Genomic DNA, 49,696 nt, shown 5'->3' with positions numbered 1-49,696 from the left:
ACTTCCCGTTAACCTCTCATCGGCAGCTCGTACAAACTTACTCAACTCAAAGAACAAAATCAAATCATCGAACCAAGTCCGTACAAAATGTCACCATCAAGTAACCTCCCGGCTACCTCTCAGCGACTTCGATAAAGCTACACCCCACACCTAGAAACACACAAATCCCCTGGTAAATGGCCAATAACCGTTACCAAGGGATCATGTAGCTACCTTATTGACACGAAGCGTGACGGCATTAGGAAGGATTCACAACCCGTGCCCCAGCGAAGCGCTTCTTGCCCTTGCGCAATACCAGCCACGAGCCATGCAGGAGGTCTTGGGAAGACGGAGACCATTCGATGTCCTCGATGCGCTGGTTATTCACGTATGCACCGCCTTCACCCACAGTGCGGCGCGCGGCACCCTTCGATTTCTCCAATCCCGCACCTACCAATAGATCCAGGATCGTGGCATCCGAGCTGACTTCCGCTACCTCGGTCTCCTGCAATGCAGAAGACAGGGTGGCCTCGTCCAAATCCTGTAACTCCGCCTTACCGAACAAAGCTTGAGAGGCCAGCTCCACTGCTTCGGTGGCTTGTGCGCCGTGGACCAGTGTGGTCATTTCTCGCGCCAACACTCGCTGCGCCTCACGCTTGTAGGGTTCCTCCTCTACCTTGCGCTCCAGATCCGCGATCTCCTCCTGAGTCAAGAATGTAAACCAACGCAGGTAATCGATAACCACCGCGTCTCCAGCATTAATAAAGTACTGGTACCAGGAGTATGGGCTGGTCAGCTGCGGATCCAACCATAGCTTGCCGCCGCCGGTGGATTTGCCGAACTTATTACCCTCGGCGTCCGTCACCAGCGGTACCGTCAGGCCGTGGACTTTCGCACCATTCACGCGCCGGTTCAGATCCACACCGGAAACGATGTTGCCCCACTGGTCGCCACCGCCAATCTGCAGGACACAGTCGTACTCATTGTGCAGGTGCACAAAGTCGTTAGCCTGCAGCAGCATGTAGGAAAACTCGGTGTAGGAAATGCCATCGGACTCCAAGCGGCGCTTAACCGTATCGCGGTCCAGCATGGTATTCAGCGAGAAATTCTTACCGATATCGCGCAGGTACTCGATGACGTTGATCTGGCTAATCCAGTCCGCGTTGTTCACCATCACCGCTGGGCTTGAAACGTCACTCTCATCGGTGAAGTCCACGAAAGATTCAAGTTGTGTCTTGATCATCTGCATATTCTCTGCGATCTGCTCTTCCGTGAGCATAGAACGCTCCCCAACATCACGTGGGTCACCAATCATTCCCGTCGCACCGCCGGCCAGCGCGATTGGACGGTGGCCGAATTGCTGAAAGCGTTTCAGCATAATCAGTGGTACTAGGTGCCCAGCGTGCAGCGAGCTTCCCGTCGGATCGAAACCGCAGTACAAGCTGATCGGGTTCTCTGTGGCCTCTTTCAAAGCCTCCAAATCCGTGGACTGGTTAATGAGCCCGCGCCATTCCAGTTCGTCAACAATGTTCGTGTTGTTAGTCATACGTAGGTGCTCCCCTGTTCCCTAATTATCTAAGTGTCTGCTTTTCCAGAGCGTGTGGCTTTAGTTACTTGGACCCAATGGGCCAGTCCTTAGCCTCGTCCACCAGCAGGACCGGAATGCCGTCCTGCACCGGATAGGCCTTGTTCAGCCTAGGGTTAACCAAATAGTCGCCGTGATCCTCCAGCGGTTGCTTGTCGATCGGGCACGCGAGGATCTCTAGGAGCTTCTGATCAATCATGCTGTTAAGTCTAACCCGTGCCCCAGCCATCCCACCGAGTGACTCTCTGTAGTTGTTTACCGCTTTTCTACTTTGCTCATTGAGGCTGTCCAATCAACCGTCCGCCCTAGAACTTAACACGCGGGTGCTGTGCGTTACAGTAGGAAGTGCAACCGAACACGGGCGCTCGAGGTATCGAGCTGAGATCGCGCTGTAATCCCCGCGCGAGTACCGCTAGAACCTGCCTGGTTAGAACCAGCGAAGGAAGAATGAGGAGAGACTTTTATGACGGATCCGTCTACACAGCACACCCGCACTACCATCCCGAATGACGACTATGGTGCGGAAATCCACCCGAAGCACAGCTTCGCCCCCATCGAAAAGCAGGTGGAATCCTTCGGCAAGACCTTCACCCTACAGGTGCCGGAAACCGAAGTTCAGCTGGACGATTCCCCAACGGGCCCGAATCCACCGCAGAAGCTCTACCGCACTCGCGGCCCCTGGGCCGAACCGACCGAGGGCCTGGAGGCTTTGCGCAGTGAGTGGATCGAAGCCCGCGGTGATGTAGAAGCCTACGAGGGCAGGCGCCGCAACCTGTTGGATGACGGTAACCGCGCCCTCAAACGTGGCGAGGCCAGTGACGAATGGAAAGGCGCTAGCCGCCAGACGCTGCGGGCCAAGGAGGGCAAGCGCGTAACCCAGATGCACTACGCCCGCCAGGGTATTATCACCCCGGAGATGGAATACGTCGCACTGCGCGAACACTGCGACGTAGAAAAGGTGCGCGAGCAGGTTGCCTCCGGCAAGGCGATCATCCCGAACAACATCAACCACCCGGAATCTGAGCCGATGATCATCGGCAATGCCTTCAATACGAAGATCAACGCCAATATCGGTAACTCCGCGGTGAGCTCGTCCATCCGCGAAGAGGTAGACAAGCTGCGCTGGGCCACCCGCTGGGGTGCAGACACCGTAATGGACCTATCCACCGGTAACGACATTCACACCACTCGCGAGTGGATCATGCGCAACTCCCCGGTACCGATCGGTACCGTGCCGATTTACCAGGCACTCGAGAAAGTCGACGGCGTGGCCGAGGACCTGACCTGGGAAATCTTCCGCGATACCGTGATCGAACAATGCGAACAAGGTGTGGACTACATGACGATCCACGCCGGCGTACGCCTGCCCTTCGTGCCGCTGACCACCAAGCGCGTAACCGGCATCGTTTCCCGCGGCGGTTCCATCATGGCCGGCTGGTGCTTGGCTCATCACAAGGAGTCCTTCCTGTACGAGAACTTCGACGAGCTGTGCGAGATCTTCGCCAAGTACGACGTTGCGTTCTCTCTGGGCGACGGCCTGCGCCCAGGCTCCATCGCCGATGCCAACGACGCAGCCCAGTTCGCTGAGCTGAAGACCATCGGCGAGCTAACCCACCGCGCCTGGGAGTACGACGTTCAGGTCATGGTCGAAGGCCCAGGCCACGTGCCGCTTAACATGGTGCAGGTTAACAATGAAAAAGAGCAGGAATGGTGCGGCGGCGCACCGTTTTATACCCTGGGGCCGCTGGTCACCGATATTGCGCCTGGCTACGACCACATTACCTCCGCCATCGGTGCGGCCAATATCGCCATGGGAGGTACCGCAATGCTGTGCTACGTCACCCCGAAGGAGCACCTTGGCCTGCCGAACAAGGACGACGTGAAGACCGGTGTAATTACCTACAAGGTCTCCGCCCACGCCGCCGACGTCGCCAAGGGCCACCCTGGCGCCCACGAGTGGGACGATGCGATGAGCAAGGCGCGCTTCGAGTTCCGCTGGCACGATCAATTTGCCCTGTCCCTAGACCCGGATACTGCCCAGTCCTACCACGACGAAACTCTGCCCGCGGAGCCGGCAAAGACCGCTCACTTCTGCTCGATGTGTGGACCTAAGTTCTGCTCCATGCGGATCAGCCAGGACATCCGCGACGCATTCGGTGACAAGATCGATGAGGCTCTGGCCACCGACCAGAAGCAAACGCTAGTCAAGGACCTCGGCTTGCCAGGCTTCGGGCGCCAGAGTGTAGACGGAGAACGCGTCACTAATACCGAAGGCGAAGAAGAAATGGCCGAGGAGTTCCGCCGTGCGGGATCCAAGCTGTATCTAGACCGCAATGAGGCCAAGGAAGTGGCCGAGGATCTGGAGAAGGAAGCAGCGATCCCCAGTGAGCGCTAAGCCTCGCCCTGCTGCGCAGGGTAGCCACCTGGATCTGCGGTGCTACCACGTTACGGGAGCACCGCAGGAAAAGGTCGTCCAGGTTGCCGCGGCAGCGGCCGCCGGTGGTGCGGGCGTGATTCAAGTGCGCAGCAAGCCCATCAGCGTGCGCGATCTGACCGCCCTAGCTATCGACGTTGCCGCGGCAGTCGAGGAAGCCAATCCGGCAACGAAGGTGCTTATCGATGACCGAGTGGATGTAGCGGCCGCCCTAATGGATGATCACCACATCCACGGCGTACACATCGGCCAAGACGACTTGAACCCGCACCTGGCGCGGCAGATTCTTGGCGAGGATGCGATCATCGGGCTGACCACCGGAACCCTAGAGCTAGTGCAGGACGCTAACGAGTACGCAGATGTGATCGACTACATCGGTGCCGGTCCGTTCCGCCCCACCCCGACGAAAATCTCCGGCCGCACTCCGCTGGGGTTGGAAGGCTATCCCCCACTCGTGGCGGCCTCGGCCGTTCCGGTCGTGGCAATCGGTGATGTACAGGCCACCGATGCCGCAGCACTGGCCCAAACCGGTGTGTCTGGTGTGGCGATTGTGCGCGCCTTCATGGACTCCGATGATCCGACTACCTTGGCGACCACGGTTGTGCAAGCTTTCGATCGGGTGAACGGGAATGCAGCAATCGGTTCACATGAATAACACTGTTCTCAGCCCGGGCAACCACCCCGATAGTCAGAAGCTACGCGCGGAGCACGCCATCATTGGCGCGGGAATCATCGGGCTGGCCACGGCATTCGAATTGGTGGAAGCGGGCGTATCCCCACAAGAAATTGTCGTGGTCGATCCCCAGCCCATTAGCGGTGCCACGTTCGTGGCCGGTGGCATGCTGGCGCCGGTTGCGGAGGTGCAATACCGGCAAGAGCCGCTGTACCCGCTGATGGTGGCTTCGGGCGAGATGTTCCCCCACCTGCTGGCCAGGTTGGGTAAGAAAACTACCGCACCGACCGGGCACCGCAGTGAATCCACCCTGGTGGTGGGTGCCGACCGCGCCGATGGCGTCCATATCCGCGAGTTGCTGGCGCTGCAGCAAAGACACGGTATGGATGCCCAGGCGCTGACACTACGGCAAGCCCGAAGGCTAGAGCAGGGGCTAAGCCCCCAGTTGGCGGCGGCAGTGGAAATCCCGGGCGACCATCAGATCAACCCGCGCATGTTCAGCGCGTGCCTGTTGGACTACCTGCAGCAAGCCGGAGTTCGCTTCGTGGCGACGGCCGCAACGCGCATCAACGGGCACGATGTACAGCTCACCGATGGCCGAGTGGCCACCGGCGACACGGTCTATCTCTGCAACGGGCTAGGTGCCAAAGACGTAGACGGCTGGTTCGAGGGTGTCAATCCCCTAGCGCTACGGCCGGTGTACGGTGACATGCTGCGGCTGCGGGTCCCAGACGCGCTGGTGCACACCAGTGGCGAACCGCTTACCCGAGTGGTGCGCGCATTCGTGGAGGACCGGACGGTTTATGTCATCCCCCGTACCGATGGCACCATAGCCGTCGGTGCAACCAGCCGCGAAGACAACCGCAAAGGTCCTTCTGTAGACGGTGTGCACACGCTTCTTCGAGACGCCATCCGCGTGGTTCCTGGGCTAGAGGATTGCGAGTTCATCGAAGCCATCGTCGGCGCCCGGCCCGGCACACCAGATGATCTGCCCTACCTTGGCAAGGTGCGCGACGGGCTGGTGATCTCCACCGGCTACTTCCGCCACGGAATCCTGTTGTCCGCCTTTGGGGCTAAGGTAGGTGCCCAGTTGGGGTTGGGCACCTACCCCGCCAACGGGTTGGAGATAGACATCTCTGCCTGCGATCCACTACGCCACGCCCGATACAGCCCACCCCGATAGCCACAAAAGAAAGGAATAAGCACCATGGAATACACGCTTAATGGAAAGCGCCGCAGCAGCGAGGGGCATATCACCGTGGCTGCCGTCGTAAAAGCAGAGACCGGCGATGCCTCGCCGAAAGGCGTCGCCGTGGCCGTCAATGGCGACGTGATTCCGGCCAGCGACTGGTCTTATGAAGTTACCGACGGCGATGAAATGGATATCCTGATCGCCGTGCAGGGCGGTTAGGGCTTTACTCATGCTTTCTATCGCAGATAAACAATTCGATTCGCACCTAGTGATGGGAACCGGCGGGGCAAGTAGCCAGGCTATGTTGGAACAATCCTTAGTTGCCAGCGGTACACAGCTGACCACCGTTGCCATGCGTAGGCACAGTGCCACGAGCGCTAGCACCGGTGGGGAATCCATCTTCGAGCTCTTGCAGCGATTGGGCATTGACGTGCTGCCCAACACTGCTGGGTGCCGCACCGCTCGGGACGCAGTAACAACCGCCAAGCTAGCCCGCGAGGCGCTGGGCACCAATTGGGTGAAGGTGGAAGTTATCGCGGATGACCATACGCTTCTGCCCGACGTGGTAGAGCTCGTGGATGCCTGCGAGATGCTGGTTGCTGAAGGATTTGTGGTGCTGGCATATACCAGCGACGATCCGATCGTCGCCAAGCGTCTAGAAGACGTGGGCGTGGAAGCGGTGATGCCTTTAGGCTCGCCCATCGGCACGGGCCTAGGCATCCTGAACCCGCACAACATCGAGCTGATCTGTTCGCGCACCCATGTTCCCGTGCTGCTGGATGCTGGTGTGGGCACGGCCTCCGATGCTGCACTGGCCATGGAGCTGGGCTGCGATGGCGTGCTTTTAGCGAGTGCTATTAACCGCTGCCAGGACCCCATGGCGATGGCCACTGCAATGAAATACGCCGTGGAAGGTGGCCGGTTGGCCCGGCAAGCTGGCCGCATTCCGAAACGGCAGCACGCCGTGGCCTCGTCATCATTCGAGGGGTTGGCTAGCTGGGAAGACAAAGTCCTGTAATGAGCCCACTGCCCCGCGAAGAGTTGTACAGAGTAGCCCGCCAAACCCTATTGCCTGGCTTCGGCATCCCCCAGCAAGAGGCGCTGCACGGCACCCACGTGTTCGTCATCGGCGCTGGCGGATTGGGCTGCCCCCTGATGCAGCAGCTAGCTGCCGCCGGTGTTGGCGAAATCTCTGTGATCGATGACGACACGGTGGATCTCACTAACATCCACCGCCAGATCCTGTTCGGCACCCACGATGTGGGAAGGCCCAAGGTGGACGTCGCCGCCGAAAAGCTCCGGCAGCTGCAAACCGGCATCGTAGTACATGCGATTCGCGACCGTTTTACCGTCGACAATGCCGTGGGCTACCTTCGTGGGGTGGACATCCTAGTGGATGGTTCTGACACGTTTGCCACCAAGTTCCTAGCAGCGGATGCTGCGGAGATCACAGGCACCCCGCTGGTGTGGGGCTCGGTGCTTCGCTACCGGGGCGACTGCGCAGTGTGGTGGTCTGGGCCCGGCGCCGAGTCCGGCGTGGGAATGCGCGACCTCTATCCCCTGCAACCCGACCCAGATTCCGTGCCGGATTGCGCCACCGCCGGTGTGCTGGGCGTAACCACCAGCGTGGTCGCGGGCTTGATGTCCACCGAGCTAATCCAGTTCGCAACCGGCATGAACCACGACCGGGTGGGCTTGTTGAGCATCTACGATGCCCTGACCGCCTCCATCACTCACTTCCGCGTGCCCCACGACCCGGCACGCGAGCTAACCACACAGCTGCAGCAAGACTACGGTAGCGCAGCTTGTGCCGTGCCGGATGCCGATGCTGCCGCTGCCACTGCCCCCGAGATGTTCGAAGATCTGCGCTACGGTGCCGCGGCCATCGACGTGCGCGAGGCCGGGGAGGCTGCCATAGATGATTTCTTTTTTGCTGCCGGCACAGAGCATTACCATTTACCAACCTCCGTGTGGCAGGACGATCCAGAGGTGGCGCGCTGCCTGCTCGATTCCCTGCAGGCCGAAGGGCAGCGCAAAGCGTGGGTATACTGTGCTTCCGGCAAGCGATCGGCCAACTTCATCTCGACCTTCGCCGCGGATGCAAAACAGCGTGGTATTAATATGCTAAACGTCGCAGGCGGCATAACAAGCCAGCCCGCAGCGTTCCACGGAATACCTAAGCACTAGCTAGACAATGATGTCGATGACAAGGTGATTCGGGTTTTCCGGTAGGTCCACCTTGAACTTCGCGTTGGATTCATAAAAAGGTGCTGGGGAGTCACCTGTTTAGCACAGAGTATCCAGACTTTACATAGAATCCAGATTCAGGAGGGCCATTTCATCGCGTGGCCTACCAGAATTACTGGAACGTCATCTTCAATGGGATAGGCAATGCTAGGAACGCTCATTGACAAGGACTTGCTTATCTTCCGGATATATCAACAGGCCCTTGTCCTGCGGACGGACAAGTACCTCGAGCAACTTTGGGTCAAGACTCTTACATCTAATCCCAGCGGGTAGAGGGAGAAGTAAAATCCCTCTACCCCACCTTTGCTTTAAAGCAAGGACGGAACGTTAGCAACCAAGGAGAACAGATCCTTAGGATCGTCCGGGTTGGCAATGATGTCGATCTCGGACTCCAAGTCGGTTCCCTTGACGGAATCACGCAGGTAACGCAGCGCGGAGAAGTCGTTGATTGCGAATCCGACATCATCGAAGAGGGTGATCTGCTCATCGTCATCGCGGCCGGTGGCCTGGCCGGTGAGCACCTGGTAGAACTCGACAACCGGGAAGTCTTCGGGCTTCTGCTGAATTTCGCCCTCGATGCGAGTCTGCTCCGGGAACTCCACGAAGACCTTGGACTTGTCCAGAATGGAGCTTTCCAGCTCGGTCTTACCTGGGCAGTCACCGCCAACAGCGTTGAGGTGGACACCTGGGGCGACGTGGCGCTCGGCCAGAATCTGGTTTTGTGCCTTGTCTGCAGTGCAGGTGGTAATAATGTCTGCGCCAAGAACTGCCTCGTCGACGCTAGAGCAGGCAGTGATATTAAAGCCCAGTGGCTCCAGATTGCGCTTGAACTTCTCTACCGCCTCAGGGTCAATGTCATAAATAGTGATGTCCTCGATGCCCATCACGCCACGGAAGCCCAAGGCCTGGAATTCAGACTGGGATCCGGCACCGACCATGGCCATGCGCTTGGAGTCCTTGCGTGCTAGGTGCTTTGCCACCATGGCGGAGGTTGCGGCAGTACGCAGTGCGGTAAGCAGCGTCATCTCGGCTTCGAAGGTGGGGTAGCCATTGTCGACGTCGGCAAGCACGCCAAAGGCGGTAACGGTCTGGAAACCACGGGCCGGATTGGACGGGTGGCCGTTGACGTACTTGAAGGAGTACTCCTTACCGTTAGAGGTCGGCATGAGCTCGATGACACCGAATGGGGTGTGGGAGGCAACGCGCGGAATCTTGTCAAAGCGCTCCCACTCGCGGTAGTCAGCCTCGAGGTAATCCACCATTCCGGTAATGATGTTTTCAACGCCCTCGCGCTGAATCCAGCGCGCCATATTTTCTACGTCTACGAACTTAACAGCGTGGTTCATAAGAATTCCTTTCCTAGTTTTAATTCTTCGGGTGAAGGTCTGTTTGCGGTGCGGCCGGGAAGCTGGAGGTTGGCAGGTGCTTGGCCTTCCTCTCTTCCGCGATTGTACGAATACGGTCGCGCCATGCGTACCACATTGCCATAAAGACCGGAACGAGGAGCAGAGTGGAAGCAAGCGCATAGGTTCCGATTGGATAGTCAAAGGCCATCAGGATAATGACTAGGCCAATGAAGATGAGTACGGCCCAGTCGCCGCCTTGACCGAATGGTGATCGGTATCCCGGCCGCGTGTAGCGTCCACTCTTAGCCAGGTGTACAAACTTGAGGTGCGAGAGCGCAACTGCCGCCCAGGACGCCAATGTACCCAAGGCTGCCAGGTTGAGCACGATTTCAAACGCCATCTCCGGCACCACATAGTTGAGGAAGACGCCTACCAAGCCCACCATGGCCGCCATGACGATGCCGCCGTAGGGAACACCAGACTTGGACATGCGAGCGCCAAACTTCGGGCCGGAGCCGGAGGTGGACATGTTGTACATAATGCGGCCGGTGGAATACAGGCCAGCGTTGAGCGAGGAAATCGCAGCGGTGATAACGACAAGCTGGAAAATCGGAGCCGCCGCGCCAACGCCCAGGGACTCAAAGAAGGTCACGAACGGCGAAACATCTGCGACATAGTTAGTGTATGGCAACACCAAGGTCAGCAATAGCACGGAGCCGAAGTAGAAAATCAAGATGCGGAGCAGCACATTGTTGACTGCGCGCGGGATATGCTTTTCTACATTTTTAGTCTCACCGGAGGTGGTTCCAACAAGCTCGATGCCGGCGTAGGCAAAGACGACACCTTGGACAACGATGACGGCAGGCATGAGGCCATTGGGCAGCCAGCCACCGTTATCAGAAAAGAGGCTAAAGCCGGTGGGATCGCCGCTCGGGTGGCCAAGAATAAGGACACCGATGGCCACCAACATGAAGATGATCAACGCGACAATTTTGATGAGGGAGAACCAGTACTCCAGCTCGCCGAAGATCTTCACCGAGAGCATGTTGAATACAAGGATGCCGCAGATAACAACGAGGGCCAGTGCCCACTGCGGAACGGCGTCGAGCCACGACGTGTACTGGCTAAACCACTTGATGTAGATAGCTACGGCTGTGCCGTCCGCCACCAAGGTCATCGCCCAGTTTCCCCAGTACAACCAGCCTGTGACAAAAGCGGTCTTCTCACCGTAGAACTCACGGGCATAGGAGACGAAGGAACCGGAGCTGGGGCGATAGACAATGAGCTCGCCAAGAGAACGCAGGATGATATAGCCAAAGAAGCCACAAATAAGGTACAGCACCGCTAGGAACGGTCCGGCGTCTTGCAAGCGGCTACCGGTACCCAAAAGAAGACCGGTACCAATGGCAGAACCGATGGCGATCATCTGGAGCTGGCGATTGCCCATCCCCTTTTGCAGGCCGTGGTCTTCCGAAGCGTAGACCGCCTTCTCGTGCTCGTGCGGCCCCGCTGTGGGCGGCGGCGAATTTACTGTCATGGGAGAGATCGTCCTTTCATTGACATGAATGCGTCTGTTAGGTCACATTCTCTGCAAGGATAGTACCGCACCACATTGTAACCCACGTCACCGGCACCCCCATTGTGTTCAACAATGCAGTTGGGGGGTTGGGAATAGGGGCTAATCCCCTACCCCCACATCTAGGCATAAAAGAACCGCATGGCCTACGGCCATGCGGTATTCCGAGGGAAAACTAGTTAGCGCAGTGGAGTCTGCGCCCAGGTACGGGCAGCGGCGGCCCGTTCACGTACCTTTTCCCGTTGCTCAGCCACCCGAGCGCCGGCCGTGCCACCCTTGGTGTCACGAGAGGCAACTGCTCCATCGATGGTGAGCACTTCACGGACGCTTGGTTTTAGCCGCTTGTCGACGCCCGCTAGGTCCTCGTCGCTGAGGTCGATTAGGTCCACCCCACGTTCCTCAGCAATCCGTACGCAGGCGCCGGAGGCTTCGTGCGCTTCACGGAAAGGAACACCTTGGCGGACCATCCATTCAGCCAAATCGGTAGCCAGCGTAAACCCGCGCGGAGCCAACTCGCGCATGCGGTCCTCATGAAACGTCAGCGTCGATACAAGACCGGTCATCGCCGGTAGCAGCAGGTTAAGCTGTGTCACCGAGTCAACGATTGGCTCCTTGTCTTCCTGCAGGTCACGATTATAGGCCAGCGGCTGAGCCTTTAGCGTGGACAAAAGCCCAGTGAGATTGCCAATAAGGCGGCCAGTCTTGCCGCGGGTAAGTTCCGGCACGTCCGGATTCTTCTTCTGCGGCATGATGGACGAACCCGTCGACCAAGCATCATCAAGCGTGACATAGCCGTATTCCGGTGTGCACCAATAGATGATTTCTTCCGAGAGGCGGGACATATCCACCGCGATCTGCGCCAAAACGAAGGCAGTCTCGGATGCGAAGTCACGAGCCGCAGTGCCGTCCAAGGAGTTTTCAGCAGCGGAGTCGAACCCTAGCTCTTCTGCAATCGCCTCTGGGTCGAGCTGCAAAGATGAACCAGCAAGCGCGCCAGAGCCATAGGGAGACACGGCTAGACGCTTGTCCAAATCCTGCAGGCGCTCGATATCGCGCAGAAGCGGCTGCGCATGGCCCAAAAGTTCGTGAGCTAGCAGAATTGGTTGCGCGGCTTGCGAGTGAGTCTTGCCCGGCATGATGGCATCGGGATGGGATGCGGCTTGATCGGCCAAGGCATCCACCAAGTCACTCACCTGGGCGGCGGTATCACGTATGGCATCGCGTACCCACATGCGAAACAGCGTCGCTACCTGGTCATTACGCGAGCGGCCAGCACGCAGGCGGCCGCCTACTTCCGGCCCGACAATCTCAATGAGCCCGCGTTCCATCGCACCGTGGACATCCTCATCTGTCGGCGCCGGGCGGAATTCGCCAGAATCCACCTTCTCCCCTAGCTCGGTGAGACCGGCGAGCATGGTTTCCAGGTCGGCGTCGGATAGCAAGCCTGCCTTGTGCAGCACTTTCGCATGCGCCTTGGAGGCTAATACGTCATAAGGCGCGAGGACCCAGTCAAAGTGGGTGGATACAGAGAGGGCAAACATTGCCTCGGAGGGTCCGCCGGAAAAGCGGCCGCCCCACAGGGCACCCTCATTAGTCTTATGTGGTTCCATATGCTTCTACTTCTGGGCGCTGGTCGGGAAACCGCCGTCGCGGTCGCGCTGATTGGAAATTTGGGTAGACAGGCCGTGCAGCTGAACAAAGCCCTTTGCGGCGGTTTGGTCGAAGGAATCGCCGGTGTCATAGGTGGCAAGATCAAAGGAATACAGCGACTGGCCAGAGCGGCGCCCGGTCACCGTGGCGGTGCCGGCGTGCATACTTAGGCGAATATCGCCGGTAACGTTTTCCTGAGATTCCGCAATGAAAGCGTCCAGGGAACGCTTCAGCGGCGAATGCCAGAGGCCGTCGTAGACCTCCTCGGACCAACGAGCATCGGTGAGGCGCTTGTAGCGAGCCAACTCGCGCTCCACAGTGACATCCTCTAGCGCTTCGTGCGCTTGGATAAGGACCATTGCACCCGGAGCTTCGTAGACCTCACGGGACTTAATGCCCACCAAACGGTCCTCGACCATATCTAGGCGACCAATGCCCTGCGCACCTGCGCGGCGGTTGACCTCTTCAATGATCTGCAGCGGGGACATCTTTTGGCCATCTACCGCCACGGGGATGCCCTTTTCAAAGGAGAGGATGATTTCATCCGGGGCATTGCCCAGACCCGGATCCTCGGTGTAGGCGTATAGGTCCTTTGTCGGTGGATTCCACAGATCCTCTAGGAATCCAGTTTCGACGGCGCGGCCCCACAAATTCTGGTCGATAGAAAATGGCGAGGAGGCGGACTGCTCAATTGGCAGGTTGATCTCCTCCGCAAAGGCGATGGCCTTATCGCGGGTCCAAGCATAATCACGTGCAGGAGCGATAATTTCGAGAGAAGGATCCTGGGCACGGAAAGAGACCTCAAAGCGTACCTGGTCATTGCCCTTGCCGGTGCAACCGTGGGAGACGTGGGTGCCGCCAAATTCCTGGGCAGCCTTAACAAGGTGCTTGGTAATGAGCGGACGGGAAATGGCCGATACTAGCGGGTACTGCTTCATATACATGCCGTTTGCCTGAATGGTGGGAACGCAGTACTCCTCTGCGAACTCATCCTTGGCATCGATAACGATGGACTCTACGGCACCGCAGTCAAGTGCACGCTGGCGCACCGATTCCATATCCTCGCCACCTTGACCCAAGTCCAGGGAAACGGCAACAACATCGCCGCCGGTCATTTTTGCCAGATACGGAATAGCAACAGAAGTATCAAGGCCACCGGAGTAGGCCAAGACTACGCGTGCAGACATGGAAATCTCCTTAATCTATTGAAAAGAATTCATTTAGGTACATAATATACGAGCGTGTGATAAATTTCCACTCTCACCGTTTAAATATTCCGCGTGGTGAGCGTCACAGCCAGATCTGCGCCCGTAACCCCCTCGCGCGCCAAGACAAAAATGGTGTCATCACCGGCGATACAACCAATGACATCGTGCAGCCCTACCCTGTCAATAAAACTAGCCAGGTACTGGGCCGCGCCAGCTGGCGTGCGCAGCATCGCAATATTGCCGGAAGAATCATGGGATACCACCAATTCATCGAGCATGCGTCGCAGCTTTTCGCGGGGCCCTCCCACCTGATCTTCAAATTGCTCCAGCTCACCGCCGACCATGTAATAGGAACGGCCGCCATCACGCTTTACCTTCTTCGCTCCCAACTCATCCAAGTCACGGGACAAAGTGGCCTGCGTGATGTCAATGCCGTCTGCGAGAAGCAGCTCGGATAGCTGCACCTGGCTGGTGACGCGATTGCGGTCCAAAATCTCTAGAATCTTGGCCTGCCGAGCATTGCGGGTGGTCGGGGTGTTCATTACTTAGTTGATCTCCTTATTTATTTCGAGCAACCAGACGAGAAGCGCCTTCTGCGCATGCAGGCGATTTTCCGCTTCATCGAAGACTCGCGACTGCGGACCATCGATCACCTCAGTCGTGACCTCGTTTCCACGGTACGCCGGCAAACAATGTAAGAATATTGCATCCTTATGTGCTTTGCTCATTATGGTCGAATCAACCTGATAGGGCAGGAACGGCGTGCGCCTATCACGACCATCATTTTCCTGTCCCATAGAAACCCAGGTATCCGTAATCACGACGTCTGCGCCTTCTACTTCATTGGCATCATCAGTAATGGTGATATTGCCCCGCTGACGCGCGCGGTCGACGAATTCCTGGCGAGGCTGAAATCCCTCTGGCGCAATGATGGAGACGTCCATACCGGCCGTGGCAAAACCGATCATGTAGGAGTTGGCCATATTATTATCGCCATCGCCCAGGTAGACGGCCTTTTTACCCGGCAGATCACCTAGATTCTCGCGACAGGTCAGCAAATCAGCCAGGATCTGGCACGGATGTAGGTCATCAGAAAGTGCATTAATCAAAGGTACGGTAGCAGTCTCGGCCATCTGGAGCAGATTGTCGTGCGCAAACGTACGCCACACAATGGCCTCCACGTACCTTGAAAGCACCGCCGCCGTATCTTGAAAAGATTCCCCCTTGCCCATTTGGGTTGTAGAAGTATCGACGGTAATACCCCTGCCGCCCATATTCGCTACCGCGGTTTCAAAGGAAAAGCGGGTGCGCGTAGACGTTTTATCAAAGAGAACCGCCACGGTCTTGGGGCCTTCTAAGGGGCGCTCTGCAAAGGGCTCCTTCTTTAGCTTTTCAGCTAAATCTAAAACCGTCGCTTGTTCTTGTGGGCTGAGATCATCGTCAGCTAGGAAGTGCCGCAGGCTCATGCCAGTTCCTCCAATATGGTTCCGAGAGTTGATAGTGCTGTGTCGAGTTCATGCTGGGAAATAACCAAAGGTGGGGTTAGTCGAAGAACATTCTCGTTGGGAGCGTTGAGAATAAGCCCGTGTGCGAGCCCGTCCCGCACGGCCTGCTTAGCCACCGGTGCGCTTAATACAAGGCCCAGCATAAGACCTCGGCCGCGCGCACGATCTACAATTGATAATTTTTCACATTCTTGCCGCAGATAGTCCCCCTTGCGGGTCACCTCTGCGAGCAATTCCGCATCTACGGTGTCAAGAACTACGTTTGCCGCAGCGCACGCCACGGGGTTCCCGCCAAAGGTGGTGCCATGAGAGCCGGGCCCAAAAAGACCCCTGGCACGCCCTCGGGTAATCGTTGCGCCGATGGGTAGTCCGGCACCTAAGCCCTTCGCCATAGTGATAACGTCCGGTTGAATTCCTTCTACCTCGTGGGCAAAGAAGGTCCCGGTACGGCCTACGCCTGTTTGTACCTCGTCAACGATTAATAGGACTCCGTATTCATCGCACAGCTCGCTGACCTTTTTCATGAACCCCGCAGGGGCCGGAATGACGCCAGTTTCTCCCTGAATAGGTTCCAGGATTATGGCCGCAGTGTCCTGGGGATCTTGTTCCACCAGCTGACGCAGATACTCCACATCCCCGAACGGATAGAACTCCACTCCTCCCGGCAACGGGCGGAAAGAGCGCTGTTTATCGGGCTGACCGGTCAAGGCCAGCGCCCCCATGGTTCGTCCATGAAAGCCGTGCTCGGCAGCGAGGATTCGCCGGCGCCCGGTCAGGCGAGCAAGCTTAAATGCAGCCTCATTGGCTTCGGCGCCAGAGTTACAGAAGAACACTCGGGCGCTATCGTCTCCCACGCGCTCAATCAGCTTCGCTCCCGCATCCAGCACTGGCTGAGTGGCGAAGAGGTTCGAGGTATGCGCCAAAGTGCGCGCCTGGTGGAATACCGCCTGTGCTACGTGCTCATTGCCGTATCCCAAGGAATTAACCGCAATGCCTGCTAGTAGATCAATATAAGACTTACCTTGCTCATCGTTAATCGTTGCCCCTTGGCCGGAGACGAGACCTATGGACGGTGTGCCATAGGTATCAACGACCGTCTCCGTCCACCGCTGTGTCAAGCCCTGTGCCTTGTTCATGCTGCATCATCCTTCCTGAATATGGTCCCCTCGGGGTAGTCGTGTTGCTTATAATCATCTGGCAACACCATGGTTCCGACGCCACCCGGGGTTAAAAGCTCTAGCAGCACCGAGTGGCCAATCCGGCCGTCGATAACGTGCGCGGCCGATACCCCGCCTTCTACTGCCGTGAGGCAAGATTCCATCTTGGGAATCATGCCGGAGTCCAGTCGGGGAAGAAGCCTGGAAAGTTGACCACGGTCGATCTTGGACACGAGAGATTCGCGGTTTGGCCAGTCCGTGTATAGTCCTTCCACATTGGTGAGAATGACCAAACGCTCTGCCCCGATTGCGCTAGCCAAAGCCCCAGCCGCGCTATCGGCATTGATGTTATAAATTGCGCCTTCCTCTCCCGGTGCGATGGTCGAGACCACTGGGATGCGCCCAGCGTCGATAATGTCCATCACGGCCGTTGGATTGACTTCTACGATATCTCCGACCATCCCGAGATCGGTAGGTTTCCCATCGACTTCCACCAACCTTTTGGTGGCCCGGAATAGTCCCGCGTCTTCGCCAGAGGTCCCCACCGCATATGGGCCGTGCGAATTGATGAGGTTGACTAGCCCGCGGCCTACCTGCCCAAAAAGCACCATGCGAACTACTTCCATGATCTCCGGAGAGGTCACGCGAAAGCCGCCTCGAAACTCCCCTTCTATACCAAGCTTGTGGAGCATGGAATTGATCTGTGGGCCACCACCATGCACCACCACCGGCTTAACGCCCACGGTGCGCAAAAAGACCATGTCCGCGGCAAAGGCAGCTTTAAGTTCTTCGTCCACCATGGCATTGCCGCCGTATTTCACCACTACAATGGTGTCCCGATAATGTTGAAGCCACGGGAGGGCATCCGCTAGGACGGTGGCGCGCTCTTGATCACTTAGCCCACTAAACATTTTCATCTCCTCCCTAGGAGCTATACGCCGAATTGATTTCCACGTAGGCGTGAGAGAGATCCGTGGTCCGCACGAACGCAGACCCAGTACCTCCCGTTCCAAGGTCCACGTAGACATCGATATCAGTTCCGCTCAGGTCCACCTCGCGCGCGCCGGGTACACCCGTCGAGGCACGACACACCGGCTGGCCATTGAAATAGACCGAGATATTTTCCGGGTCCATTTCTGCATCTGCCATCCCCACCGCCGCAAGGACGCGCCCCCAGTTCGGATCGGAGCCGAACATGGCGCACTTGAACAGGTTGTCGCGGCCCAAGGTGCGCGCGGCGTTAAGGGCCTGGTAGTCGGTGGCAGTGCCTTCCACAGTGATCTTGACGCGCTTGGTTACACCTTCTGCATCTGCTTGCAATTGGTCCGCAATGTCTGAGCAAACCGCCAGCACCGCCGTTTCAAGCTCTTCTTGGCTGGGCGAAACACCCGAGGTCCCGGAGGCCATGAGGATCACCGTGTCATTAGTAGAAGTTGATCCATCTACGTCGAGAGTGTTGAAGGTCTGCGACACGGCCTTGTCCAGGGCGCTCTGGAGGGCAGCGGCGCTTGCGGCGGCGTCGGTAGTAAGGCACACCAACATCGTCGCCAGCGAGGGAGCCATCATGCCCACCCCCTTGCCCATGGCCCCAACGGACCAGCCGGCCCCAACATAGGCGGCTTCCTTAGTTACGGTATCGGTGGTCAAAATAGCCTCGGCCGCTGCGTGAGCATGATCCGCGCTGCCGCCTAGGGCCTTCACCACAGCGCCTGCACCAGCCAACGCTTTTTCCATAGGCAAAGGCTCTCCTATAAGCCCGGTCGAACAGGCGGCAATATTTCCTTCTGGAAGGGCCAAGGAGTGGGCAACCTCGGCTACCAGCGCGGAGGCATCCGCATCACCCTGCGGGCCATTGCACGCATTGGCGTTTCCAGAGTTAAAGACAATAGCGGCAAGCTGGCCATCGGCCACCGCCTTGCGGGAGAGTTTCACCGGCGAGGCCACAACACGGTTACGGGTAAATACCGCCGCCGCATCATAGCGTGGTCCATCATTGACAACTAATGCCATATCGGGTTTGCCTGAGGGTTTAATCCCCGCTGTGGTGGCGCCAGCGCTAAAGCCGGCCGGGCCAGTAATTCCTGCTGCAGTCATAATTTTCTCCTAGTTTTTATGGGGCCACGGCCGCTTGCGGTAAGCCCAAGGTTTCATCCCAGCCGAGTATTAGGTTCATACATTGCACGGCGGCGCCGGCTGTTCCTTTGCACAGGTTGTCCAGTGCTGCGGTAACCACGAGGCGTCGGGCGCGTTCATCCACATGGGCTTGGAGGTGAACCATATTGGTACCTACAACGTTTTGGGTCTCGGGCTGCTGACCGGCGGGAAGCACGTGACAGAAGGGCTCTTGGGCATAAAACTCACCGAATGCAGTCTCTACTTCCCGCTTGCCGACGTCCTCTTTCATCCCCGCCGTTATGGTCGCCAAGATGCCTCGGGTTAAGGGAGCTAGAACCGGGGTGAAGCTGACGTCAATTTTTTCCTGCGCAAACGGCTGCAGATTTTGCACGATTTCCGGGGTATGTCGGTGCATGCCGCCGGGCTTATATGCCTTCAGGTTTCCCATGGTTTCCGCGCCGAGTTGTGCCACGGAGGCCTTCTTCCCGGCTCCGGAAACACCGGTAATAGCAATCACCGAGAGGCTCGGCTTAATGAGAGTTCGTGGGCAACTGCCGGCAAACCTGCGAGGGTTACCGCCGTGGGAAAACACCCCGGCACAGCTACCCGGTTGGCATGGCGCAGCACTTCCCTATTGCCTGGAATCTCGGGAATTCCATAAGGCCAATGCCCGGCGTACTCTCCGCCATAAAAGGCGTCCCAGTCCGTCTTATTGCGAAGGCGAAAATCGGCCGCACAATCGATCACTGTGGTCTGCGGCCCCACGTGCTGAGCAATCGCCGCAGAATGACCGTGTGGAAGGCCCAAAAATACAATGTCGTGCCCGCGAAGATTTTCAGCGGTCGTGCCCACAATGACACGGTCTGCCAGCTGCGGGAGGTGCGGCATAAGCTCAGCGACCTTCTTCCCTGCGGTGGAATGGGCAGTTAGCGCCCCAATGCGTAGTTCGCCGCCAAGATACGCCGGGTGCGACAGCAGCAGGCGAAGGATTTCGCTTCCCGCGTACCCGGTCACACCTGCTATTCCTACTGAAATCGTCATAGAAGGGACTATAGCAATAAATACACCCAACCGTATGTTATTCAGTCAGATTGTCCGATTCCGCAGGTAAATGAACGTCGAGTAATGAAAATAATGTATGAAAAAAGGGGGGCGGTGAGTTAAATCTCACCGCCCCCTGAGCAGGGTTTAACTACGCGCGCATTTCTGCGCCCAGGCGCTGCTTAGCCAATTCCGCCGCCGCCATGCGGTGCTCGTTGACTTCGTCATCCGTCAACGTGCGGTCCGCGGCGCGGAATAGAAGCTGGAAGGCCAAGGACTTCTTGCCATCTCCTAGCTGCTCACCACGGAAAATATCGAAGAGTTCGACGGACTCGATGAGCTCTCCTGCTCCCTCTTCCACGATGGCGCGCACACGCTCGGCGGGTACGTCTTCATCCACTACCAAGGCAATGTCTTGGTGCAATGCGGGGAACGAGGACAACACCGGTGCGGGGAACTTTTCTTCCAACGGCATGGCGTTAATGTCCAGCTCCATAGCGCACGTACGCGCAGGTAGGTTCAGGGCCTCCAAGACCTGCGGGTGCAGCTCACCAGCATGGCCCAGTACTACGTCGGTGCCAGCCACCTTCACGGCCGCGCAGCGGCCAGGATGCCACGGCAGAACCTGTGCTGCCTCCAGCTCAATATCCACACCAGCGGCGCGAGCGACCTGACGGGCGGATTCGATAGCATCGGCGTAGGTATATGCACGGCCCTCGCCCCACGGGCCTTCATGTTCAATATTGCCCGTAGCCACCGTAGCAACGTGAAGCGGCTGCTCAGGCAGGGTATCAAGGAGCTGAGAAACCACCTCTGCAGAAGGTCGCTGTTCTACGGAAGGCATAGGGGATGCCTCGGCGCGCTTGAACGCCACCTGCTGCAGCCCGTACAGGGCGAGGTCGCTGCGGCCACGAGCCACATTGCGGGCGATGGCCTCCAAGATGTTCGGCAGCAGCGTCGTAGACAAGATGGCCTTATCCGCCTCAAGCGGATTTTGCACTTCTACGGTGCGGCGACGAGCATCATCTTTGTCGAGGCACCACACATCAAACGTATTATTTGCCACGAATGGTGCAGGCAATACCTCGGCATAGCCGGCATAGGCAAGACCATGCCCGATAGCCCGACGACGCTTCTGCGCAGGGGTTAGCCCGCGGCCACCGGCCGGGGTAGGCAGCACGGCCGGAATATCCTCCAAGCCCTCAAGGCGCAGAATCTCCTCGACGAGGTCAACATCCATTGCAATATCAGTGCGCCAGGTTGCTGGTGTTACCTGCAGTTGCTCACCTTCATCCGCGACGGTGCAGCCGACTTCTTCCAGACGGGAAATAACGGTCTCACGGGAGTAGTCAACGCCGGCATATTCACTGGCCTTTGCGGTGCGCAGAGCAATGGGCTCGCGCTTGGCGACGTCCCCGATAAGCGTACGACCCTTTTCAATGGTGCCGCCTGCTAGCTGCTGGAGCAGCGCACATGCGGTGTCTAGGGCGACCTCTACGATCGCCGGATCTACGCCACGCTCAAACCGGCGAGAGGATTCGGAAGACAACTTATGGCGGCGAGAGGTACGCGCGACGGTAATCGGATCCCAAATAGCAGATTCGAAGACAACGTCTGTGGTTTCCGCCGAGATTTCAGAGGTAGTCCCGCCCATCACGCCGGCCAAGGACTGGATGCCATTGTCATCACGGATGACCACGTCTTCTGCAGAAAGTTCTCGCTTTACATGATCCAGAGTCTCAAACTTCTCCCCCTCCGCTGCGTTACGGACAACGAGGTTCCCCTGAATCACGTTGGCGTCAAAGGCATGCATGGGTGCGCCCAAAAGCAGCATCACATAGTTAGTAATGTCCGTTGGCAGATTGACGCTGCGTTGGCCGCAGAGCATTAGCTCGCGCTCCAGCCAAAACGGGGTGCGTGCCTGCGGGTCGATGCCGCTGACCTTGCGGAGGCCAAAGCGCTGTGCCTTGGTTTCGGGGGCCACAGTGACGTCGATAAGCGAGCCCTGCGCCTCCGGCACAGCGGAGGTATCTATGCCAGCCGCGGAAGGATCCTGGGCAATATCGGCAAACTCCAGATCAAAAGCGGAGGCAATCTCGCGGCTCAAACCGCGTGCGGAAAGTGCATAACCACGATCTGGGGTGATGTTTACGTCAAAGTCGGTATCGTGCAAGCCGATAATCGGGCGCGCATCCTCGCCCACCTTATCGGCGACTTCATCGCCTAAGACGATGATGCCGTTGGCTTGCGCGCCCAAGCCGAGTTCAGCGCCGGAGCACATCATGCCGTTTGAAATATGATCGTAGGTCTCGCGCGCCGCGATCTTGAAGCCACCAGGAAGCTCCGAGCCGGGAAGCGCGACAACAACATAGTCATTCAGGCGAAAATTGCGAGCGCCACAAATGATGCCCTGCAGCTCGCCCGTGCCATTAGCCTGGCCTACATTAACCTGGCAGTAGCGAATGGGCTTTTTAAACTGAGTGAGCTCTTCAATCTCTACGACCTGGCCAATAACCAGAGGCCCCGTGCTCTCTGGAACAGCTGCGTATCCCTCGGTCTCAAAACCTACGCGCACGAATCCAGAATCCATATCGGCAGCGGAAACGCTCCAACCGGGGTTCTTAGCACCGAGGATGCGGGTAACCCAGTCTTGGGAAATAAGCATTAGTGTGTCTATCCTTTCTGGGTTTAGGCCTGTACGCCGAACGGTAGAGTAAAGCGAACATCGCCTTCGACCATATCGCGCATATCGGTCAATCCATTGCGGAACTGCAGTGTGCGTTCAAGGCCCATGCCAAAGGCAAAGCCCGTGTATTCCTCTGGATCTACGCCTACGGCGCGAAGAACATTGGGGTTGACCATGCCGCAGCCGCCCCACTCGATCCAGCCAGCGCCGCCCTTTTTATTGGGGAACCACACATCGACCTCGGCCGAGGGCTCAGTAAATGGGAAGTAGTTCACGCGCATACGCGTAGTAGTTTCCGGCCCAAAGAGTACTTTGGCCAAGTGCTCTAGTGTGCCGCGCAGGTGAGCCATGGTCAGGCCTTTATCCACGGCCAATCCTTCTACCTGGTGGAAAACCGGGGTATGGGTGGCATCCAGCTCATCTGTGCGGAATACGCGCCCCGGGCAGGCAATATAAAGCGGCACGTCGCGCTCCAACATGGTGCGCACCTGTACCGGGGAGGTATGGGTACGCAGCACCTGCCTAGAACCCTCGCCCGAGACGTGGAACGTATCCTGCAAGGTACGTGCTGGGTGGTCCGGCTTGAAGTTCAGAGCATCGAAGTTAAAGTACTCTGCCTCGATTTCTGGGCCGTCCGCAATTTCCCATCCCATGCCGACGAAAATATCAGCGATGCGCTCAGACAACGCGGTAATCGGGTGAAGGGCACCGGTCTGGGTGCGGGTGGTAGGAATCGTGACGTCTACGGTCTCGGCTCGCAACTGCTCCTCGCGAGCTTGTTGTTCCAAGACATCCTTAACCTGAGCAAAGCGCTTTTCCATCTTGCCGCGGGCCATGTTGACGGCCTTGCCGGCGCTTTTGCGCTGGTCCTTGGGCAGCTGCCCCAGCGATTGGCGAGCCTGCGGAATATAGCCGCCGTCTCCTAGGTGTTCACGGCGGGCAGCAGCCAACTCATCTAGTGTTTCGGCTGCGTCGAAGGCTGCGATAGCCTTATCGGCCGCGGCCCCAAGAGCCTCTTCGGTCAATTCGATCTGCGGTGTATCGGACACGTATTTCGTACCTTCTTCTCGCGCGAAAACTAACGCGTGCAATCTTACTCTGTTGCGGCTAGCGCGACCGCGCCAGGGACCCCCTTTTCATTCGGGTCACACTAGTTATCCGCTTGCGCCTTAGCCGACTCATAAAGACAAATGCTTGCGGCAGTTGCGAGGTTAAGAGATTCTGCGCGTCCACGCAGTGGAATCCGGACCCGCATGTCTGCTTCCTCCAGCAGCTCGCCGAGCCCGTGTGCCTCATTGCCAAATAGCCACGCTGTTGGCTGAGACAGGTCTGCCTCCGCTAGGTCCACTTCACCGTCGGCAGCAGTTGCCACAATCTGCATGCCCGACTTACGCAGCTGACCCAGCACGTCTTTAATATTGGGGTCCCGCGCTACAGGTACGTGAAACAGCGAGCCGGCCGAAGCGCGCGCTACCTTGCAGCTAAGGGGATCAACGGTTTCACCTGCGAAGATAACACCATCGGCGCCCATTGCATCCGAGGTTCTAATCAAGGTGCCGGCATTGCCCGGCTCAGAAGTCAGCACGGGAACGGAAACGAGGCTTGGTTTGCCGTTCAGAATTTTGCCCGCGGACCAGAGCACCGGCTTGCAAAGCGCAAAGAGTCCCGTAGTCGTGGCTGTATCGGAAAGGTGCTTAGCTGCCTTATCGGTGATGGGATGGACGTACACTCCCATGTAGCCGCACGCAGTGATGATGTCACCAAAACGATCTGCCGCCTTCTCAGTAACAAAAACGTCGACTGCAGCACCAGTAGATACCGCCGCGTCTACCGCATTCTCTCCCTCAATGAGGAATTGCTTCGCCTTCTTCCGGTTAGCCGCACGGTGCAGCTTAGCTGCGTTAACAATGCGCGGAGTGCGTTCAGTAAAGGCAGAGTCAAAATCCAAATTCATGGCTACTACCCTACCTGCCAATTCTCTCTTCTCAGACTCGCCCCTGAGTCCCTTATAAGAACGAAAAATCCTGCTGCCGCACGGCAACAGGATCGTATAGGCGAGTTCTACTTAGCGAGCGGGACGCCGCGGGCGTCCTTGTCGTAATCACCGGCACCGGCGATGATCATGATGAACTCAATAAACACCCAAAGACCGAGGATGGCCCAGAAGGCGAATCCGAGCAAGAACCAGAAGGTAGCCCAGCCCAAGATATTGAGCACCAACTGTGACACGCCGAAAGTCGTTCGGCCAGTGTAAAAGTTGTGTGCACCGAACCAGCCTAAGAAAAAGCACAATAGCAAGGTGGCGATCCACGACTTCTGCTGGCCCGGAGCCACATACTGTTGCTGCACCGGGTAAGCACCCATGTTGGGTTGCGGTGCATAGCCTTGGCCATACTGCGGCTGGTAGTTAGCTTGCTGGTTATAAGGGTTGTACTGCTGACCCTGGTTATTGTAATCGGACGGGCCAGAGTACTCGCCATTATCAGGTTGGTAGTCTCCGTTTGGATTCGTCATTGGAAGTGTTCTCCTGGGGCTCGGCTTTCACGGGGTCTGGGATAAATCTAGCATGTGAGGCCAAGCACCCTAGTTAAACTAGGGTAACGAAAACCAAAATGCCCGCATCCCCCGGTTAACAAGTCCGGAGAATGCGGGCACGAAAGCTCTAATGATTAGGCAGCCTTAGGAGCGTTTACGTCCTCAGGCAGAGCAGCCTTGGCAGCCTCGCACAGTGCGGAGAATGCCTCGAAGTCATTAACAGCAAGCTCAGCGAGGATCTTGCGGTCAACCTCGATCTCAGCCAGGCGCAGGCCGTGGATGAGGCGGTTGTAGGTGATGTCGTTCATGCGGGCAGCAGCGTTGATGCGCTGGATCCACAGCTTACGGAACTCAGACTTACGGGCGCGACGATCGCGGTAAGCGTAAGTCATGGAGTGCAGCCACTGCTCCTTCGCCTTACGGTACAGGCGGGAACGCTGGCCGCGGTAGCCCTTAGCGGACTTCAGAATCGCGCGACGCTTCTTCTTGGCGTTAACTGAGCGCTTTACTCGTGCCACAGTGATACTTCCTTAATTCAGATTGTGATGGCGGATGTGGGTTGATTCGGCGCTACTAAGCGCGGCCGAGCAGACGCTTTACGCGCTTGGTGTCAGGCTTTGCGACTGCCTCGGTGCCCTTCAGGCGGCGGGTACGCTTGGACGGCTTGCCTTCCAGCAGGTGGCGGCGGCCAGCCTGCTCACGGCGCAGCTTGCCGGAACCGGTCACCTTGATACGCTTTGCGGTGCCCTTGTGGGTCTTCTGCTTCATGAGTATTAAGTCCTTAAATCCTACGTGGAATCTGGTCTACTTCTTGCCCTTGCGAACCGGACCCAAGACCATGGTCATATTGCGACCATCCTGCTTGGGGCGCGACTCAACGACGCCAACTTCGGCAACGTCATCAGCCAAACGCTCCAAGAGGCGGAAACCGAGCTCCGGACGCGATTGCTCACGACCACGGAACATGATGGTCACCTTGACCTTGGATCCCTTCTCGAGGAAGCGGACTACGTTACCCTTTTTGGTCTCATAATCGTGATCATCGATCTTTGGACGGAACTTCTGTTCCTTCACCACGGTTTGCTGCTGGTTCTTACGGGCCTCGCGAGCCTTCTGAGCCTGCTCGTACTTGAACTTGCCGTAGTCCATGATCTTGGCCACTGGGGGCTTTGCCTTCGGAGCTACCTCGACTAGGTCAAGGTCAGCCTCGTATGCAAGCTTGCGAGCATCATCGGTACGGACGATGCCCACCTGTTCACCACCGGGGCCTACCAAACGGACCTCGGGTACTCGGATACGCTCATTGATGCGAGCTTCAGCGCTGATTGTGGTTCTCCTCGATTAGGGGGTGTATGAGTAAGTAGTTCACCTACCGGGACCACAAACGAAGCAAACCCGGTCTGCCATAGACAGCCGGGAGTTCTCACAGTGCCAAGCATGAATGCTTGGTTACCTTTACCTTTATCCTACGAAGCGTGTTCGCGGCATCGGGTGGGAGAAACTCCGCTTGTGACCCACGAACCTCGACAAGGCGTCATGGGCGGTAGTGCCTTTGACACTAGCAGCTCCTCCCCCTCCTACCAAATTGCTACGTTCCTAGCGGGTTTTACAATGGGCGACTGCTTTAATGTCCCCTGCATCTACCCCAGTATCCACGATATCTACCAGCTGATGGGCGAGGTACTTAACCGCTGGTTCGGCATCGGCGTAGTCCTCCCCGTCCATCACGACAGATAGCGCTACTCCCACGCGCTTTCCATCCACCTCATGAACTCCAAACTGACGGTAGGTGTACTCGTTTTCTTCCTCATCCAGACCCCAACCACTTTTCGCACGGGTTCGCGGCTGCGCAGACAGACCTACCCTTTGCCAGGACACAATGTCTTTGAGCACCTTGTGGACGTAGTCCGCTTCTGGAATGCACGGCAGTTCAGCGCCAAATACTGCTTGGTCCTTTAACTCCCAGGTGGAATATCCAAAAGCGGAGTCATGAATATCTGCGTGTGATCCGTAGTCGTCGAGTAAAGCTTTGACCGCATTTTCTGCCGAGCCCTCGCGCCATTGCACCTGCGACCACAAGGCAAAAGCGGCATCATTATCAGATTCCTTGATAGCCAAGTCCACCAAGCTTTTATCCGCACCGTCTTTGAGCGCCGCAATGGCGATGGGCACCTTGATGGTGGACCACACTGGCCCCTCACCTTTATCGCCCGCCGCAAAAGTGTCTTCACCTGCGGAAATGGCGACCCCTACCTTTGCATGATACTTCTTTGCGGTTTTGTCCACCGCACGGTCAAGCTGAGCACGCACCTCAGCTGGATCCGGCACCGCAGAGGTAGTCGTTGACACTGGGGCATCTTCTATCTTGGGGTCGCTAGAGCAGGCACTCATAGTGAACAGACCGAGAGCTGCGAGCAGGCTAACTACAAGGCGGATATTTTTCACGCTTTGCCCTACTTCAACATGCCCTTTAGGTAGCCACCGGTATAGGAGCCATCTACTTGCGCAACGTCTTCAGGGGTTCCCTGCGCCACAACGGTACCGCCGCCCGCACCGCCTTCCGGGCCCATATCAACAATCCAGTCCGCTGCCTTGATGACATCAAGGTTATGTTCAATAACGAGCACCGAATTACCCTTGTCCACCAAGCCTTGGATAACCAGCATCAGCTTGCGAATATCCTCAAAGTGCAGACCAGTAGTCGGCTCATCCAGAATGTAAATCGTCCTACCGTTGGTACGCTTTTGCAGCTCGGAAGCTAGCTTGACGCGCTGCGCTTCGCCGCCGGAAAGCGTAGTAGCAGCTTGACCGAGGCGCACATAACCCAAGCCGACGTCGACAAGCGTGGCAAGGTAGCGGTGAATGGAGTTGATGGGTTCAAAGAAGTCCGCTGCCTCAGAGATGGGCATGTCTAGAACCTCGGCAATGTTTTTGCCCTTGTAATGCACCTCCAAGGTTTCGCGGTTATAGCGTGCTCCTTCACACACCTCACACGGCACATAAACATCTGGAAGGAAGTTCATCTCGATCTTGATGGTGCCATCGCCCTGGCACGCCTCACAGCGCCCGCCCTTGACATTGAAGGAGAAGCGTCCAGCCTTGTAGCCGCGGACTTTTGCTTCCTGGGTTTCGGCAAAAAGGTTACGGATCTTGTCAAAGACACCCGTGTAGGTCGCCGGGTTAGAACGCGGGGTACGGCCAATCGGGCTTTGGTCAACTTGCACCAGCTTATCTAGGTGCTCCACACCTTCGACGCGCTTGGCACGGCCGGGAACCTGGCGGGCGCGGTTCAGTTTATTGGCCAAAGTCTTGGCCAAAATCTCATTGACCACGGTGGATTTACCCGAGCCAGACACACCAGTAATGCATACCAGCACTCCCAGCGGGATTTCCACGTTGATGCCCTTGAGATTATTCTCCCGAGCACCAACCACCTTTAGGGTGCGGTCCTTATCAATCTCTCGGCGCTGGTCCGGTACGGCGAGCACCTTCTTGCCGGAAAGGTATTGTCCGGTGAGGGACTCTTCTACCTGTTCGATTCCGGATGGTTCGCCTTGGTAGACCACTTCGCCACCATATTCGCCCGCACGCGGGCCTACATCGACGAGCCAATCTGATTCACGGATGGTGTCCTCATCATGTTCGACCACGATGAGGGTGTTGCCAATATCGCGCAGCCGCTGCAGGGTTTTGATGAGTCGCTGGTTATCACGCTGGTGCAGACCAATGGATGGCTCATCGAGTACATAGAGGACTCCGGCCAAGCCGGAGCCAATCTGAGTAGCCAGACGGATACGTTGCGCCTCACCGCCGGAAAGCGTAGACGCGCCGCGATCGAGCGTGAGGTAATTCAAACCGACGTCCAGGAGGAAACGCAGGCGGGCTTGAGTCTCCTTAAGCACTGCCCCGGCAATGATTTCCTCACGGTGCCCCAGCACCAGGGAGTCTAGGAACTCAGAGGCGTCTTCAATAGAGAGCGCACAAAGCCCGGCAATGGACTGCTCACCGTGAGTCGTGGAGGCCAAGCGGACGGCCAAGATCTCCGGCTTCAGCCGGGTGCCCTTACAGGTGCTACATGGCACGCGGCGGGTATATTGCAGCAGGCGATCCTTTTGGGATTGAGAATCGGTAGTTTCCAGCTTGCGGTGAATAAACCCGGTAGCGCCTTCAAATGGGGCGGTCCAATTACGCTGGCGCCCGTAACGGTTCTTATATCGAACCTGGACTTCCTCATCGGTGCCATAGATCAGCGCGTGGCGCTGTTCCTCGGTTAATTCACTCACCGGAGTTTTGGGGTCAAACCCCATAGCCTTGCCTAAACCCTCTACTAGCTTGACAAAGTAGCGGGAATTGGGGCTGGAGTGCCACGGTTGAATGGCATCTACAGCTGGAGCATCTGGATCCGGAATGAGCAGATCAACATCAACTTCCAATTTGGTACCCAGGCCATCACACACCGGGCAGGAGCCAAACGGAGCATTGAAGGAAAAGGCACGGGGCTCGTATTCTTCAATGGTCAACGTGTGGCCATTCGGACAGGCCGCCTTCTCCGAATAGGTATGGGTGAGTTCTTCCCTATCCACGAACTCAATGGTGACTAGACCATCTGCCAAGCGCAGCGCTGTTTCCACCGAATCCGTTAAGCGTTGCTTTTGCGAGGCCTTTACCTGCAGGCGATCAACCACTACCTCAATATTGTGCTTGATCTGCTTCTTCAACTTGGGCGGATCGCTTAGCTGATAGGTCTCCCCGTCCACTCGGACGCGGGAATAGCCCTGAGCGGACAAATCCTGGAAGAGATCAACAAACTCGCCTTTGCGCTTGCGCACCACCGGTGCGAGCACCTGAAACTTCAGTTTCTCTTCCAGCGCCAGCACGGCATCGACGATTTGCTGTGGCGTTTGGCGCTCGATTACGGCATCACACTTTGGGCAGTGTGGCGTTCCGGCACGGGAGAAGAGCAAACGCAGGTAATCATAGATCTCCGTAATCGTGCCCACCGTAGAACGCGGATTATGGTTGGTGGACTTTTGATCGATAGACACTGCGGGTGACAGACCGTCAATAAACTCCACATTAGGCTTGTCCATCTGCCCCAAAAACATGCGGGCATAAGAACTCAAGGATTCTACGTAGCGGCGCTGGCCTTCTGCGAAGATGGTGTCAAAAGCCAGCGAAGATTTACCAGATCCGGAAAGACCAGTAAAAACAACCATTTTATCGCGAGGGATATCGATATCCACGCCCTTGAGGTTGTGCTCGCGGGCACCGCGCACCACCAAACGATCAGCCACTGTGCTCAGACCTCCAGTACTAGGGATTGCAATCTTCCCTCGAATGTACCCGTAGGCTGGGAAACATGACTAACGAGCTTCAGTTACATCAGATTTCTGTGTCCGAGATGGACAATAACTGCTACCTTTTGCAGGCGGGCGAAGAAGGCTTGCTTGTCGACGCCGCCGATGACGCCCCCGCACTCCTCGACATGGCCCAGAAGGCCGGCGTTAAAATCACCGCGGTACTAACCACCCACCGCCACTGGGACCACGTACGCGCACTCAAAGAGGTTCTCTCTGAGACCGGCGCTATCCACTACGCGTCCTTCCTTGATTCTCCGGCTATCCCAGCCGAGGTAGACGTTGAGCTCCGCGAAGGCGACTCCATCAAGTTCGCGGGCCTCGACCTCCCCATCATCATCTTGCGCGGCCACACCCCAGGCGGCGCCGCACTAGTTACAAACATCGATGGCGTAATTAATCTTTTCGTGGGCGATTCACTCTTCCCGGGCGGCTTGGGCAAGACCACCTCTGAAGGTGACTTCGTACGCCTGTATAAGGACGTCACCGCGCGCATCTTTGATGAGTTCCCGGACAATACGATCGTGCGCCCCGGTCACGGCAAGTCCACTACCTTGGGCGAGGAGCGCCCCAAGCTGGAAGACTGGTGGGAGCGCCGCTGGTGATCCAGTGGCCAATTTCCGCGTACAATGGTCTAGCACACGATAGGTCTAAAACAACGAGCTAAGGAGCTTTAAGGACTATGATTCGCAAGCTTGCCCGCCCCATGCTGGCATCTGTATTTGTATGGGAAGGCGTAGACAACCTGCGCAACGCGTCCGAGCATGTAAAGGAAACCGAAGGTTTCCTCAAGACCGTGCGCAAGGCCGTTCCTTCTGAGTACCAGGGCTATATTCCCAATGACCCGGAACTGGTTACCCGCGCTATTGGCGGCGCTAAGGTAGGCGCCGGCTCCACCTTGGCTCTGGGCAAGGCACCGCGCACCTCCGCTGCGGTTCTGGCCGCCGCAACTCTGCCCAACTTGATCGCTAAGAACAACTTCTGGGCTGCAGATAACAAGGAAGACAAGGAAACTCGCCGCAACGGCTTCCTTACCAATACCGCTTTGCTCGGCGCCTTGTTTATCGCTACCCAGGACACCGAGGGCAAGCCTTCCCTTCGTTGGCGCGCACAAAAGGCTGGTCAGCGCACGAACAAGAAGATTCAGCAGGCGCTGCCTACCAAGTCTGAGTCCGAGCAGAAGCGCGAAGAGCTCTCCGCCCGTGCCAACGAGTTTTCCACCAAGGCCGGCGACTGGATCAACGAAACCTCTGCAAAGGCACAGGCATATGTAGATGACAACAAGGATGACTGGCAGTCCACCGGCCGCGGGTTGCTCGATACCGCAAAGTCTTACGTTGACGATGCCAAGACTTATGTTGAAGACAATAAGGACGATTGGCAGGAGTCTGGCCGCGATTTGCTGGGCAACGCAAAGTCCTTCATTGAGGACTCTGTCGATAACGCCAAGACCTATGTTGAAGACAACAAGGGTGACTGGCTTGAGGCCGCACAAGCCAATCGCGACACCGCCCGTACCGGTGCTGTAAAGGCCGCTACCAAGGCTCAGGCACGTGCAGATAAGGCCGTCGCCAAGCTGGATGGTGCGAAGTCCAAGCGCGCAAGCAAGAAGGCTTCCAAACACGCTGACAAGCTGCAAAAAGAGGCAAATAAGAAGATTGAGGCAGCAATCAAGAAGCTGGAAAAGCGCTCTAAGTAGCCACAACTTCTGCGGCCGAATAACTCGGCGGTGATACACGGCCCAGCCTTATGCTGGGCCGTTGTTCTTTGTCACGGCAGGGTCTAAACTCATCTCTCCCCTTGCCGGACAGCGTGCCCGGCCCATCACTATTAACGTCCAATTACCAAGGAGTCACGTGAACTCAGCATCCAATAGGCACGCGGCGGCTGCAGGTTCCTCGGAGCGCACAGCCATCGCTACTGAGCAAGATTATGTGGACGGACTTTTTTCGCGCCTCGACGATGAGGTGGCGGCAGCCAATAGAAGGCTTAATGAGGTGCAGGCGGATGTAGATCCTTCCACGCCGGACGCGGACGCCTTGGTGCGCCGAGAAACCGAATACCACGGGCTGCAGGCGAAACTTGATCGTCTCAATGTGGCCCAAATGGGCCTGGTCTTTGGCCGCATTGATATCGACGCCCCCGGCGATAATCCCACCCCCGAAGGCCTAGACCGCCGCTACATCGGCCGCATGGGACTAGATGCACGCGAAGATGACTATCGCACACTGCTTTTAGACTGGCGTGCCCCCATGGCGCGGCCTTTCTATCTCGCTACCACGGCCCAGCCGGAAGGCGTCCACACCCGTCGCCAAATTCGCACCAAGGGACGCACCGTCACCGGAATACACGATGAGGTACTTTCCGGCCCCGGTGTGCGAGAAGAAGAAGCAGGCGTCGCGAGCGAATCGGCGCTCTATCACGCCATGCAACGGGCACGTACCGGCCACATGGCGTCAATCGTGGAGACCATCCAGCGAGAGCAAGACGAGATTATCCGCGATAACACCCGCGGCGTCATGGTAGTAGAAGGCGGCCCAGGTACGGGTAAGACCGCTGTTGCTCTGCACCGTGTGGCTTACCTGCTCTATACCCACCGCGAACTACTTTCTGCCACGGGCGTCCTCATCGTGGGCCCTAATAGCAGCTTTTTGGACTATATTTCACGCGTGCTGCCAGAACTGGGCGAGACTGGCGTGGTGCTATCAACCATCGGCGGGCTCTTCCCCGGAATCGAACCAGAGCACGAGGAAGACCTCGTCGCTCGCGAAATCAAAGGTAGTGCCGCCATGGTGGAGATTCTCTCCACCGCGGTCAAGGACTATCAGCTTCTTCCTGCCGACCCACGCGAGCTGGCAATTGACGGACTCAGCTTAAGCGTTACGCCCAACATGGTGAAAAGAGCCCGCACCCGGGCCCGGCGCTCGCGAAAGCCACACAATGAGGCTCGCGGTGCCTTTATTGAGCACCTCGTAGAAGACCTTGCATTGCAGATGGCTGAAAAAGTCGGGGCCGATCCGCTCGGCGGGAAGAACCTCCTTTCGCGCGCCGATATCGATCAATTCCACGATGACCTTGCAGAAGATACGGCCGTTACTGCACTGATCGATGAGTTCTGGCCCGAGCTCCACCCCACCAACGTGCTTGCTGGCCTATTCTCCTCACCTGAGCGCATTGCCTCTGCTGCCCGCGGGTACGACGACGAAACTCAAGAGGCGCTCTACCGAGAACAAGGTCGAGCATGGACAGATTCGGATGCCGCCCTCCTAGATGAGCTAGCCGTCCTCATCGGCCTGCCCAACCCTGAGGAAAAGAAGGCAGCCGATGATGCTGCGTGGCGCGAACAAGTGGCAGACGCAGAAGACGCCCTAGATATCTTGTCTTCTTCCGAGTCCACAGATAATGACGATGACATGTTTGAAGCGGAAATTCTTTCTGCCCATGATGTCATCGACGCCGAGACCTTGGCACACCGTCAGGAGGTACGCGATAAGCGCACCACTGCCCAACGCGCCCGCGAAGACCATACGTGGGCGTATGGTCATATCATCGTGGACGAAGCCCAGGAATTAACTCCCATGGAGTGGCGGATGCTCTTTCGTCGTTGCCCTTCACGGTGGATGACCTTGGTGGGCGATACTTCCCAGACCGGCTCACCGGCGGGTGTTGATGATTGGGGCGAGGCTCTGGAGCCGTTCGTGGCGCAGCGCTTCCGCCACCATTTTCTCACCGTCAACTATCGCACCCCGCAGCCCATCACTGAGCTGGCTAATGGACTATTAGAGATGATTAACCCTGATGCCATCCCGGCTACAGCCATCCGTGATGGCGTGCAGGTGCGCCGACTTGCACAGGGCAGCTACACCCCTGGTGTACACAGGGAGGCAGACGGCAGGCTCACAGCAGTTATTGACGCCGCCACGGCAGAACGTTTCAAAGGCTTAGAGTTTGACCATGTGGTGGTACTCGATCCGAAGAGGTTCGTCGATGCCTCCCCGCAGGGTTTGCAGAATCTCTATGTCTGCATCACTCGTGCTACCCAGTCGCTTACCCTCGTCGGTGACTGCGGCGAAGTTCTTTAGGCTCCCGTAAGCTTTAGGCCATGGCCTTATCTGACATTGCGCGCAAAACTGAAAGCTCGCTGAACACCTTTACTTTGAAGCGTTCTCTACGGCGGGGATGGAAGCCCCAGATTGTGGGCTATACCGGGTATGGCACCACCGAGCAAGTAAGGGTTGTTGGCCGCGTACTCATGCACGATCCTGATGAAGGCAAAAAGGATTCCTGGGGTGAACGCGGCTACCAGCAGTTTCTTACTATTCAGGTGGGAAACCACGACATTTCAGTGACTATTGGTGAAAAGACCGTCGCGGGCACAACCAATAGCAACGGGTACGTTGACATCCTCGTTCACGAACATGGGTTAGAACCTGGTTGGCATACGGCAACGATCGAGGCCGCCAACGCGCAAGCCGTGGAAGTCCAAGTGCTCATCGTGGATCCGAGCGCCAAGATTGGCATCATCAGCGATATTGATGACACGGTTTTAGTTACGTGGCTGCCACGTGCGTTGACAGCGGCGTGGAACTCTTGGGCTAAGCGCCCCAGCAAGCGACAGGCCGTTGCTGGAATGGCCGAGTTCTATGCTCAGCTGCAACAGCGATTCCCAAAGGCCCCAGTGTTCTATCTTTCTACGGGAGCATGGAATACTTTTGGCTCGCTGAAAAAATTCCTGTCCCATCATAATTTCCCCGCAGGCCCCATGCTGCTCACGGACTGGGGCCCAACTGAGACGGGCCTTTTCCGCAGCGGACAAGAACATAAGCGGGTTCAGCTACGCAATCTACTCATTGCTTACCCGGACATGCAATGGATCCTGATCGGCGATGACGGACAGCACGATCCATTGACTTACGGCGATGTGGCTAACGAGCACCCGGACCGGATTCACTCCGTGATCATCCGCAATCTAAGCCCGCAGGAGCAGCTGCTCTCGCATGGCTCCCTGAGCCCCCTGGCAGATGCCAATGAAGAGGGCCATTTCACAATCCCACTGATTCAGGGCGCAAACGGCAGTGCCCTTGCCGCAGCCTTCAACGCCGCGCACCCCACGGAGTAAGCAGCGCTTAACGACGAAACCCGCCTTGGCCTCTTTAACAAGACCAAGGCGGGTTCAATCACCACATTTAGCTGACAGTGTGAACGATCATCACGTCGCAGTCCGACTGGCGAGCAACGTCTGCAGGTACGGAGCCCAGCAGGCGGCCGGTCAGGGAGTTGATGCCGCGGTTACCCACGATGAGCAGGTCAGCATCGTTGTCATTGACGATGGACATCAGGGCCTGCACCGGAGTACCAGGGCGAACAGCGGTTTCGACCTTAGAAGCACCGAACTTCTCGGCGTGAGCCTTGGCGTCCTTCAGGTTAGCCTCGGCCTTCTCATCGCCCAAAATGGTAACGGAATCCTGGCGCAGGGTCTTGGAAGCCTGCTCCTGGTTCTCGTAGTAAGCACAACCGATGATCAGATTGGAATCGAATGCGGCGGCAATCTTTGCTGCTCGCTCTACAGCGAGGAGGGAAGACTTAGAACCGTCAGTACCGACAACGATCGAGTTGTAGTCGCTCATGATGACCTTTCTTTGTGGGAATGTACCCGGTGTGTTTATTTAGCCTACAGGGGCATTACTGCCAGTGTAACAACGAGAAACGATTAACGTTCCTCGGTGGTATTAACTACGACGACGTCTACCGTTGACTTGTGGGTTAGTTCCGTTGGCACAGAACCGAAGACTCGACCACGGACGGAATTCACGCCGCGGTTGCCCACAACGAACAGGTCCACATCATAGTCCTGGCCTACTTCTAACAAGGCTTTTACTGGGTCTCCAGATTTTCCTACGATTTCAATGTGCTCCGCACCTTCCGATTCGGCGATACGGGTGGCATTGGTCAAATAGGTCCCAGCCATGTCCTCACTTACAACGGGCAGACCGGCTTCGTCGCCCCTCGGAGCGCCAAGCATGGATCCAGCGTGGTTATAAAAGGCTGAGATAATAATCAGCTTGGCGTCGTACGCCCGTGCCATGGACGCCGCTGCGCGAACCGCGCGCAGGGAGGTTTCAGAGCCATCGGTGCCGACGGCAATGTTTTTATAGGTAAGCATCATTCTCCTTGCAGTTGAACCATTTCACAGTGACAACTAAACGGCGCTTCTGGCACCTATTCAGTATAACTAGCGCAGCCGTTTAGAGAAGCACCCGCAGAATCAATCAGCACACTTTTAGGGGGAGAAAACTAAATCCCCGCTTCTTTCAAGCCGCGCAACTCCTTCTTCAAATCGGCAATCTCATCGCGTAGGCGGCCGGCCAGCTCGAATTTGAGCTCACGCGCGGCTGCACCCATTTGGGCCGAGAGGTCGTCGATAAGCGCCTGCACCTCATCGGTAGCCATACTAGAAATATCCCGCTTTTCCACCATGGCGGAAGGATCGGAATTAGCCTCCTCGTCTCCGCCGTCTTCATAGACCTGGTCAAGGATATCCGCGATCTTTTTACGCAACGGCTGCGGATCAATGCCATGTTCCCGGTTATAGGCAATCTGCTTCTCACGGCGCCGTTCCGTCTCCTCAATTGCCTCTTGCATAGAGTCGGTGATTTTATCGGCATACATGATGACCTCGCCAGACACGTTACGGGCAGCACGACCAATGGTCTGAATGAGCGAAGTTGTAGAGCGCAGGAAGCCTTCTTTGTCCGCATCCAAAATGGCAACGAGCGAGACCTCAGGAAGGTCAAGGCCCTCGCGCAGAAGGTTAATGCCCACGAGAACATCGAATTCTCCCAAGCGCAATTGCCGCAATAATTCGACGCGCTGCAAGGTATCGATATCCGAGTGCAGGTAGCGCACCTTTATCCCCTGCTCCAACAGATAGTCAGTAAGGTCCTCTGCCATACGCTTAGTCAGCGTGGTCACCAACACACGCTCTTGCTTCGATATGCGAGTGCGCACCTCATCAATGAGGTCATCAATCTGCCCTTTGGTGGGCTTGACAGTAACCTTCGGATCCACCAGACCAGTCGGGCGAATTACCTGCTCTACGTATTCGCCATCCGAGGACGTAAGCTCGAAATCGCCTGGGGTGGCGGACATGTATACGGTTTGTCCGACCCGCTGTTCAAACTCATCAAAGGTCAACGGGCGGTTATCCACTGCGGACGGCAAACGGAAACCGAATTCGACCAAGTTGCGCTTGCGCGACATATCGCCCTCGAACATGCCGCCAATCTGTGGAACTGTAACGTGTGACTCATCGATGATGGTGAGAAAATCCTCTGGGAAGTAATCGAGTAGCGTAGCCGGCGCTGAGCCAGCCGGACGACCATCGACGTGACGGGAGTAGTTCTCGATACCGGAGCAGAAACCTACCTGCTCGATCATCTCCAGATCGTATTCGGTGCGCATGCGCAGACGTTGCGCTTCAAGCAGCTTGCCGCGGTTTTCTAGATCCTCCAAGCGCTCAGCCAATTCCTCTTTAATCGCTGCCACGGCCTTTTCCATGCGTTCGGGCCCGGCCACGTAGTGCGTGGCCGGGAAGATGCGAACCTCATCTACTTCCTCTATGACATCGCCAGTCACGGGGTGAATGTAATACAGGGAATCGATATCGTCGCCGAAGAATTCAATGCGCACCGCACGTTCCTCGTAGGCCGGAATGATATCTACCGTATCGCCCTTGGCGCGGAAGGTGCCGCGGGTAAACCCCACGTCATTGCGTTCATATTGGATATCCACCAGCAGTCGCAGGAACCGATCGCGGTCCAGCTCCTCATCAACAGAAATGATTACCGAGCGATCCAGGTAAGACTGTGGAGTGCCCAAGCCATAAATGCAGGACACGGAAGAGACTACGACCACGTCCCTGCGAGACAATAGTGCCGACGTAGCCGAGTGGCGCAGGCGCTCTACGTCCTCATTGATGGAGGAATCCTTTTCAATATAGGTATCGGTCTGCGCAATATATGCTTCTGGCTGGTAGTAGTCGTAATAAGAAACGAAGTACTCTACTGCGTTATGCGGCAAGAGCTGGCGCAGCTCGTTCGCTAGCTGCGCAGCCAGGGTTTTATTGGGCGCCATCACCAACGTGGGCCGCTGCTGCTTTTCGATGAGCCACGCGGCGGTGGCAGATTTACCGGTACCGGTAGCACCCATCAGCACAACATCGCGCTCATCACGGTTGAGTCTGTCATTGAGCTCTGCGATGGCGGAGGGCTGGTCACCAGCCGGTTCATATTCAGAAACGACCTGAAACTCGCCCGGGGTGCGCTCGACCTCGCTGACAACGCGGTGCTCGGAATTTGGAACAAGGGGATGTTCAGCAGCAAAAGCCATACCCACTACTCTACTGTTTAGGTGGCGCGCCTAGCTACGTTCAGGGCAAGGAGTTCTGCGCGGTGCGAAGCCATTCTTCCAACTCGCCAGTGGTCTCCCACAGCGCATAAACGGAAGACGTCTCGGGCCGCATCGCACTATTGATGCGGCGGCGCAGCCAAGCCTTTGACTGCGGCGTGTACAGGGGCGCGAGATCCTCGCGCTCGATGCCTTCCGGCAGTGCATCAGCCTTTAATTTCAACAAGGCGCCGAGTGCAATCATAGTTTCTGCGTCATCCGAGTCGATAGGCTCTGTGGAACATGATTGCTGAAAGCTTTTGAGATCGAAGGAACCATCCCGCAAGCTCGCGAGTAGTTCTCGCGCCGCGTGATTATCAAAAGGCCCAGTATCCCACGTTCCCACGGCGGGTAGCTTAAGCTGCCCAGGTTAACAAGACTTCGAAATGGCGTAAACTTTAGCTACCCAATGGTTAAACCTTCGGTGACTCCGCTTCAATGCGGTCCAGGACCTCAGTCGTTCGCACACGTAGCTGGTCAAGCGTGCCGTTATTATCAATGACGTGCGTGGCCGCGGCAAGCCGCACCTCATCCGGTACCTGTGCCGCAATGCGACGGCGCGCATCTTCCTCTTCTATCCCTCGAAAAGCCACCAGCCGACGAACGCGCTCTTCAGGATCCACATCGACCACAATGACGTAGTCCATGTCTTTGTCCAGGCCATTATCCACCAACAGCGGCATATCATAAACGGCGAAGTCACAGCCATCTCCACGCGCCGTCGCAAATTGCCGCTGTGTCTCCTCTTGGATGCGTGGATGGGTAATAGAGTTCAGCAACTCAGTGTGCTCTTTGTCCGCAAAGGCCCGGCGTGCCAATTCCTTGCGGTTAAGGCTGCCATCCGACAGCAGGATTTCCTCTCCGAAAGCTGCGGCCAACTCGGATAAAGCAGGCTTGCCAGGCTTCACAACGTCGCGTGCAATGCCATCGGCGTCGACCACTCGCCACCCGCGTTCACGGCACAAGGATGCAACTGTTGACTTACCGCTGCCAATGCCACCTGTAAGGCCAATGAGTTTCATGGTCGCCACCCTACGCGAAAAGGAGCCCCACCATACGCGATGGTGGGGCTCTTCATTGCAATTCAGGAGAAAGCGTCTCTTTTACTCTGCGTCCTCCGCCTTTGGAGAAATGTGCAGCAACACATCGCTCGAGGAAACCTGGCCAGGCTCGCCGGTGACAGTTCCAAACTTGGTGGCGTTAGTAACTACCACAGGGGTAATCAGGTTATAGCCTTTGGAGCGGATAAATTCCGGGTCAAAGGAAATCAATTTATCGCCTGCGGAAACGCGTTGCTTCTTTTCCACATGGACTTCAAAACCTTCGCCTCCCAGCTCCACGGTGTCGAGACCTACGTGAATGAGTAGCTGTACGCCGTTGTCCAAGCTCAGTCCTACCGCATGGCCAGACTTTTGAACGGTGAGCACCTTGCCGTCGGCAGGCGCAAAGACCGCATTGCCCGCCGGCTGGACCGCCATACCCGGGCCCAGCTTTGCCGCGGCGAAAATGGGATCCGGAACTTCCGATAGAGCGACCGCCTCGCCCTCGAGGGGAGATTCCAGCGCAATAGCATCTTTCCCAGCCTGCTTAGTGGCCACGCCGGCAGCAGCAGCGCCTGCGGAGCTGGCGGGAACGGCGCCGCCCTCGATCGCGGAGTCTGTACCATTGCCCTTAAGGAACTTCATCTCTGCGCGAGCAGCTGCATCGTCAACAGTCTCGCCTTGTTCGCGCGCAATGCGCTCCAAGTCAGCTTGCTTTTCTTCTGCCGTGCGGTAGCCGAAGAACAAGGTGAGCAAGAAAGAAGTAAGGAATGCAGTCGTAATACCAAGGACATAGCCCAAATGCGGGGTCATGGCACTGGTGGTCAACGCCGAGGTAAAGACGAAGGCTTCTGCACGGACGTCGAAAAGACCGATGATTGCGCCACCCAAGGCACAACCTGGCAGCAACCGATAGTAGCTGCGGCGGAAGCGCAACAAGATGCCGTACAGGGAAGGTTCCGACACGCCACCTAGGATGCCCGCTGCAAACGCACCGATGGAAACCTGGCGCATAGCATTGTTCTTCTCCTTGAAGGAGATGACCATGACCGCGCCGACGACGCCGAAGCAGGCGAAGTTCCATGCGCCCATCGGTCCTTGAATGAAGTCGTAGCCGTAGGTGGCGATGTTCTGGATCATGATGACGTTCAGCGGCCAGTGCAAGCCCATGGGAACGAGGAACGGGTAAAGCAGCGGAACAACTATAGCCAAGATGAATGGAGAGAAATCATTGATTTGATAAAGGACCCAGGAAATGCCGTTGCCCACGCCAATGCCGAACGGGCCAAGGAGGAAGGCCGTTGCCGGAATCATAATTAGCAGGGAGAAAAATGGTACGAAAACCATTTGTACCGCACTTGGGATAATCTTCTTCAGTCCCTTTTCCACCCAGTACAGGCCGATTGCAGCCAGAATCGGGGGAAATACCTGGGAGCCATAGGAGTTAATAACCAACGGCAGGCCAAAGACATTAGCGGTATCTCCTGCTTCGCCCAGGGACAAAAACTCCGGGGTAAGAAGTGCCGCTGGGATAGCGGCGGAGACCCACATGTTCGCACCCAGCTTCTGAGCCGCGGTCGCACCCACCATTACCGGGAGGAAGTAAAAGACCGACTGGAACATGGCGTGAGCCAAACGGAAGCCTTCCGGCTGCTCATCCAGCGGCGCACGGAAGTCCTGAATACCAAAGGTGTCCGCCAAGATCAGCAGCATGATGATGAGCGAGGCGCCCAACAGTGCCCAGAGAACTGGGCGGAAGGTATCAGAAAGAAACTCGAAGCAGTAATCTACCCAGTCGTACTTGCCACGAACGCCGTCGTACTCCTTCTTGGAGGACGCCGTTTTCTCACCGGAAGCGTGTACACCGGGCTGCTTGATGATTTCGTTGTAGTAGTCAGCAACGCCGCCACCCATGACTACTTGGTAGCCGTGGGCGCCTTGTGGCACGGTGCCTAGCACCGCTGGGTCGCTGTCGAGCTTTCCTTTATCAACTTTCCCCGCATCAGCAAGTTGGAAACGCAAGCGCGTCGCACAGTGCGTCAGCGACGTAATATTGTCAGCGCCGCCGATACTTTCAACGATGTGGGCGGAAGTGTCCTTGGTAGATGCCACTTCTTACTCCTCAGTTCAAATACCACTTATAACCAGTGCAGCACTGGCTATAACGTCATAGTTGAGTATAAGAGGATTCCCACATGAACAAAAGCCCGTTTTGTGGGCTTGCCAGGAGATTTTTGCCTCCCCCTTCTTAACTGCGCTGGTCAGCCACTTAAAAACCTCAAATGGCTCAGCAAACGTTTGCAGGGCCTGTCTCAAAGATCACAAAAGCCGCGCCCACCCCGTCTATATGACGAAGTGAACGCGGCCTTGAAGCTTAGCTCTAAACTCAGCAGGGAACTAAGCGGAAGCTTTAGTTGCCAGCGAGCTTGTCGCGCAGTGCGGCGAGCTGCTCGTCGGAAGCCAGGGAGCCGCCAACCTCTGCCTGAGTCTCGGATGCCGGAGCTGCATCAGAGGAATCAGAGGAGTAGTTGGAGGACTCTGCAGACTCAGCAGCCTCAGCGGCTGCGGCGCGGTTGCGCTCGATCTGAGCAGTGTGCAGGTTGAAGCGACGCTCGGACTCTGCGTAACGTGCCTCCCAAGCCTGACGCTGCTCGTCGAAGCCTTCCTTCCACTCGTTGGTCTCAGGGTCGAAGCCCTCAGGGAAGACATAGTTGCCCTGCTCATCATAGGAGTCAGCCATGCCGTACTTGGACGGATCGAACTCTTCGGTGTAGTCCTCGTCTGCCTGCTTAACAGACAGGGAGATACGACGACGCTCGAGGTCGATGTCGATGACCTTGACCATGACTTCCTGGCCAACGGTGACAACCTGGTCCGGAACCTCAACGTGGCGCTGAGCCAGCTCGGAAATGTGAACCAGACCCTCGATGCCCTCCTCGACGCGAACAAAGGCGCCGAATGGAACGAGCTTGGTGACCTTGCCCGGAACGATCTGGCCCACAGCGTGGGTGCGGGCGAATACGCGCCACGGATCTTCCTGGGTAGCCTTCAGGGACAGGGAAACGCGCTCACGATCCAGATCAACGTCGAGAACCTCAACGGTTACCTCGTCACCAACGGTGACAACCTCAGATGGGTGATCGATGTGCTTCCAGGACAGCTCGGAAACGTGAACCAGGCCGTCGACTCCGCCGAGATCGACGAAGGCACCGAAGTTGACGATGGAAGAAACAACGCCCTTGCGGACCTGACCCTTCTGCAGCTGGTGCAGGAACTCGGAACGAACCTCGGACTGGGTCTGCTCCAGGTATGCACGGCGGGACAGGACAACGTTGTTGCGCTGCTTGTCCAGCTCGATGATCTTTGCTTCCAGCTCCTGGCCGATGTACGGCTCCAGGTCGCGGACGCGACGCATCTCAACCAGAGATGCAGGCAGGAAGCCACGCAGGCCGATGTCCAGAATGAGGCCGCCCTTGACAACCTCGATAACGGTACCGGTGACAGGCTCTTCCTTGGCCTGCAGCTCCTCGATGGCGCCCCAAGCGCGCTCGTACTGCGCACGCTTCTTGGACAGGATCAAGCGACCTTCCTTGTCCTCCTTGGTGAGAACAAGTGCGTCAACCTCATCGCCGACCTCGACAACCTCATCTGGGTTGACGTCGTGCTTGATGGACAGCTCGCGAGAAGGGATAACGCCTTCGGTCTTGTATCCAATGTCCAGCAGTACCTCGTCGTGGTCAACCTTGACGACGGTGCCCTCGACAATGTCACCATCGTTGAAGTACTTGATGGTGGCATCTACAGCTGCGAGGAAGTCCTCTGCGGTTCCGATATCGTTGATCGCAACCTGCGGGGTGTTAGAAGATGGCATATTAAGAAATGCTCCGAATAAATGTAGGAAATCGAAATTGGACAACTGCGCGTCTCTCGAAAAAAGCTTGCTAAGCTGCCCAAAGCAGCAAAAGAAAAGTATTCGATCCCGCCTCGTGATTGCTTAAAGCCTTCCTACAACGGCTTAGAACAACCCGTGGCATAGACACGCCCGTTCAACCCTACATCTGTCCAGCTTAAAGGGCAAATACAAGACGCAACTTTTTCTCCAAGGAGTTCTTCCCCCACCGTGATTTCCCCATCACAAGCAAATCAGGTCTACTGGGATGGCGACGCCGCTAGCTACCATGCCGAGCACCCCGACTATCTTTCTTCCTTCTATTGGTGCCCAGAGATGCTCCATGAGGACCAAGTGCACCTGCTTGGCGACGTCTCGGATTCTTCCGTCCTCGAAATTGGCTGCGGGTCCGCACCGTGCACCGAGTGGCTCCAAACGCGTGCCCGCTTTGCCACTGGCTTCGATATCTCTCGCGGCATGCTCAACCACGCTGCTGGTGCACTTCCCTTGACGCAAGCCGATGCGCTGTCGCTACCCTATGCTACAGAGTCCTTCGACGCTGCTTTCTCTGCGTTCGGCGCTTTTCCCTTCCTCGCTAATCTCGACTTAGCGCTACAGGAGGTCTCCCGGGTTCTTAAACCAGGCGGTCGTTTTGTCCTCTCAGTCACCCATCCCATGCGCTGGATCTTCCCCGATGATCCTACCGATTTAACGGCTGATATTAGCTACTTCGACCGCGCCTATCTGGAACAAGACCGCGATGGCAACCTCACGTATGCGGAGTTTCATCGCACCATCGCCGATTGGTTCCAGGCCCTGCAGAGTAAAGGCCCGTTCCTTATCGAGGACATAATTGAACCCGAGTGGCCGCAAGACCTTAGGATCACCTGGGGCCAATGGTCTCCGGAGCGCGGCGAAATCTTTCCCGGCACGATTATTTTCGTCTGCAGCAATTCCCGCTAACCTATGGGCATGGTTTTGGACCGGATTGGCTTATTGATACGACGTGGCATTGCCTGGTGGATTGACAGTTTCCTAGCCGCTGCCATCGTCATGGTGGTGCGGTGGGTAGTAAATGCGGCAGCCGACCATCCGCTTACTGGAGAGACCTTAGAACTCTATAATGCCATTGCCGCCGCCGTGGTCTTTTACGTCTATCGGGTATGGGTGGAAGCCGCGAAATCCACTTCGCTAGGTAAGTGGTCCCTCCAGCTAGAAATCATTGCCACCCACCCAGGATTTTTCACCGCTTGCCTGCGAAACTCCTGGCTATTGCTAACAATGCTGACGCTTTCAGGTTGGTCGGGTGTTATGCCCCTGCTACTGGCAATTTTAAGCATCAGCATGCTCGCTTTTGGCCAAACTCCCTTCGATATGCTGGCCAATTGCCTGGTGGAGCGCCGACCTCAGATAGACACGCCTTCTTTTCGTGGCCAGAGGTAATAAACAAGGGCGAAAATAACCAACGCAGCAAACATCCACTCGGATGGAAAGAGGAACGCAAGCGCCGTGGAAACGACCATCACCCCAGCGGCCGTTAATCTCCTGACCTTAGGGTTTGGCGCCACACGGGCGATGCTCATGGCTGCCACAAAATACGCTACTGCGAAGAGTCCATACCCGATTCCATAGGCCCTATGCTCTTCAAGGAATTGGTCTAGCCCGAGGTCATTGATATCGGCTGCAAGGAAATTCACTTGCATGGCCCACAAACTTTCAAAAAAGCGGAGATTCCATTTATTTATTTTCTCTTCCAGAGTCACTGCGCAGTATTTCCCTTCCTAGTTTCTCCATGTGCACGCATAATTTTTTCCGCACAGAGAAGGCTACCTAAAAACTTATTGCGCAGTTCGCCACAACTTCTGAACTTTGGGCTCGGCGTAGCCGGGGATACCCAGATTCTCGATAGCTTGTTTATTCCACGTCCCGCGAACCTGGCCGTCCACCACAATGGCGCGGCGAAATACACCGCGGTTTCCAGGGGCAAGTATCTCGTGAACTTCTGAAGTCATCGCAAATGACCGATCTCGGTATCCCAGGATGTACTCGTCGAAGGCTCCCAATAAGAGCACCGAGCGCTTCTTTCGTGCTTCGGCCATATCAATTACCTCTATCGAGACAAAGTCCGGGGATTCTTCTCCACACCGCACAATGTCCGGCAGGAGGTTTTCAGCCGCTGGTCTAATTAGTTTTTGCGGTAGCTTTGTCCACCAAGCAAAGTCCCCCAACGTGACTTGGCCATGAGTGCGAAAATACCGAGTCATCAACTCTGTGGTAGCGGCGACTTTGTCGCCGTTGTAAATCTCCTCTAACCCCGGCAAATCGACCGGTGTAATCAGCTGATCAGCTCCGGAGTAAACGGCGTGACCGCCTTCCATTGCTACACGCACAACGTGCCAGAAAGGCACACCCGGCAACGCTGTGGCAGCACGTTCTTTCAGCTCGGCACGCGAAAGCGGACGATCAATGAGCTTGTTTACCTTTGCCACTAACTCTGCGTCGCCCTTGCGCCGTTTAGCACAGAGTTCAGTTATCCAGCCTATGTCCTTGACAGAAGCCGCAAAAAGCGTATGACGCATGGGATACCCACGCACAATATTTCCGGCATCTGAGTGGTCTTGCGCCCGCAAGGCCAGCGATCGGCGCACGGAGTGCAGGTCTTGGCCTTGCATAACGCCGAAAGCCCGGATCACTTCCTCCGCACTCTCCCACCGCTGAACGGTTAAGCCTTGCGAGGCAAGCCTAAGGCGCGCCTTTTCTCGGCGAGAGAAAGAAGCTGCGCTAGTGGGCTGCGGCATCCCAATCCTTGCCTGAACCAGCGGAGACCTCCAGCGGCACGTTGAGCTCGATAGCAGAGTCCATCTCCCGCTCGAGAATTTCACGTACCTGGTCAGCCTCGCCAGGAGCGACCTCAACTACCAATTCATCGTGGACCTGTAGCAGCACGCGGGACTTCATGCCCTGCAATGCGCGGTCAACGCGAATCATTGCCACCTTGATAATGTCTGCCGCGGTACCTTGAATCGGTGCATTTAATGCGGCTCGCTCTGCGTTCTCGCGCGCTAGGCGGTTATCGGAGTTGAGCTCGGGCAAGTAGCGGCGGCGGCCGAAGAGGGTGGCTGTATACCCATCCTTACGCGCCTGGACCACAACTTCATCGAGGTATTTCTTTACCCCGCCAAAACGCTCGAAGTAGCTTTCCATGATGGACTTCGCTTCCCCAGCCGGGATGCCCAATTGCTGCGATAGGCCGAAGGCGGACAGGCCATAGACCAAACCATAAGACATTGCCTTAACGCGGCGGCGCAGCTCCGGCGTGACTTGGTCGACGGGGACGTCGAAGACTCGGGAGCCGACGTAGTTATGCAGGTCTTCGCCGTCCTTATAGGCCTCGATAAGCCCGGGATCTGCCGAGAGGTGTGCCATCACACGCATCTCAATCTGCGAATAGTCCGCGGTCATGAGTTCTTCGTAGCCCTCGCCTACGATAAACGCGGAGCGAATCTGTCGCCCAGCTTCGGTGCGCACCGGGATATTCTGCAGATTTGGCTCCGTCGAGGACAAGCGGCCAGTCGACGTCACTGTCTGATTAAACGTGGTGTGGATGCGACCGTCCGGCTGCACGGTCTTGATTAGACCTTCGAGGGTGGTTTTCATCTTTTGGTACTCACGGTGAGCCAAAAGGTGGTCTAAGAATGGGTGGGGATTCTTAACCGCGAGCTGTTCAATCTCCTTAGCCGCGGTAGAATAGCCGGTCTTTGTCTTCTTGGTCTTGGGCAGATCAAAAGTCTCAAAGAGTACGGTTTGTAGCTGCTTGGGTGAGTTGAGGTTGAGCTTATCGTCACCGGCAAGCTCGCGGGCGGCACGCTCTTGTTCGGCGACCTGCTCTACGAAGGCATCCTTTTGTGTTTCGAGAATGTCTACGTCAACAGCAATGCCGGTAGCTTCCATGCGCGCCAAAATGGTCACCAGGGGCAGCTCCAAGTCGGTATAAAGTTCGAAAGAATCAATCTCTTGGAGCTCTGCAGTGAGCCTTTCCGCCAATTCCATAATGGCTGCGGCTTGGTCCACCAAGGTGGAATCATCCAACAGGGAAAGCTGCTCCGTGGCGGCGCCGAGGGTCTTTTGGAGGTGGCGTTGGTAGACGTCGGCAAGCGCGTAAGTGCGTTGACCGGGCCGCAGCAGGTAGGCGGCAATGGCCGTGTCGTGGGCAATGCCGGCTAGCTCAATACCCCGACCGGCAAGCATATGGAAGGCGGCCTTCGCCTCGTGGAAATACTTCGGCGCATCGGAGGCCAGCCACTGCGCTAGGGCCTTATCGTCCGCGGCAGAAAGGTCGCCCAACTCCACTTGCAGCCCGTGGCGTTCCTGGTCTACGAAGGCAATGGCAGAAGCATCGCCCTGTCCTGGGTTTCCCTCGCCTTGGACATAGACCGCAACATGCTCTCGGCCTGGCAGCCACTGGGACAATGGCTCATCGTCGATGACTGTCTCTAACTCTTGGATTTCCTCGGTCTGCTCCGCTGCCTCAGCGCCGTCATTGGGAATGGCGGCCAGTACGCGATCGCGCAGGTTGGTGCCAAACTCGAGGTCATCGAACTTAGCGGCAACGTCCGCAACCTTCGCCTCCTGGAAAGCCAGATCGTCAGGGCCAACCTCTAGGTCCATATCCGTGATCATTTGGGTGAGCTTGCGATTCATCTGCACCTGATCGATGCGCTCGCGGAAATTATTGCCCACCACGCCCTTGATTTCTTCGGCGTGCTCAACCAGTGATGCCAAGTCCCCGTATTTAACAATCCACTTAGTCGCCGTCTTCTCGCCCACCTTGGGAATGCCCGGCAAATTATCGGACGGATCACCGCGCAATGCAGCAAAATCTGGGTACTGCGCAGGTGTGAGACCATACTTCTCTTCCACCGCGGCGGGCGTAAAGCGGTGGAGAGTGGATACGCCCTTCATGGGATAAAGCACCGTCGTGGAATCGTTTACCAATTGCAGGTAATCGCGGTCACCGGTGACGATGAGGGTCTCATAAGCCTGCGCCTCGGTCGCCAGCGTGGCGAGGATGTCGTCGGCCTCGAAGTTCTCGCGGGAGAGGGTGGTAATCCCCAGCACCTCGAGCACCTCGCGGATGATGTCAACTTGGCCCTTAAATTCCTCCGGCGCGGCTTCACGCTGCGCCTTGTAGTCCGGGAACATTTCGGTGCGGAAGGTCTTTCGCCCTACATCGAATGCCACCGCGATGGCATCGGGCTTCTCCTCCGCCACGATATTGGAAAGCATCGATAAAAAGCCATATACGGCATTGGTGTGCTGGCCGCCCGAGGTAGAAAAGTTATCCACCGGCAGGGCGTAGAAGGCACGAAAGGCCATAGAGTGGCCGTCAATGAGCAGAATTCGAGGCTGTTTAGTAGTCACCTGCCCCATCCTAGAGAAGCGAGCCGACATACGAACACCCCGGTGCACATTTATTGGATGACGTGGGCATTCCCCCGCTTCCCCTACCCAATTAGGAATTCCCCTAGTCCCTGCGCTACTATTTTCACAGTCAAAGGCAGCAAGCCTTGGCACTGTGCGCCCCTGTAGCCCAATTGGCAGAGGCAACGGATTCAAAACCCGTCCAGTGTGAGTTCGAGTCTCACCAGGGGCACAGATAGAAAAGACCTCGCATGTACGGTAAATCGGAATGCGGGGTCTTTTTCATGTTCGCCCCTCCTACCGACGTGTAGTTGAACGGGTAGAAGCTTGCCAGGATTTCAAGCTCTGGAAGCATAGATAGGCCGTCAAAAAGCCGCAAATACTAGCCTGTGTGACCCGTATGGCTTCCAAGCTCGCCAGCTCCGCCCTCAACGCGAGATAGCCAAAGCCGCAGGCAGAGGCGATGGAGTACACCCCCATTAACAGAAATCTCTTGGCGGAATCAAGCGGTGGATGCGCCACGCTTGAATAGTTCGTTAAGTATTTCACGTGGGGTTGCGCCGCCGAGGATTTGTCGGGGTGTTTCGTTGAGCTCATTTTGCACCCACGCGACAT

Annotated in this window: 42 protein-coding genes, 1 tRNA gene and 2 pseudogenes; 13 read left to right on the top strand and 32 right to left on the bottom strand. The window is 56.8% G+C overall.

Features of this window, described 5'->3' with window-relative positions:
- Positions 1-238: 238 nt before the first annotated feature.
- Together tyrS and RAE07_RS10975 are read right to left on the bottom strand one after the other, a co-directional pair.
- On the bottom strand, positions 239-1,525 hold the full coding sequence (gene tyrS / locus RAE07_RS10980) for a tyrosine--tRNA ligase (RefSeq protein ID WP_023021619.1): 1,287 nt from the start codon (positions 1,523-1,525) through the stop codon (positions 239-241).
- Between the two features lie 64 nt (positions 1,526-1,589).
- A complete protein-coding gene (locus RAE07_RS10975; RefSeq protein ID WP_034656461.1) occupies positions 1,590-1,763 on the bottom strand; it encodes a Trm112 family protein in 174 nt (57 codons plus the stop codon).
- A gap of 264 nt (positions 1,764-2,027) precedes the next feature.
- Here RAE07_RS10975 and thiC point away from each other — a divergent pair, with 264 nt between their 5' ends.
- Genes thiC through RAE07_RS10945 form a run of 6 tightly spaced genes read left to right on the top strand, consistent with a single transcriptional unit; the run spans position 2,028 to position 8,050 of the window.
- A complete protein-coding gene (gene thiC / locus RAE07_RS10970; protein WP_023021621.1) occupies positions 2,028-3,959 on the top strand; it encodes a phosphomethylpyrimidine synthase ThiC in 1,932 nt (643 codons plus the stop codon).
- Positions 3,960-3,987: 28 nt separating this feature from the next.
- Positions 3,988-4,653, top strand: a complete 666-nt coding sequence (locus RAE07_RS10965) for a thiamine phosphate synthase (protein WP_034656487.1) — start codon at positions 3,988-3,990, stop codon at positions 4,651-4,653.
- Positions 4,646-5,854 carry a glycine oxidase ThiO gene (gene thiO / locus RAE07_RS10960; protein WP_316328573.1) on the top strand — a complete coding sequence of 403 codons (1,209 nt, stop codon included), beginning with the start codon at positions 4,646-4,648 and terminating at the stop codon, positions 5,852-5,854. The genes RAE07_RS10965 and thiO overlap by 8 nt, the downstream gene beginning before the upstream one ends.
- A gap of 24 nt (positions 5,855-5,878) precedes the next feature.
- Positions 5,879-6,082, top strand: coding sequence for a sulfur carrier protein ThiS (thiS, locus tag RAE07_RS10955; protein ID WP_200287553.1), 204 nt, complete (start codon positions 5,879-5,881; stop codon positions 6,080-6,082).
- A 10-nt stretch (positions 6,083-6,092) separates the two neighbouring features.
- Positions 6,093-6,881, top strand: a complete 789-nt coding sequence (locus tag RAE07_RS10950; protein WP_023021625.1) for a thiazole synthase — start codon at positions 6,093-6,095, stop codon at positions 6,879-6,881.
- A complete protein-coding gene (locus tag RAE07_RS10945; RefSeq protein ID WP_316328572.1) occupies positions 6,881-8,050 on the top strand; it encodes a ThiF family adenylyltransferase in 1,170 nt (389 codons plus the stop codon). Before RAE07_RS10950 ends, RAE07_RS10945 begins: the two co-directional genes overlap by 1 nt.
- A 137-nt stretch (positions 8,051-8,187) precedes the next feature.
- On the opposite strand, the pseudogene RAE07_RS10940 reads toward RAE07_RS10945, so the two are convergent.
- From RAE07_RS10940 to uvrA, 20 genes and pseudogenes are all read right to left on the bottom strand, one after another.
- Positions 8,188-8,371: pseudogene (locus tag RAE07_RS10940) on the bottom strand (Trm112 family protein).
- Between the two features lie 47 nt (positions 8,372-8,418).
- A complete protein-coding gene (gene ocd / locus RAE07_RS10935) occupies positions 8,419-9,456 on the bottom strand; it encodes an ornithine cyclodeaminase (protein WP_005323253.1) in 1,038 nt (345 codons plus the stop codon).
- Between the two features lie 19 nt (positions 9,457-9,475).
- Positions 9,476-10,993 carry an amino acid permease gene (locus tag RAE07_RS10930; RefSeq protein WP_200287555.1) on the bottom strand — a complete coding sequence of 506 codons (1,518 nt, stop codon included), beginning with the start codon at positions 10,991-10,993 and terminating at the stop codon, positions 9,476-9,478.
- A 218-nt stretch (positions 10,994-11,211) separates the two neighbouring features.
- Positions 11,212-12,642, bottom strand: a complete 1,431-nt coding sequence (gene argH / locus RAE07_RS10925; protein WP_316328570.1) for an argininosuccinate lyase — start codon at positions 12,640-12,642, stop codon at positions 11,212-11,214.
- A 6-nt stretch (positions 12,643-12,648) separates the two neighbouring features.
- Positions 12,649-13,869, bottom strand: coding sequence for an argininosuccinate synthase (locus tag RAE07_RS10920; protein ID WP_023021630.1), 1,221 nt, complete (start codon positions 13,867-13,869; stop codon positions 12,649-12,651).
- An 80-nt stretch (positions 13,870-13,949) separates the two neighbouring features.
- Positions 13,950-14,432 (bottom strand): arginine repressor, encoded by a 483-nt coding sequence (locus tag RAE07_RS10915; protein WP_023021631.1) that lies wholly within the window; start codon positions 14,430-14,432, stop codon positions 13,950-13,952.
- Positions 14,433-14,435: 3 nt separating this feature from the next.
- On the bottom strand, positions 14,436-15,356 hold the full coding sequence (argF, locus tag RAE07_RS10910; RefSeq protein ID WP_316328569.1) for an ornithine carbamoyltransferase: 921 nt from the start codon (positions 15,354-15,356) through the stop codon (positions 14,436-14,438).
- The gene (locus tag RAE07_RS10905; protein ID WP_316328568.1) at positions 15,353-16,531 is read right to left on the bottom strand and encodes an acetylornithine transaminase; all 1,179 of its coding nucleotides are present in this window, start codon (positions 16,529-16,531) and stop codon (positions 15,353-15,355) included. Before RAE07_RS10905 ends, argF begins: the two co-directional genes overlap by 4 nt.
- Positions 16,528-17,463 carry an acetylglutamate kinase gene (gene argB / locus RAE07_RS10900; protein ID WP_316328567.1) on the bottom strand — a complete coding sequence of 312 codons (936 nt, stop codon included), beginning with the start codon at positions 17,461-17,463 and terminating at the stop codon, positions 16,528-16,530. The genes RAE07_RS10905 and argB overlap by 4 nt, the downstream gene beginning before the upstream one ends.
- A gap of 13 nt (positions 17,464-17,476) precedes the next feature.
- Positions 17,477-18,646, bottom strand: a complete 1,170-nt coding sequence (gene argJ, locus RAE07_RS10895) for a bifunctional glutamate N-acetyltransferase/amino-acid acetyltransferase ArgJ (protein ID WP_316328566.1) — start codon at positions 18,644-18,646, stop codon at positions 17,477-17,479.
- A 16-nt stretch (positions 18,647-18,662) separates the two neighbouring features.
- Positions 18,663-19,708 (bottom strand): annotated as a pseudogene (argC, locus tag RAE07_RS10890) (N-acetyl-gamma-glutamyl-phosphate reductase).
- A gap of 151 nt (positions 19,709-19,859) precedes the next feature.
- Positions 19,860-22,373 (bottom strand): phenylalanine--tRNA ligase subunit beta, encoded by a 2,514-nt coding sequence (gene pheT / locus RAE07_RS10885; protein ID WP_317001807.1) that lies wholly within the window; start codon positions 22,371-22,373, stop codon positions 19,860-19,862.
- Positions 22,374-22,396: 23 nt separating this feature from the next.
- The gene (pheS, locus tag RAE07_RS10880; RefSeq protein WP_023021638.1) at positions 22,397-23,443 is read right to left on the bottom strand and encodes a phenylalanine--tRNA ligase subunit alpha; all 1,047 of its coding nucleotides are present in this window, start codon (positions 23,441-23,443) and stop codon (positions 22,397-22,399) included.
- A gap of 101 nt (positions 23,444-23,544) precedes the next feature.
- Positions 23,545-24,348 (bottom strand): TrmH family RNA methyltransferase, encoded by an 804-nt coding sequence (locus tag RAE07_RS10875; protein ID WP_316328564.1) that lies wholly within the window; start codon positions 24,346-24,348, stop codon positions 23,545-23,547.
- Positions 24,349-24,455: 107 nt separating this feature from the next.
- Positions 24,456-24,908 (bottom strand): TM2 domain-containing protein, encoded by a 453-nt coding sequence (locus tag RAE07_RS10870; RefSeq protein WP_248100369.1) that lies wholly within the window; start codon positions 24,906-24,908, stop codon positions 24,456-24,458.
- Positions 24,909-25,063: 155 nt separating this feature from the next.
- On the bottom strand, positions 25,064-25,447 hold the full coding sequence (gene rplT, locus RAE07_RS10865) for a 50S ribosomal protein L20 (protein ID WP_005323264.1): 384 nt from the start codon (positions 25,445-25,447) through the stop codon (positions 25,064-25,066).
- A 55-nt stretch (positions 25,448-25,502) separates the two neighbouring features.
- The gene (rpmI, locus tag RAE07_RS10860) at positions 25,503-25,697 is read right to left on the bottom strand and encodes a 50S ribosomal protein L35 (protein ID WP_023021641.1); all 195 of its coding nucleotides are present in this window, start codon (positions 25,695-25,697) and stop codon (positions 25,503-25,505) included.
- A 36-nt stretch (positions 25,698-25,733) separates the two neighbouring features.
- Positions 25,734-26,255 carry a translation initiation factor IF-3 gene (infC, locus tag RAE07_RS10855; protein ID WP_080970442.1) on the bottom strand — a complete coding sequence of 174 codons (522 nt, stop codon included), beginning with the start codon at positions 26,253-26,255 and terminating at the stop codon, positions 25,734-25,736.
- A gap of 270 nt (positions 26,256-26,525) precedes the next feature.
- On the bottom strand, positions 26,526-27,374 hold the full coding sequence (locus RAE07_RS10850; RefSeq protein ID WP_316328581.1) for a serine hydrolase: 849 nt from the start codon (positions 27,372-27,374) through the stop codon (positions 26,526-26,528).
- Positions 27,375-27,382: 8 nt separating this feature from the next.
- On the bottom strand, positions 27,383-30,223 hold the full coding sequence (uvrA, locus tag RAE07_RS10845) for an excinuclease ABC subunit UvrA (RefSeq protein ID WP_023021644.1): 2,841 nt from the start codon (positions 30,221-30,223) through the stop codon (positions 27,383-27,385).
- Positions 30,224-30,288: 65 nt separating this feature from the next.
- On the opposite strand from uvrA, the gene RAE07_RS10840 reads away from it, so the two are divergent.
- The 4 genes from RAE07_RS10840 (at position 30,289) to RAE07_RS10825 (ending at position 35,405) form a co-directional block, all read left to right on the top strand.
- Positions 30,289-30,891 (top strand): MBL fold metallo-hydrolase, encoded by a 603-nt coding sequence (locus tag RAE07_RS10840; protein ID WP_200287571.1) that lies wholly within the window; start codon positions 30,289-30,291, stop codon positions 30,889-30,891.
- A 77-nt stretch (positions 30,892-30,968) separates the two neighbouring features.
- Complete coding sequence (locus RAE07_RS10835; protein ID WP_316328580.1) at positions 30,969-31,985, top strand: DoxX family protein; 1,017 nt, start codon at positions 30,969-30,971, stop codon at positions 31,983-31,985.
- A gap of 157 nt (positions 31,986-32,142) precedes the next feature.
- Positions 32,143-34,368 (top strand): HelD family protein, encoded by a 2,226-nt coding sequence (locus RAE07_RS10830; RefSeq protein ID WP_316328579.1) that lies wholly within the window; start codon positions 32,143-32,145, stop codon positions 34,366-34,368.
- 20 nt (positions 34,369-34,388) lie between these two features.
- Entirely contained in the window at positions 34,389-35,405 is a 1,017-nt protein-coding gene (locus RAE07_RS10825) for an App1 family protein phosphatidate phosphatase (RefSeq protein ID WP_023021648.1), read from the top strand.
- A gap of 67 nt (positions 35,406-35,472) precedes the next feature.
- Here the strand turns inward: RAE07_RS10825 and RAE07_RS10820 are convergent, their stop codons facing one another.
- From RAE07_RS10820 to rpsA, 7 genes are all read right to left on the bottom strand, one after another.
- Positions 35,473-35,913, bottom strand: a complete 441-nt coding sequence (locus RAE07_RS10820; protein WP_005323273.1) for a universal stress protein — start codon at positions 35,911-35,913, stop codon at positions 35,473-35,475.
- Positions 35,914-35,996: 83 nt separating this feature from the next.
- Positions 35,997-36,449: a universal stress protein gene (locus tag RAE07_RS10815; RefSeq protein ID WP_023021649.1), complete on the bottom strand. Its 453-nt coding sequence runs from the start codon at positions 36,447-36,449 to the stop codon at positions 35,997-35,999.
- A 131-nt stretch (positions 36,450-36,580) separates the two neighbouring features.
- The gene (gene uvrB, locus RAE07_RS10810) at positions 36,581-38,674 is read right to left on the bottom strand and encodes an excinuclease ABC subunit UvrB (RefSeq protein ID WP_316328578.1); all 2,094 of its coding nucleotides are present in this window, start codon (positions 38,672-38,674) and stop codon (positions 36,581-36,583) included.
- 40 nt (positions 38,675-38,714) lie between these two features.
- Positions 38,715-39,077 carry a DUF4259 domain-containing protein gene (locus tag RAE07_RS10805; RefSeq protein WP_051138343.1) on the bottom strand — a complete coding sequence of 121 codons (363 nt, stop codon included), beginning with the start codon at positions 39,075-39,077 and terminating at the stop codon, positions 38,715-38,717.
- Positions 39,078-39,144: 67 nt separating this feature from the next.
- Entirely contained in the window at positions 39,145-39,753 is a 609-nt protein-coding gene (gene coaE / locus RAE07_RS10800) for a dephospho-CoA kinase (protein ID WP_200287579.1), read from the bottom strand.
- 81 nt (positions 39,754-39,834) lie between these two features.
- Positions 39,835-41,883 (bottom strand): glucose PTS transporter subunit IIA, encoded by a 2,049-nt coding sequence (locus RAE07_RS10795; RefSeq protein WP_023021653.1) that lies wholly within the window; start codon positions 41,881-41,883, stop codon positions 39,835-39,837.
- Positions 41,884-42,181: 298 nt separating this feature from the next.
- Entirely contained in the window at positions 42,182-43,642 is a 1,461-nt protein-coding gene (gene rpsA, locus RAE07_RS10790) for a 30S ribosomal protein S1 (protein ID WP_023021654.1), read from the bottom strand.
- A 249-nt stretch (positions 43,643-43,891) separates the two neighbouring features.
- On the opposite strand from rpsA, the gene RAE07_RS10785 reads away from it, so the two are divergent.
- Both RAE07_RS10785 and RAE07_RS10780 read left to right on the top strand, forming a co-directional pair.
- Positions 43,892-44,623 carry a class I SAM-dependent methyltransferase gene (locus tag RAE07_RS10785; RefSeq protein ID WP_023021655.1) on the top strand — a complete coding sequence of 244 codons (732 nt, stop codon included), beginning with the start codon at positions 43,892-43,894 and terminating at the stop codon, positions 44,621-44,623.
- 9 nt (positions 44,624-44,632) lie between these two features.
- On the top strand, positions 44,633-45,103 hold the full coding sequence (locus RAE07_RS10780; protein ID WP_200287585.1) for an RDD family protein: 471 nt from the start codon (positions 44,633-44,635) through the stop codon (positions 45,101-45,103).
- Here RAE07_RS10780 and RAE07_RS10775 read toward each other — a convergent pair.
- From RAE07_RS10775 to polA, 3 genes are all read right to left on the bottom strand, one after another.
- The gene (locus RAE07_RS10775; RefSeq protein ID WP_200287587.1) at positions 45,067-45,423 is read right to left on the bottom strand and encodes a hypothetical protein; all 357 of its coding nucleotides are present in this window, start codon (positions 45,421-45,423) and stop codon (positions 45,067-45,069) included. The two genes, RAE07_RS10780 and RAE07_RS10775, sit on opposite strands and share 37 nt — an antisense overlap.
- A 75-nt stretch (positions 45,424-45,498) precedes the next feature.
- Positions 45,499-46,458 carry a DNA glycosylase AlkZ-like family protein gene (locus RAE07_RS10770; RefSeq protein WP_316328576.1) on the bottom strand — a complete coding sequence of 320 codons (960 nt, stop codon included), beginning with the start codon at positions 46,456-46,458 and terminating at the stop codon, positions 45,499-45,501.
- Positions 46,442-49,090 (bottom strand): DNA polymerase I, encoded by a 2,649-nt coding sequence (gene polA, locus RAE07_RS10765; RefSeq protein ID WP_200289043.1) that lies wholly within the window; start codon positions 49,088-49,090, stop codon positions 46,442-46,444. The genes RAE07_RS10770 and polA overlap by 17 nt, the downstream gene beginning before the upstream one ends.
- A 149-nt stretch (positions 49,091-49,239) precedes the next feature.
- Here polA and RAE07_RS10760 point away from each other — a divergent pair.
- Positions 49,240-49,313: transfer RNA gene (locus RAE07_RS10760), tRNA-Leu, on the top strand.
- The last annotated feature ends 383 nt before the right edge of the window (positions 49,314-49,696 follow it).

It is taken from the genome of Corynebacterium nasorum (assembly GCF_032821635.1).
GTDB classification, from domain to species: Bacteria; Actinomycetota; Actinomycetes; order Mycobacteriales; family Mycobacteriaceae; genus Corynebacterium; species Corynebacterium kefirresidentii.
This window is presented reverse-complemented; position numbering and strand designations above follow the sequence as displayed.

What these genes read in the sequence shown, in the direction of transcription:
- RAE07_RS10975 (WP_034656461.1), bottom strand. Translation starts at nt 1,763, where the DNA reads ATGATTGATCAGAAGCTCCTAGAGATCCTCGCGTGCCCGATCGACAAG.
- RAE07_RS10770 (WP_316328576.1), bottom strand. Translation starts at nt 46,458, where the DNA reads ATGCCGCAGCCCACTAGCGCAGCTTCTTTCTCTCGCCGAGAAAAGGCG.
- RAE07_RS10905 (WP_316328568.1), bottom strand. Translation starts at nt 16,531, where the DNA reads ATGAACAAGGCACAGGGCTTGACACAGCGGTGGACGGAGACGGTCGTT.
- pheT (WP_317001807.1), bottom strand. Translation starts at nt 22,373, where the DNA reads ATGCTTATTTCCCAAGACTGGGTTACCCGCATCCTCGGTGCTAAGAAC.
- RAE07_RS10915 (WP_023021631.1), bottom strand. Translation starts at nt 14,432, where the DNA reads ATGAACACCCCGACCACCCGCAATGCTCGGCAGGCCAAGATTCTAGAG.
- coaE (WP_200287579.1), bottom strand. Translation starts at nt 39,753, where the DNA reads ATGAAACTCATTGGCCTTACAGGTGGCATTGGCAGCGGTAAGTCAACA.
- RAE07_RS10820 (WP_005323273.1), bottom strand. Translation starts at nt 35,913, where the DNA reads ATGAGCGACTACAACTCGATCGTTGTCGGTACTGACGGTTCTAAGTCT.
- RAE07_RS10780 (WP_200287585.1), top strand. Translation starts at nt 44,633, where the DNA reads ATGGTTTTGGACCGGATTGGCTTATTGATACGACGTGGCATTGCCTGG.
- RAE07_RS10950 (WP_023021625.1), top strand. Translation starts at nt 6,093, where the DNA reads ATGCTTTCTATCGCAGATAAACAATTCGATTCGCACCTAGTGATGGGA.
- argJ (WP_316328566.1), bottom strand. Translation starts at nt 18,646, where the DNA reads ATGACTGCAGCAGGAATTACTGGCCCGGCCGGCTTTAGCGCTGGCGCC.
- RAE07_RS10870 (WP_248100369.1), bottom strand. Translation starts at nt 24,908, where the DNA reads ATGACGAATCCAAACGGAGACTACCAACCTGATAATGGCGAGTACTCT.
- RAE07_RS10945 (WP_316328572.1), top strand. Translation starts at nt 6,881, where the DNA reads ATGAGCCCACTGCCCCGCGAAGAGTTGTACAGAGTAGCCCGCCAAACC.
- thiS (WP_200287553.1), top strand. Translation starts at nt 5,879, where the DNA reads ATGGAATACACGCTTAATGGAAAGCGCCGCAGCAGCGAGGGGCATATC.
- RAE07_RS10930 (WP_200287555.1), bottom strand. Translation starts at nt 10,993, where the DNA reads ATGACAGTAAATTCGCCGCCGCCCACAGCGGGGCCGCACGAGCACGAG.
- argH (WP_316328570.1), bottom strand. Translation starts at nt 12,642, where the DNA reads ATGGAACCACATAAGACTAATGAGGGTGCCCTGTGGGGCGGCCGCTTT.
- ocd (WP_005323253.1), bottom strand. Translation starts at nt 9,456, where the DNA reads ATGAACCACGCTGTTAAGTTCGTAGACGTAGAAAATATGGCGCGCTGG.
- RAE07_RS10835 (WP_316328580.1), top strand. Translation starts at nt 30,969, where the DNA reads ATGATTCGCAAGCTTGCCCGCCCCATGCTGGCATCTGTATTTGTATGG.
- RAE07_RS10875 (WP_316328564.1), bottom strand. Translation starts at nt 24,348, where the DNA reads ATGAATTTGGATTTTGACTCTGCCTTTACTGAACGCACTCCGCGCATT.
- tyrS (WP_023021619.1), bottom strand. Translation starts at nt 1,525, where the DNA reads ATGACTAACAACACGAACATTGTTGACGAACTGGAATGGCGCGGGCTC.
- argB (WP_316328567.1), bottom strand. Translation starts at nt 17,463, where the DNA reads ATGTTTAGTGGGCTAAGTGATCAAGAGCGCGCCACCGTCCTAGCGGAT.
- polA (WP_200289043.1), bottom strand. Translation starts at nt 49,090, where the DNA reads ATGGGGCAGGTGACTACTAAACAGCCTCGAATTCTGCTCATTGACGGC.
- uvrB (WP_316328578.1), bottom strand. Translation starts at nt 38,674, where the DNA reads ATGGCTTTTGCTGCTGAACATCCCCTTGTTCCAAATTCCGAGCACCGC.
- RAE07_RS10825 (WP_023021648.1), top strand. Translation starts at nt 34,389, where the DNA reads ATGGCCTTATCTGACATTGCGCGCAAAACTGAAAGCTCGCTGAACACC.
- rpmI (WP_023021641.1), bottom strand. Translation starts at nt 25,697, where the DNA reads ATGAAGCAGAAGACCCACAAGGGCACCGCAAAGCGTATCAAGGTGACC.
- argF (WP_316328569.1), bottom strand. Translation starts at nt 15,356, where the DNA reads ATGAGCCTGCGGCACTTCCTAGCTGACGATGATCTCAGCCCACAAGAA.
- rpsA (WP_023021654.1), bottom strand. Translation starts at nt 43,642, where the DNA reads ATGCCATCTTCTAACACCCCGCAGGTTGCGATCAACGATATCGGAACC.
- thiC (WP_023021621.1), top strand. Translation starts at nt 2,028, where the DNA reads ATGACGGATCCGTCTACACAGCACACCCGCACTACCATCCCGAATGAC.
- RAE07_RS10815 (WP_023021649.1), bottom strand. Translation starts at nt 36,449, where the DNA reads ATGCTTACCTATAAAAACATTGCCGTCGGCACCGATGGCTCTGAAACC.
- RAE07_RS10920 (WP_023021630.1), bottom strand. Translation starts at nt 13,869, where the DNA reads ATGTCTGCACGCGTAGTCTTGGCCTACTCCGGTGGCCTTGATACTTCT.
- thiO (WP_316328573.1), top strand. Translation starts at nt 4,646, where the DNA reads ATGAATAACACTGTTCTCAGCCCGGGCAACCACCCCGATAGTCAGAAG.
- RAE07_RS10840 (WP_200287571.1), top strand. Translation starts at nt 30,289, where the DNA reads ATGACTAACGAGCTTCAGTTACATCAGATTTCTGTGTCCGAGATGGAC.